This window comes from Methylovorus sp. SPW-M1, from assembly GCF_053848825.1.
Map to the genome: position 1 here is coordinate 2,300,633 of NZ_CM132626.1, position 57,671 is coordinate 2,358,303.

General features: G+C 55.6%; 49 protein-coding genes, 3 tRNA genes and 3 rRNA genes (2 of these 55 running past the window's edge). 26 read left to right on the plus strand and 29 right to left on the minus strand.

Annotated elements, in window-relative coordinates:
* From aceE to ACWWD9_RS10875, 4 genes are all read left to right on the plus strand, one after another.
* Positions 1–2,612 carry the 3' portion of a pyruvate dehydrogenase (acetyl-transferring), homodimeric type gene (gene aceE, locus ACWWD9_RS10860; protein ID WP_013441491.1) on the plus strand. It extends 43 nt beyond the left edge of the window, so only the last 2,612 of its 2,655 coding nucleotides appear in the window; the start codon falls outside the window, past its left edge; the stop codon is at positions 2,610–2,612.
* Between the two features lie 19 nt (positions 2,613–2,631).
* Entirely contained in the window at positions 2,632–3,957 is a 1,326-nt protein-coding gene (gene aceF / locus ACWWD9_RS10865; RefSeq protein ID WP_455867020.1) for a dihydrolipoyllysine-residue acetyltransferase, read from the plus strand.
* A 9-nt stretch (positions 3,958–3,966) separates the two neighbouring features.
* Positions 3,967–5,745: a dihydrolipoyl dehydrogenase gene (gene lpdA, locus ACWWD9_RS10870; protein ID WP_455867021.1), complete on the plus strand. Its 1,779-nt coding sequence runs from the start codon at positions 3,967–3,969 to the stop codon at positions 5,743–5,745.
* Positions 5,746–5,837: 92 nt separating this feature from the next.
* Complete coding sequence (locus tag ACWWD9_RS10875) at positions 5,838–6,335, plus strand: hypothetical protein (RefSeq protein WP_455867022.1); 498 nt, start codon at positions 5,838–5,840, stop codon at positions 6,333–6,335.
* A gap of 205 nt (positions 6,336–6,540) precedes the next feature.
* Here the strand turns inward: ACWWD9_RS10875 and ACWWD9_RS10880 are convergent, their stop codons facing one another.
* Genes ACWWD9_RS10880 through ACWWD9_RS10895 form a run of 4 tightly spaced genes read right to left on the minus strand, consistent with a single transcriptional unit; the run spans position 6,541 to position 9,366 of the window.
* Complete coding sequence (locus tag ACWWD9_RS10880) at positions 6,541–6,963, minus strand: molecular chaperone DnaK (RefSeq protein ID WP_455867023.1); 423 nt, start codon at positions 6,961–6,963, stop codon at positions 6,541–6,543.
* An 8-nt stretch (positions 6,964–6,971) separates the two neighbouring features.
* Positions 6,972–7,622 carry an SPOR domain-containing protein gene (locus ACWWD9_RS10885; RefSeq protein ID WP_455867024.1) on the minus strand — a complete coding sequence of 217 codons (651 nt, stop codon included), beginning with the start codon at positions 7,620–7,622 and terminating at the stop codon, positions 6,972–6,974.
* On the minus strand, positions 7,619–8,389 hold the full coding sequence (locus ACWWD9_RS10890) for a type III pantothenate kinase (protein WP_455867025.1): 771 nt from the start codon (positions 8,387–8,389) through the stop codon (positions 7,619–7,621). The genes ACWWD9_RS10885 and ACWWD9_RS10890 overlap by 4 nt, the downstream gene beginning before the upstream one ends.
* Positions 8,386–9,366, minus strand: a complete 981-nt coding sequence (locus tag ACWWD9_RS10895; protein ID WP_455867026.1) for a biotin--[acetyl-CoA-carboxylase] ligase — start codon at positions 9,364–9,366, stop codon at positions 8,386–8,388. Before ACWWD9_RS10895 ends, ACWWD9_RS10890 begins: the two co-directional genes overlap by 4 nt.
* An 87-nt stretch (positions 9,367–9,453) precedes the next feature.
* Between ACWWD9_RS10895 and ACWWD9_RS10900 the strand changes: the two genes are divergently transcribed.
* Together ACWWD9_RS10900 and ACWWD9_RS10905 are read left to right on the plus strand one after the other, a co-directional pair.
* A complete protein-coding gene (locus ACWWD9_RS10900) occupies positions 9,454–11,220 on the plus strand; it encodes a glutamine--tRNA ligase/YqeY domain fusion protein (protein ID WP_455867027.1) in 1,767 nt (588 codons plus the stop codon).
* Positions 11,221–11,238: 18 nt separating this feature from the next.
* Positions 11,239–11,823, plus strand: a complete 585-nt coding sequence (locus tag ACWWD9_RS10905; RefSeq protein ID WP_455868155.1) for a flavin reductase family protein — start codon at positions 11,239–11,241, stop codon at positions 11,821–11,823.
* 47 nt (positions 11,824–11,870) lie between these two features.
* Here ACWWD9_RS10905 and ACWWD9_RS10910 read toward each other — a convergent pair whose 3' ends face one another.
* Positions 11,871–13,832: a type IV pilus assembly protein FimV gene (locus tag ACWWD9_RS10910; protein ID WP_455867028.1), complete on the minus strand. Its 1,962-nt coding sequence runs from the start codon at positions 13,830–13,832 to the stop codon at positions 11,871–11,873.
* A gap of 248 nt (positions 13,833–14,080) precedes the next feature.
* On the opposite strand from ACWWD9_RS10910, the gene cysK reads away from it, so the two are divergent.
* Together cysK and corA are read left to right on the plus strand one after the other, a co-directional pair.
* Positions 14,081–15,013, plus strand: coding sequence for a cysteine synthase A (gene cysK, locus ACWWD9_RS10915; RefSeq protein WP_159356120.1), 933 nt, complete (start codon positions 14,081–14,083; stop codon positions 15,011–15,013).
* Entirely contained in the window at positions 15,013–16,092 is a 1,080-nt protein-coding gene (gene corA, locus ACWWD9_RS10920; RefSeq protein WP_455867029.1) for a magnesium/cobalt transporter CorA, read from the plus strand. Before cysK ends, corA begins: the two co-directional genes overlap by 1 nt.
* 25 nt (positions 16,093–16,117) lie before the next feature.
* Here corA and msrA read toward each other — a convergent pair whose 3' ends face one another.
* Positions 16,118–16,660, minus strand: a complete 543-nt coding sequence (msrA, locus tag ACWWD9_RS10925; RefSeq protein WP_013441477.1) for a peptide-methionine (S)-S-oxide reductase MsrA — start codon at positions 16,658–16,660, stop codon at positions 16,118–16,120.
* Positions 16,661–16,802: 142 nt separating this feature from the next.
* Between msrA and ACWWD9_RS10930 the strand changes: the two genes are divergently transcribed.
* Together ACWWD9_RS10930 and glgX are read left to right on the plus strand one after the other, a co-directional pair.
* Complete coding sequence (locus ACWWD9_RS10930) at positions 16,803–17,624, plus strand: ParA family protein (RefSeq protein ID WP_455867030.1); 822 nt, start codon at positions 16,803–16,805, stop codon at positions 17,622–17,624.
* Between the two features lie 376 nt (positions 17,625–18,000).
* Entirely contained in the window at positions 18,001–20,055 is a 2,055-nt protein-coding gene (glgX, locus tag ACWWD9_RS10935) for a glycogen debranching protein GlgX (RefSeq protein WP_455867031.1), read from the plus strand.
* Between the two features lie 148 nt (positions 20,056–20,203).
* On the opposite strand, the gene rrf is transcribed toward glgX, so the two are convergent.
* The 16 genes from rrf to ACWWD9_RS11015 form a co-directional block, all read right to left on the minus strand.
* Positions 20,204–20,317 (minus strand): 5S ribosomal RNA (gene rrf, locus ACWWD9_RS10940).
* Positions 20,318–20,487: 170 nt separating this feature from the next.
* Positions 20,488–23,368, minus strand: a 23S ribosomal RNA gene (locus ACWWD9_RS10945).
* A gap of 298 nt (positions 23,369–23,666) precedes the next feature.
* Positions 23,667–23,742: transfer RNA gene (locus tag ACWWD9_RS10950), tRNA-Ala, on the minus strand.
* Between the two features lie 14 nt (positions 23,743–23,756).
* Positions 23,757–23,833 (minus strand) — tRNA-Ile (locus ACWWD9_RS10955).
* A 74-nt stretch (positions 23,834–23,907) separates the two neighbouring features.
* A 16S ribosomal RNA gene (locus tag ACWWD9_RS10960) occupies positions 23,908–25,452 on the minus strand.
* Together the 16S, 23S and 5S rRNA genes with 3 tRNA genes alongside form the textbook arrangement of a ribosomal RNA operon.
* A 306-nt stretch (positions 25,453–25,758) precedes the next feature.
* Positions 25,759–25,835, minus strand: a tRNA-Met gene (locus ACWWD9_RS10965).
* Positions 25,836–26,026: 191 nt separating this feature from the next.
* Positions 26,027–26,791, minus strand: a complete 765-nt coding sequence (gene kdsB, locus ACWWD9_RS10970) for a 3-deoxy-manno-octulosonate cytidylyltransferase (RefSeq protein ID WP_455867032.1) — start codon at positions 26,789–26,791, stop codon at positions 26,027–26,029.
* A gap of 2 nt (positions 26,792–26,793) precedes the next feature.
* Positions 26,794–26,973 carry a Trm112 family protein gene (locus ACWWD9_RS10975; RefSeq protein ID WP_455867033.1) on the minus strand — a complete coding sequence of 60 codons (180 nt, stop codon included), beginning with the start codon at positions 26,971–26,973 and terminating at the stop codon, positions 26,794–26,796.
* Position 26,974: 1 nt separating this feature from the next.
* Positions 26,975–27,970, minus strand: a complete 996-nt coding sequence (lpxK, locus tag ACWWD9_RS10980) for a tetraacyldisaccharide 4'-kinase (RefSeq protein ID WP_455867034.1) — start codon at positions 27,968–27,970, stop codon at positions 26,975–26,977.
* 30 nt (positions 27,971–28,000) lie between these two features.
* Positions 28,001–29,755 carry a lipid A export permease/ATP-binding protein MsbA gene (gene msbA, locus ACWWD9_RS10985; protein WP_455867035.1) on the minus strand — a complete coding sequence of 585 codons (1,755 nt, stop codon included), beginning with the start codon at positions 29,753–29,755 and terminating at the stop codon, positions 28,001–28,003.
* 90 nt (positions 29,756–29,845) lie between these two features.
* Positions 29,846–30,268 carry an ExbD/TolR family protein gene (locus ACWWD9_RS10990; RefSeq protein WP_015829500.1) on the minus strand — a complete coding sequence of 141 codons (423 nt, stop codon included), beginning with the start codon at positions 30,266–30,268 and terminating at the stop codon, positions 29,846–29,848.
* A gap of 13 nt (positions 30,269–30,281) precedes the next feature.
* Positions 30,282–30,887: a MotA/TolQ/ExbB proton channel family protein gene (locus ACWWD9_RS10995; protein WP_013441468.1), complete on the minus strand. Its 606-nt coding sequence runs from the start codon at positions 30,885–30,887 to the stop codon at positions 30,282–30,284.
* A 166-nt stretch (positions 30,888–31,053) separates the two neighbouring features.
* The gene (locus ACWWD9_RS11000) at positions 31,054–32,139 is read right to left on the minus strand and encodes a type I glyceraldehyde-3-phosphate dehydrogenase (protein ID WP_013441467.1); all 1,086 of its coding nucleotides are present in this window, start codon (positions 32,137–32,139) and stop codon (positions 31,054–31,056) included.
* Positions 32,140–32,332: 193 nt separating this feature from the next.
* Entirely contained in the window at positions 32,333–34,714 is a 2,382-nt protein-coding gene (locus tag ACWWD9_RS11005) for a DNA internalization-related competence protein ComEC/Rec2 (protein WP_455867036.1), read from the minus strand.
* A gap of 12 nt (positions 34,715–34,726) precedes the next feature.
* Positions 34,727–35,431, minus strand: a complete 705-nt coding sequence (gene lolD, locus ACWWD9_RS11010; protein WP_013441465.1) for a lipoprotein-releasing ABC transporter ATP-binding protein LolD — start codon at positions 35,429–35,431, stop codon at positions 34,727–34,729.
* Positions 35,424–36,692: a lipoprotein-releasing ABC transporter permease subunit gene (locus ACWWD9_RS11015; protein WP_455867037.1), complete on the minus strand. Its 1,269-nt coding sequence runs from the start codon at positions 36,690–36,692 to the stop codon at positions 35,424–35,426. The genes lolD and ACWWD9_RS11015 overlap by 8 nt, the downstream gene beginning before the upstream one ends.
* Before the next feature lie 146 nt (positions 36,693–36,838).
* On the opposite strand from ACWWD9_RS11015, the gene ACWWD9_RS11020 reads away from it, so the two are divergent.
* The 7 genes from ACWWD9_RS11020 to ACWWD9_RS11050 are packed head-to-tail and all read left to right on the plus strand — an operon-like array spanning position 36,839 to position 42,414.
* A complete protein-coding gene (locus ACWWD9_RS11020; RefSeq protein ID WP_015829496.1) occupies positions 36,839–37,444 on the plus strand; it encodes a riboflavin synthase in 606 nt (201 codons plus the stop codon).
* Entirely contained in the window at positions 37,417–38,532 is a 1,116-nt protein-coding gene (gene ribBA, locus ACWWD9_RS11025) for a bifunctional 3,4-dihydroxy-2-butanone-4-phosphate synthase/GTP cyclohydrolase II (RefSeq protein ID WP_049757271.1), read from the plus strand. Before ACWWD9_RS11020 ends, ribBA begins: the two co-directional genes overlap by 28 nt.
* A 22-nt stretch (positions 38,533–38,554) precedes the next feature.
* Entirely contained in the window at positions 38,555–39,115 is a 561-nt protein-coding gene (locus ACWWD9_RS11030) for a YqgE/AlgH family protein (RefSeq protein WP_013441461.1), read from the plus strand.
* A 32-nt stretch (positions 39,116–39,147) separates the two neighbouring features.
* Complete coding sequence (ruvX, locus tag ACWWD9_RS11035; protein ID WP_455867038.1) at positions 39,148–39,666, plus strand: Holliday junction resolvase RuvX; 519 nt, start codon at positions 39,148–39,150, stop codon at positions 39,664–39,666.
* Between the two features lie 23 nt (positions 39,667–39,689).
* Entirely contained in the window at positions 39,690–40,187 is a 498-nt protein-coding gene (gene pyrR / locus ACWWD9_RS11040) for a bifunctional pyr operon transcriptional regulator/uracil phosphoribosyltransferase PyrR (protein WP_015829494.1), read from the plus strand.
* A complete protein-coding gene (locus ACWWD9_RS11045) occupies positions 40,187–41,140 on the plus strand; it encodes an aspartate carbamoyltransferase catalytic subunit (RefSeq protein ID WP_013441458.1) in 954 nt (317 codons plus the stop codon). The genes pyrR and ACWWD9_RS11045 overlap by 1 nt, the downstream gene beginning before the upstream one ends.
* Complete coding sequence (locus ACWWD9_RS11050; RefSeq protein ID WP_455867039.1) at positions 41,137–42,414, plus strand: dihydroorotase; 1,278 nt, start codon at positions 41,137–41,139, stop codon at positions 42,412–42,414. The genes ACWWD9_RS11045 and ACWWD9_RS11050 overlap by 4 nt, the downstream gene beginning before the upstream one ends.
* Before the next feature lie 59 nt (positions 42,415–42,473).
* On the opposite strand, the gene ACWWD9_RS11055 is transcribed toward ACWWD9_RS11050, so the two are convergent.
* The 3 genes from ACWWD9_RS11055 to ACWWD9_RS11065 form a co-directional block, all read right to left on the minus strand.
* The gene (locus ACWWD9_RS11055) at positions 42,474–43,442 is read right to left on the minus strand and encodes a DUF72 domain-containing protein (protein ID WP_455867040.1); all 969 of its coding nucleotides are present in this window, start codon (positions 43,440–43,442) and stop codon (positions 42,474–42,476) included.
* A gap of 75 nt (positions 43,443–43,517) precedes the next feature.
* On the minus strand, positions 43,518–44,654 hold the full coding sequence (locus tag ACWWD9_RS11060) for a PilT/PilU family type 4a pilus ATPase (protein ID WP_015829491.1): 1,137 nt from the start codon (positions 44,652–44,654) through the stop codon (positions 43,518–43,520).
* A gap of 48 nt (positions 44,655–44,702) precedes the next feature.
* On the minus strand, positions 44,703–45,746 hold the full coding sequence (locus ACWWD9_RS11065) for a type IV pilus twitching motility protein PilT (RefSeq protein WP_013441454.1): 1,044 nt from the start codon (positions 45,744–45,746) through the stop codon (positions 44,703–44,705).
* Between the two features lie 42 nt (positions 45,747–45,788).
* On the opposite strand from ACWWD9_RS11065, the gene ACWWD9_RS11070 reads away from it, so the two are divergent.
* The 3 genes from ACWWD9_RS11070 to ACWWD9_RS11080 all read left to right on the plus strand — a co-directional run bounded on the left by ACWWD9_RS11070 (position 45,789) and on the right by ACWWD9_RS11080 (position 47,957).
* Entirely contained in the window at positions 45,789–46,490 is a 702-nt protein-coding gene (locus ACWWD9_RS11070; protein ID WP_455867041.1) for a YggS family pyridoxal phosphate-dependent enzyme, read from the plus strand.
* 77 nt (positions 46,491–46,567) lie between these two features.
* Entirely contained in the window at positions 46,568–47,380 is an 813-nt protein-coding gene (gene proC / locus ACWWD9_RS11075; protein WP_455867042.1) for a pyrroline-5-carboxylate reductase, read from the plus strand.
* A 1-nt stretch (position 47,381) separates the two neighbouring features.
* Entirely contained in the window at positions 47,382–47,957 is a 576-nt protein-coding gene (locus tag ACWWD9_RS11080) for a YggT family protein (protein ID WP_159356516.1), read from the plus strand.
* Between the two features lie 82 nt (positions 47,958–48,039).
* Here the strand turns inward: ACWWD9_RS11080 and rng are convergent, their stop codons facing one another.
* From rng to ACWWD9_RS11095, 3 genes are read right to left on the minus strand one after another with little or no spacing between them, the layout of a single operon-like run.
* The gene (gene rng, locus ACWWD9_RS11085; protein ID WP_455867043.1) at positions 48,040–49,497 is read right to left on the minus strand and encodes a ribonuclease G; all 1,458 of its coding nucleotides are present in this window, start codon (positions 49,495–49,497) and stop codon (positions 48,040–48,042) included.
* Positions 49,498–49,528: 31 nt separating this feature from the next.
* Complete coding sequence (locus tag ACWWD9_RS11090; protein ID WP_455867044.1) at positions 49,529–50,119, minus strand: Maf family protein; 591 nt, start codon at positions 50,117–50,119, stop codon at positions 49,529–49,531.
* A complete protein-coding gene (locus ACWWD9_RS11095) occupies positions 50,116–50,664 on the minus strand; it encodes a DJ-1 family glyoxalase III (RefSeq protein WP_455867045.1) in 549 nt (182 codons plus the stop codon). The genes ACWWD9_RS11090 and ACWWD9_RS11095 overlap by 4 nt, the downstream gene beginning before the upstream one ends.
* Positions 50,665–50,760: 96 nt before the next feature.
* On the opposite strand from ACWWD9_RS11095, the gene ACWWD9_RS11100 reads away from it, so the two are divergent.
* Genes ACWWD9_RS11100 through mnmA form a run of 3 tightly spaced genes read left to right on the plus strand, consistent with a single transcriptional unit; the run spans position 50,761 to position 52,981 of the window.
* Positions 50,761–51,396: a YchE family NAAT transporter gene (locus tag ACWWD9_RS11100; protein ID WP_013441447.1), complete on the plus strand. Its 636-nt coding sequence runs from the start codon at positions 50,761–50,763 to the stop codon at positions 51,394–51,396.
* Between the two features lie 44 nt (positions 51,397–51,440).
* On the plus strand, positions 51,441–51,899 hold the full coding sequence (locus ACWWD9_RS11105) for an NUDIX hydrolase (protein ID WP_015829484.1): 459 nt from the start codon (positions 51,441–51,443) through the stop codon (positions 51,897–51,899).
* Positions 51,896–52,981, plus strand: coding sequence for a tRNA 2-thiouridine(34) synthase MnmA (gene mnmA / locus ACWWD9_RS11110; protein ID WP_013441445.1), 1,086 nt, complete (start codon positions 51,896–51,898; stop codon positions 52,979–52,981). The genes ACWWD9_RS11105 and mnmA overlap by 4 nt, the downstream gene beginning before the upstream one ends.
* 146 nt (positions 52,982–53,127) lie before the next feature.
* On the opposite strand, the gene ACWWD9_RS11115 is transcribed toward mnmA, so the two are convergent.
* Entirely contained in the window at positions 53,128–53,739 is a 612-nt protein-coding gene (locus ACWWD9_RS11115) for a glutathione S-transferase family protein (protein WP_159356551.1), read from the minus strand.
* 52 nt (positions 53,740–53,791) lie between these two features.
* Between ACWWD9_RS11115 and nadC the strand changes: the two genes are divergently transcribed.
* The 3 genes from nadC to ACWWD9_RS11130 all read left to right on the plus strand — a co-directional run.
* Positions 53,792–54,655, plus strand: a complete 864-nt coding sequence (gene nadC, locus ACWWD9_RS11120) for a carboxylating nicotinate-nucleotide diphosphorylase (protein ID WP_455867046.1) — start codon at positions 53,792–53,794, stop codon at positions 54,653–54,655.
* A gap of 146 nt (positions 54,656–54,801) precedes the next feature.
* Positions 54,802–56,583 carry a GspE/PulE family protein gene (locus tag ACWWD9_RS11125; protein ID WP_455867047.1) on the plus strand — a complete coding sequence of 594 codons (1,782 nt, stop codon included), beginning with the start codon at positions 54,802–54,804 and terminating at the stop codon, positions 56,581–56,583.
* A 96-nt stretch (positions 56,584–56,679) separates the two neighbouring features.
* On the plus strand, positions 56,680–57,671 hold the 5' portion of the coding sequence (locus tag ACWWD9_RS11130; protein WP_255348599.1) for an acetolactate synthase 3 catalytic subunit. 808 nt of this gene lie beyond the right edge of the window; only the first 992 of its 1,800 coding nucleotides appear in the window; the start codon lies at positions 56,680–56,682; its stop codon lies off the right edge, out of view.

Here is a 57,671-nt window from a genome sequence, read left to right on the forward strand (position 1 = left end):
GGCTGGAAGCCATCGATGCGGTACTTGAGAACGAGGGATCAGAACGCGCGCACTTTTTGCTCGAAACCCTGGTAGACAAGGCAAGACGCTCAGGCGCATACCTTCCGTACAATGCCACCACGGCCTACGTTAACACCATTCCAGCCCACCTGCAGCCCAAGCATCCTGGCGACACCGCCATGGAGCGCAAGATCCGCGCACTGGTGCGCTGGAACGCAATCATGACGGTATTGCGCGCCAATGAAAAATCCCCTGGCGTCGGCGGCCACATTGCCAGCTTCCAGTCTGCTGCCACGCTGTATGACACCGGGTTCAACCACTTTTTCCGCGCCGCTTCCGATAAATTCGGCGGCGATCTGGTGCTGTTCCAGGGTCACTCGTCCCCTGGGGTATATGCCCGCGCCTTCCTTGAAGGCCGCATTACTGAAGAACAATTATCCAATTTTCGTATGGAAACCGGCGGCAATGGCCTGTCTTCCTACCCACACCCATGGCTGATGCCAGATTTCTGGCAATTCCCCACGGTGTCCATGGGCCTGGGCCCATTGCAGGGCATTTACACGGCACGCTTCCTGAAATACCTGCATGACCGCGGCATTGCCGATACCTCCGATCGCAAGGTCTGGGTATTCTGCGGCGACGGTGAAATGGACGAACCGGAATCGCTGGGTGCGATTTCGCTGGCCGCCCGTGAAAAGCTCGACAACCTGATTTTCGTCATCAACTGTAACCTGCAACGTCTGGACGGTCCGGTGCGCGGCAATGGCAAGATCATCCAGGAACTGGAATCCGATTTCCGCGGTTCCGGCTGGAATGTGCTCAAGGTGATCTGGGGTTCCTACTGGGATCCATTGCTGGCCATGGACAAGGACGGCCTGCTCAAGAAGCGCATGGAAGAAGCCGTGGACGGCGAATACCAGAACTTCAAGGCCAAGGGTGGCGCCTATACCCGCGAACATTTCTTCGGCAAGTATCCCGAGCTGAAGGAAATGGTCGCGGCCATGTCCGATGAGGACATCTGGCGCCTCAATCGCGGTGGTCACGACCCACACAAGGTGTACGCGGCCTACCATTCTGCCGTTAACCACAAGGGCCAACCTACCGTGATCCTGGCCAAGACGGTCAAGGGCTACGGCATGGGTGAAGCTGGTGAAGGTCATAACACGACCCACCAGCAGAAGAGCATGGATATTGCCTCCCTGAAGGCGTTCCGTGATCGTTTTGATCTGCCGCTGACCGACGAACAGGTAGAAAACCTGTCCTTCTACAAGCCGGCAGATGACAGTCCGGAAATGCAATACATGAAGCAGCGTCGCGAAGCCATGGGTGGTTTTGTGCCATCGCGCCGCCGCAAGGGCAACGAACTGACCGTGCCTGAGCTTTCCGCCTTTGAAAACATGCTGGGTGCCACCGGTGAGCGCGAAATCTCGACCACCATGGCCTTTGTGCGCATTCTCTCCACCCTGGTGCGTGACAAGACGCTGGGCAAATTCGTGGTACCTATCGTGCCGGATGAAGCCCGCACCTTTGGTATGGAAGGCATGTTCCGCCAGCTGGGCATTTACTCGCACCTGGGCCAGCTCTATGAGCCACAGGATGCTGACCAGGTCATGTTCTACAAGGAATCCAAGGACGGCCAGATTCTGGAAGAAGGCATCAACGAAGCCGGTTCATTCTCGTCCTGGATTGCGGCGGGCACGTCCTACAGCGTGACCGGCGTGCAGATGATCCCGTTCTACATCTTCTATTCCATGTTCGGTTTCCAGCGTATTGGCGACCTGGCCTGGGCCGCTGGCGACAGCCGTACCCGTGGCTTCCTGCTCGGCGCCACTGCTGGCCGCACCACACTGAATGGCGAAGGCCTGCAACACGAAGATGGTCATAGCCATCTGATGTCTGCCACTGTGCCGAATTGCATTTCCTATGACCCGACCTTTGCCTACGAGCTGGCCGTGATCATTCAGGAAGGCCTGCGCCGCATGGTGCAAAACCAGGAAGATGTGTACTACTACATCACCCTGATGAACGAAAATTACAGCCATCCGGCCATGCCCAAGGGTTCTGAAGAAGGCATCCTCAAAGGCATCTACAACTTCAGCAAATCCAAAGCCAAGGGCCCTAAAGTACAACTCATGGGCAGCGGCGTGATTCTGCGTGAAGTAATTGCCGCTGGCGAATTGCTGGAAAAAGACTGGGGCGTTTCTGCCGATATCTGGAGCGTCACCAGCTTTACCGAGCTGCGTCGTGAAGGCCTGGATGTCGAGCGCTGGAATCTGCTGAATCCGGAAAAGAAGCAAAAGCAAAGCTATGTGGCACAGCAACTGTCCAAGGCCGAAGGCCCGGTCATTGCCTCCACCGACTACATGCGTTCGTTTGCTGACCAGATCCGCAACTTCATCCCGCAACGCTATGTCGTGCTGGGTACCGATGGTTTCGGCCGTTCGGATTCGCGTGAAGCCTTGCGCAGCTTCTTCGAAGTGGACCGCTACTACGTTGTGCTGGCCGCCCTCAAGGCGCTGGCTGACGAAGGCAAGCTGCCTGCAGCCAAGGCCGCGGAAGCGATCAAGAAATACAACATCGATATCACCCGTCCAAACCCGGTGACTCTTTAATTCAGGAGACGATTAGAAAATGGCAATCAAGGAAGTACTCGTCCCCGATATCGGCAATTTTGATAGCGTAGATGTCATCGAAGTGCTGGTCAAAGCTGGCGACACCGTCGCCAAGGATGACTCGCTGGTGACCCTGGAATCCGACAAGGCCTCCATGGACATTCCCGCGCCATTTGGCGGGGTAGTCAAGGAAGTCAGCATCAAGGTAGGTGACAAGGCAGCCCAGGGCACATTGATCCTGACGCTGGATGCGGCAGAAGAGCAGGCGACCGCAGCCAAGCCTGCGCCAGCGCCCACTGCCCCGCCCGTGGTGACCTCAGTACAGGAGCAAGCCGTGCCTGCACCTACCCGTCCCGTGGCTGAGCCACCCAAGGTGATCCAGCCGCAAGCCACGCCTAATCCGGTCGCCGCCAGCACAGCGGCTGCGCCTGGCAAACTGGCCCATGCCAGCCCTTCCATTCGCAAGTTTGCGCGTGAGCTCGGCGTCAACCTGTCGCTGGTAAGCGGCAGCGGTCCGAAAAACCGCATCCTGCAAAGCGATGTGCAAGCCTATGTAAAAGCCCAGCTGGCCAAGCCGCAAAGCAGTGGCGCGGCCGGTGGCATTTCCGTTTCACAGGCGCCAGTCATTGATTTCAGCCAGTTCGGCAACATCGAGCAAAAGCCGATGTCCCGCATCAAGAAGCTGTCAGGTGCCAACCTGCATCGCAACTGGGTGACCGCACCGCACGTCACGCAATTCGACGAAGCCGACATCACCGATCTGGAAGACTTCCGCAAGTCCATGCAGGACGAAGCAGCCAAGCGCGGCGTCAAGCTGACCATGCTGGCTTTCCTGATGAAGGCCGTGGTCAACGCCCTGCGCACTTACCCCAACTTCAATTCCTCGCTCTCTCCTGCTGGCGACGAGTTGATCCTCAAGCAGTATTACCACATCGGTTTTGCCTGCGACACGCCGGATGGTCTGGTCGTACCCGTCATCCGTGATGTGAACCAGAAAGATGTGCTGGATATTGCGCGTGATCTGGCCGACCTGTCTGCCAAGGCACGCGAGCGCAAACTCAAGATCGAGGAAATGCAAGGTGGTTGCTTCACCATTTCCAGCCTGGGTGGTATCGGTGGCACGGCGTTCACGCCTATCATCAATTGCCCTGAAGTAGCGATCCTGGGCGTGTCACGTTCCAGCTTCCAGCCGGTGTATGACCCCAAGACCAAAGGCTTCGAGCCGCGTCTGATCCTGCCGTTGTCATTGTCTTACGACCACCGCGTGATCGATGGCGCCGATGGTGCTCGCTTTACCAGCCACCTGCGCATGATGCTGTCCGACGTTCGCCGTCTCTTGCTGTAAAGGGTTTTCATGAGTCAGTTAACAGAAGTTTTCGTCCCAGACATCGGCAATTTCGATAGCGTCGATGTCATTGAAGTATTGGTAAAGGTGGGCGATGTTATCGCCAAGGAAGATGCACTGGTCACCCTGGAGTCGGACAAGGCCTCCATGGATATTCCATCCTCCCACGCCGGCACCGTCAAGGAAGTCAAGATCAAGGTCGGTGACAAGGTCGCCAAGGGCTCGCTGATTCTGCTGGTGGAAGCATCTGCTGCCGAAGCAGCCCCCGTCGTTGCCAGTGCCCCGGCCCCTGCTGCCGCAGCGCCTGCACCGACCCAAGCTGCCACGCCAGCCGCTCCTGCCCCCGTGGCAGCAGCGCCCAGTGGCAACAATGATATTGATACAGAAGTGGTCGTACTCGGCTCAGGCCCTGGCGGCTATACCGCGGCCTTCCGCGCCGCCGATCTGGGCAAGAAGGTAGTGCTGATCGAGCGCTACTCCACCCTGGGCGGTGTTTGCCTGAATGTAGGCTGCATCCCGTCCAAGGCACTCTTACACACGGCCAAGGTCATTACCGAAGCCGAAGAAACCAGCCATCACGGCGTGAGCTTCAGCGCACCAAAAGTCGATCTGGATACGCTGCGTAACTGGAAAGCCAACGATGTCGTTGGCAAACTGACAGGTGGCCTGGCCGCCATGGCCAAGCAACGTGGCGTAACGGTGGTGCAAGGTGTAGGCAAATTCACCAGCTCGCATCAGATCGCCGTCACGGCAGCCGATGGCAAGGTAACGACGGTCGGCTTCCAGAACGCGATTATCGCGGCTGGCTCGCAAGCCACCAAATTCCCCGGTGCGCCGGATGACGAACGCATCATGGACTCCACTGGCGCCCTCGCGCTGGCAGATATCCCCAAGCGTCTGCTGATCATTGGCGGCGGCATTATCGGCCTGGAAATGGGCACGGTTTACGACGCATTGGGCAGTAAAGTCAGCGTAGTCGAATTCATGGATGGCCTGATCCCCGGTTGCGACCGCGACCTGATCCGCCCATTGCAGAAGCGCATGGAAAAGCGCTTTGAAAGCATCATGCTGTCAACCAAGGTTGCCAAGATTGATGCCAAAAAAGATGGCATTCATGTCAGCTTTGAAGGCGAAAATGCACCGAAAGAAGCCCAGGTCTATGACCGCGTACTGGTTTCGATTGGCCGCCGCCCCAATGGCAAGAACATTGGCGCCGAGAATGCCGGTGTCGCGGTAGATGATCGCGGTTTTATTGCGGTCGACAAGCAGATGCGTACCAATGTGCCGCACATCTTCGCCATCGGCGATATCGTCGGACAACCCATGCTGGCGCACAAAGCCACGCACGAAGCCAAAGTTGCCGCCGAAGTCATTGCCGGTCACAAGGTCGAGTTCCAGGCACTGGTCATTCCATCCGTCGCCTATACCGACCCTGAAGTCGCATGGGCAGGCATGACCGAAACCGAAGCCAAGGCCAAAGGCATCGAAATCGAAAAGGCCTCCTTCCCGTGGGCCGCCAGCGGCCGTGCATTGTCCATCGCACGTACCGAAGGTGCTACCAAGCTGATTTTCGACAAGGAAACCCATCGCGTCATTGGTGCGGGTATCGTCGGGGTAAATGCCGGTGAATTGCTGGCAGAAGCCGTGCTGGCCATTGAGATGGGCGCCGATGCGCATGATCTGGGTCTCACCATCCATGCGCACCCAACCTTGTCTGAAACCATCTGCTTTGCCGCAGAACTGAAGGAAGGCACGATCACGGATATGCTGCCACCGAAAAAACGCTAATCAAGTTTTTGCGATTGGTGCCGTAAATATAGCTGGGGCTTGCTCCAGCTATTTTTTTGTCCGGCTTCTCCCTTTGGCACAAGGAATCCGCTATGCGTCATGCAATCACAGGCTTGCTTATCCCCTTACTGCTCAGTCTCAACGGCTGTGCCACGCTGACGCAGGACGGCATGCAGACCGTGATGCTGGAAGCCTATACCAAGGACAACCAGCCCGTGCAGGCGCGTTGTGTGGCCAGCAATGATGTAGGGACATGGGTCGGCTATGCCCCCGGAAAACTGCAAATTCACCGTTCCAGTGGCGACCTCAGGATTATTTGCGAGCGTGAACGCGGTGACAATGAGGCCGGACGCTTCACCTCAGCATCGCACGCGAATGATGCCGCACGCGGCAATCTGGTGATGCCAGGTGGCGCCATAGGAGCGCTGATTGATCACGCCACTGGCTATGGTTATAACTACCCCATCACCATGCGGGTGGTCATGGGTAATGATGCATCGCTCACATACGACTCACAACAAAAAAGGGAGCCACTTCCGGCAACCACTGCGTTGGTCACCACTACAAGCTCTGCGTCTCTTCGTCCTTAATGCAAATGCCAAACCGCACTCCTGAGGCTTGCCCACCCCACATAGAGACCATATAAAACATGAGAGCCGCAATTGCGGCTCTTTAATGTTGAGACATTGTTCACGGACCAATACTGCTATTACACGCTAGCGGTTGCCACTCCAAACACGACTTTAGCAGTGAAGTGCTCAACCACCCTCGCCATTCCGGCGAGGGTTAAGTTCATCACTCGCTGGCTGGACCTTGTGCTGGCTGGTTCGGAGTGCCAGGCTCCTCCCCTTTGCTTTCGACGACTTTCGGTTTCCTGGGCGCTCTTGGCTTGCGGGCGGTCGCGGTGCTCGTGCTGGCATCCTTGGGTTTGCTGCGGCTGGCAGCGGGCTTTTTGACGGGCTTCTCATCCGTAGCCACTGCTGGCTTGGGCTTGGCGCGGGACCTGCGTACTGGTTTGGCTTTTACTGGCGCTTCTGAGGGCACAGTTGCGGTCGCGGATGGCGCCTGCGTTTCCTCGCCTACCCCGGTATCCTCTGCCTTGCGTTTATCAATGGCACTGCCAATGGCTTTGGTAAGCACCTGCTTGCCTACGACGACCAGTGCGGCGAGCGCGGCTTTCTTTGCGACGGACTTAAGTACTGTGTTAAAAAACCCCATACTACCTCCTATTGGCAATTAACCTGCTTGAATTCAGTGCCGGCAAACTCCGGCTTCAGTTTTTCGACTTCGGTCACGACTTCGCTAGATAACGGCCCGAGCAACAAGGTTGTCAGGCCTTTTTCCGCATGCCGCATTCCCTTGGTTGCAGAACGCACTCCACGGTTCCGCAAATCATTAAGCAGACGGTTGGCCAGTTGCTCATCGGTAAATACCCCCAGTGAAATCGCGTTTCTCCATAAAGGATCCTGCATCACTGCACTTTCGGTAATTCCCAATGACTGCAGTTCCTGGATTTTTGCCTGGGCTGCCTGCAGGGATTTCATGGGCGGAATGTAAACCCAGTAGCGGATGGTATCACTGACCTTATCCTCACGCTCCTGAGGCGATATGGATAATTTGAGCAGTGCAGCGCGCGCAGTCGCGACGGTATTGGCGGTGAAGCCCGCCCATTCGTAACATGCGTTGGTAGTGCTCTCAGCTTCTACCGCCGCTTTTTTCGGCAGCTTGGCGGCTTCCTCCTCGGTATAAAGTTTGATGCGCTCGGGTGAAATCGATTGCTCAGCAACGCCAGGCAATTCGTTGCCGGAGGGCTGCGTTTTGAAATAGGCCCAGACCAATACATTCACAACGATCAGCGCGGAAACCAACCACTTCATAAACATTCTCTTTCAAGATAGAACAAGCCACGCAATACCAGCGAAGCATCTATTGTGATGGGCATATCAGCTTGCGCTTGCACCAATGCCTGTCTTAACAATTCCGCATCGCCACCGGTCAGCACGCACGGAATCACGATAGCGGGATCTAATCCTGGCAGGGTTTTCATCTGCTGCCATTGCAATAACACACTGCCCGCCATCGCATGCGAAATGCCAGTATACAAGGCATCGCCAGTATTCGTCGGCGCTGTACACCACATCCCGGGCAAAGTCCGGATGCCGTCGGTATTCTGTAAAAGGACCTGATGCATCAGGCGAAAACCGGGGCTGATCGTGCCGCCTTTAAATTCGCCACCTGACGGTTGTTCGTGACGACCTAGCATGTCCACCGTCAGCGCCGTGCCTGCACTTACTACCAGACAAGGCGCACGATAGTGCTGCCAGGCCGCAATCAGGGCGGCCCAGCGATCACTGCCCAGGGCCTCAGGCGGCTGATAACGATTAAACACCCCGGCCGCAGCGTGCGATGCATGTACCCAGTGTACTGGCGCTTTCAGTTGTTCAAACAGGCTAAGCAAGGGTCGGCTTGCCGCCAGGCCAGCCACATTCGAAACGACAATGCGCTTGGCCTCTTGCCAGCATGTGGGCAACACTGAATCCGCCAACGCCTCGTTTAGCCAACTGCCCTCGGCCACCACGCTTGCCTTGGGATCAAACAAGGCCCATTTGCAACGGGTATTGCCAGCATCGATTGCCAGTATCACGCCACGCCCTTTCGCAAACTGATTTCGCCTGAGGTAAAACGCTGCTCACCCGTCTCGGTCATCACCCGCAAGCTGCCATCCTCCGCCACGCCAGCGACCACGCCATGGCGTTCGGTAGCATCTGGCATCAACAAGCGCACGGGCTGCTGATGGTAAACATGCATGGCTTGCCACTCGGCGACCAGCGCCGCAAACCCCTCTTGTTCAAAGCGGCTAATCACCTGCAGCATGTGCTTCAGCACAATGCCCAGCACCACATTGGCATCCACGGCTTCATCCTTGAGGCTTTGCAGATCAATCGCCGCCTGGTCAATCTGCGCCAGCATGCGCTCCGGCAAACGCAAATTGATTCCGACGCCTATCACAGCAGCACTCGGCCCCTCCATATCGCCCTGCAACTCAATCAGGATACCGGCAAGTTTGCGGTACTCCACCAGCACATCATTCGGCCACTTGAGCGCAACGGTCACGCCCATCTCGGCAAATGCCTGCCCAAGTGCCAGCCCAACTGCCAGACTCAAGCCAGATAAGGCTGCCGCCCCCGTATCGAAGCGCCAAAGCAGAGAGAATGTGAGGCTGTTCCCCAGCGCGGATTGCCATACCCGACCACGGCGCCCTCGCCCCTGGGTCTGATGACTGGTAACGGCACAGCTGAGATGAGCAGCCCCGTTCGCCGCCTGCTGCATCAACCAGCGATTGGTGGAATCGAGCTGATCGTGCACCAGCAGATGTACGTTGTTAGAGGCAGACCCTAGCGCCGCCGAAATCTTATCGGCCCGCAATAAATTGAGCGGCTGGGAGAGTCGATAGCCTTTGCCACGCACCGAGAAAATTTCAACGCCTAGTGTTTCTGCATGTTTGACTGCATTCCATACCGTGGATCGGCTTACCTTGAAATGGGCAGCAAGTGCCTCGCCAGAATGGAAGTTCCCATCCGCCAGGCGGTGCAGAATGGGGAATGTAAGCGGGTTTGTCATGTCCGGGCTATATTAGCATAGGCACGAGTGTCCACTCAGCAGGCGGCTGGGTGTAAAATATCGGCAATCCCATTTTAGTCAGATTCCATGTCAGCCGATAAAACCCCAGTAGCACCTGCCTCCAATTTCATTCGCCACATCGTTGAACGCGACATCGAGCAAGGCACCTATGCCAGCCGCCAATGGTGTGGCGAGCCCGGCGATGCAAGCACGCAGGCAACCGGCCAGCCAGACCCGGCCAAGATCCGCACGCGCTTTCCGCCTGAGCCCAATGGCTACCTGCATATCGGCCATGCCAAGAGCATCTGCCTGAATTTCGGTCTGGCACGGGATTATCAGGGCGTATGCCATATGCGCTTTGATGACACCAACCCGGAAAAAGAAGAACAAGAGTACGTGGACTCCATCAAGGACTCCGTGCAATGGCTGGGCTTCGGCTGGGAGGCATTTGGTCACTCCCATCTGTATTACGCCAGCAATTATTTCGATTTCATGTACCGCGCAGCGGAATACCTGATCACGTCCGGCAATGCCTATGTCGACCAGCAATCCGCCGAAGAAATGCGGATTAACCGCGGCACGCTGACCGAAGCGGGCAAAAATTCCCCCTGGCGCGACCGCCCGGCTGAAGAAAACCTTGCCCTTTTCCGTGAGATGCGTGATGGCAAGCATCCGGATGGCAGCATGGTATTGCGCGCCAAGATCGACATGGCGTCCCCCAATATCAATCTGCGTGACCCGGCGATTTACCGTATCAAGCGTGCGACTCACCACAACACGGGCGACACCTGGTGCATCTACCCGATGTATACCTATGCCCATCCGCTGGAGGATGCGCTGGAAGGCATTACCCACTCCATCTGCACGCTGGAATTTGAAGACCAGCGGCCGTTTTACGACTGGGTATTGGAAAAACTGGCGGAGGGTGGCCTGCTGGCACACCCGTTGCCCAAACAATACGAATTCTCGCGGCTTAACCTCACCTATGTGGTGCTGTCCAAGCGCAAGCTGATTGAGCTGGTAGATGGCGGCCATGTCAGTGGCTGGGATGACCCTCGCCTGCCCACCCTGGCGGGCGCACGCCGTCGCGGCTACACCCCGGAAGGCTTCCGCCTGTTTGCTGATCGCATCGGCGTCTCCAAAGCAGACTCCTGGATTGAGTACACCATCCTTGAAGACTGCATGCGCGAGACGCTGAATGAATCTGCCGAACGCCGTATCGCCGTGCTGGACCCGATCAAGCTGGTCATCGACAATTATCCGGAAGGTCAGTCCGAAGACTGCTTTGCTCCCAACCATCCGCAAAAACCAGAGCTCGGCAAACGCACAGTCCCCCTGTCGCGCGAACTCTGGATTGAGCGCGAAGACTTCATGGAAGTCCCCAGCAAAGGCTATTTCCGTTTGTTCCCGGACAATACCGTGCGCCTGCGTTATGGCTATGTCATCAAATGTACCGGCTTTGAAAAAGACGCCGACGGCAATGTGACGGTCGTGCACTGCGATTACCTGCCAGATACCAAGTCCGGCACGCCTGGCGCCGACAGCATCAAGGTCAAGGGCAACATCCACTGGGTGTCCGCCGCGCATGCCTATGCCGCCGAAGTCCGGCTGTATGATCGCCTGTTCAAGGAGGCTCATCCAGGCAGTGGCGACCGCAACTACCTGGATGACATCAATCCGAACTCGCTCACCGTCATCACGGCGCAACTCGAACCTGCCCTCAAGGAAGCCAAACCGGAAGACACCTTCCAGTTTGAACGCCATGGTTATTTTGTCGCCGATAAAAAAGACTCGGCAGAGGGCAAACCCGTGTTCAACCGCACCGTGACATTACGCGATGCTTGGCAGAAATAAGCCGGCCGCTTGACCCCCATGGAGAAAAATGTGGTCGCGGTGAGCCTGGAGCACGCATATCGATTGCTGAACCACGGGCCCACCGTGCTGGTAAGCTCGGCCCATGGGGATCAACGCAATGTGATGGCAGCGGCCTGGAACATGCCACTGGACTTCAAGCCACCCAAAGTGGCCATAGTGATCGACAGGAATACCTACACACGCGAACTCATCCTGGCCAGTGGCAAGTTTGCCATTAACGTACCATGTGCGGCCCAAGCCGACTTGGTGGTGAAGGTAGGCTCGAGTTCAGGACGTGAATTGCTGGGGAAGGCACCAGCCACCAAGTTTGCCGCCTTTGATTTGCCAACCTTTGCTGCCAGCAAAGTCCCGGCACCGTTAATCAAGGGATGTGTCGCATGGCTGGAATGCGAGCTGATTCCTGAGCCCCATATTCAGGATACCTACGATTTATACCTCGCTGAGGTAGTCGCCGCCTGGGCAGACGAGCGGGTGTTCTCGGATGGTCGCTGGCACTTTGACGATCATGATGCATTGAAAACCCTGCACCATGTGGCCGGAGGATTTTTCTTCACGCCCGGCAAGAGTATTCAGGCGACTTAAACAAAAAAGCCGACGTCATCGTCGGCTTTTTCATTCACTGCCCGGTGCTATTTTTTCTCAGAGGGAAACAAAGTGGCATGGGTGTCATGCTCTTCAACCTCTTCTGGTTTTTTCTGGGCACCCTCTGCCGGGATTTTTTCAAACGTGAATTCCAGAATATTGGTTTCCGCCAAGGGTTTTAATGGTTCAAACTCGGGAAGAACCGGACGCTCCTCCACAATAGGTTCCAGCTCCGGCAACATCAACGTGTCTTCTTCTGGTTCTGGAGCGGGTGTCTGATCCATCAGTCCCTCAACAATATAAAGCGGGTTATGCGGCGACAGGCGATGCCCCATCACAGCCGCAGTGTGCCATTGTTCCAGCGTACCTGGCTCCCCATTTTCCGCAGCTTGTTGCAAGCGCAATGCAAGATTATCGAAGGCAATCGCGTCCTGACGTTCCGCATAAATTTTCAACAGGCAAAGCGTCAACTCATGGCGATCCGGTGTTTTTTCCAGTGCATTCAGCAGAATGTTTTCGGCCTGCTCGTCACGTCCATAGGAGATGTAAATCTCTGCCTCGACAATAGGATCCACCTCATGGATGTCAAAATCAGCCTCCTGCCCCGAGCCGGGCTGCGACGGCGCAGTCGATGAAGATGCTTCCGGATTATCCCCTGCCACAGCCGCCGCAATGGCAGGGGCCATAATAGCCGCTACGGCTGGCTCAACAGGCATTACCGGCGTCGGCGCGCTCACCACTTTAGGCTCAACATCATTCGGATGAGGGCGAGGAGCGGTCGTTTGTACCATGCTTTCGTGCCATTTCTGCATAGCGGTCAATCGACGCATGTGCAGGTAATACACCATGCCTAGTGAGACCAATCCCAGCAGCAAGCCCAGGCCTATCCATACCAGGCGGTCGAGCACCGTATCCCAGAAACCCGGCTGCCCCTGGTTGGCAACCGTTGCCAGTGAGGGTGCGGGGGGTGCAGCCTGGGCGACAGCAGGCGCTGGCGCAACAGGCTCAGGCGTGGGGGTAGCCTGCGTGCCCTGACCTTTCGCTTCCGCGTTTGCATCGGCAGCGGGCTCCCCAGTCTGGCCATACTTGTCGGCAGCATCCGAGGTATCTCCAGGCGATATTTTTAAAACAAACTCCGGGTTGGCTGGAGCATCTGCGGACTTGGGAGCTGCAGGAGGAGGCACCTCAACGACCGCAGGCTTTGCCTTATTTGGAAGCTCTCCGCCCAGCGCTTCAGGACTGGGAATCTTGAGCACCTGACCAGACTTGAGCTGATTGATATCGCCATCGAGAAAGGCTTCGGGGTTGGCGGCATACAAAGCGGCCATCACCTTTTTCAGTGGTACTCCCACAGGCTGGTATTGTTGGGCAACCTTGCCAAAAATATCGCCCGGCTGTGTCAGATAGGTATCGGCGGATAACGGGATAGCGGCTTTGGACGTGTCAAACGCATGGGCTCCATTGCCGCCAGAGCGTGATTTGCGGGATTTGGATTTTACCGGGAATGGAGGCGGTACTTCTGCGACCAGCCCCTGACTTTGCAACTCGGGGATCGTATTGACGAGGACAGGTTCATCGCCCATTTTGCTGGTGGGAGGATCGAGCAATACCGTGTATTGCCGAACCATATGCAAATTATCCGAGTCCACCTTGATAAGCAGCTCAAGAAAAGGCTCATTGACGGCTCTTGGTGTGGTGACGTGCAGAACATGTGTGCCATCTGGCCGCGCCACACTGGTGACCCGGACTCCCGGTGGCACGATGGCGTCCTGCAGTCCGGCTGTCAGATATTCATCATTATTGCCGATACGCGCGACAAGCGTGGCGGCTTCCTTGGCTGGCATTTCCAGCAACTCGATGTCTGCGTTAAGTGGTTCCCCCAGCGTCGACTTGACATTAATACGCCCCAGGCCCGCACCAAATGCAAGCACAGGCACCAATACCAGCAGCAGAATCAGCGAAAGCGCTTTGAAGCCGGACCTGCGTGCAAGGGAATTTATAGGAGGCATATTGGCATCATTGAATTTTTTAATAATGGTAGCAATTTCATCATGTTGCATCTGTTTTTATAAGTACATCCCCAATGTTCGTACAGTAACCCTTTCCAGAGTGACTGTAAATGGCAATACTGATTTGACGCGCCGGGAAAATCTGCTAGGGAGATGCAATTTATGCGCCTGCTAAAGCATGAGGGCGGATAAAATAGCGGCATTATATTTTGCCTTCGTGCATCGCTTATTTTTGGAGAGCTATCAGAATGAACATTGCCAACAATACCGCTGAGCTGGTGGGTAATACCCCGCTGGTACGCTTGAATCGTATCAGTGCCAATCTGCCCGCCACCATCGTCTGCAAACTGGAATACATGAATCCAGCCCATAGCGTGAAAGACCGCATTGCCGTAGCCATGATTGATGCCTTGCAGGCCGCTGGCAAACTCAAGGCAGACAGCATCGTGCTTGAACCAACCAGCGGCAATACGGGCATAGGCCTCGCCATGGTGTGTGCAGCGCGCGGCTTGCGCTGTGCATTTGTCATGCCGGAAACCATGAGCCGCGAGCGCAAACTGCTGCTGAAGGCGTATGGGGCAGAACTGATCCTGACCCCGGGTAGCGAAGGCATGCCTGGCGCCATACGCAAGGCAGAAGAACTGGCGGCGGCTGATTCCCGCTATGTGATCGCCCAGCAATTTTCTAACCCCGCCAACCCGGCCATACACCGCAGCACAACCGCTGAGGAAATCTGGCGCGATACCGATGGCAAGGTCGATATTTTTGTGTCTGGTGTGGGCACCGGCGGCACCATTACGGGTGTTGGCGAGGTGTTGAAGGCCCGCAACCCTGCCATACAGGTGGTTGCTGTAGAACCCGATGCCAGCCCGGTATTATCCGGAGGCGCTCGCGGTCCGCATCCGATTCAGGGCATAGGTGCAGGCTTTATTCCCGAGATTTTGAATACGGCGATTTATGATGAAATCGTCCGTGTAAAGAATGATGATGCCATGGATATCGCACGCCGCATGGCAACGGAAGAAGGCTTGCTGGTCGGCATATCCTCCGGCGCAGCCGTATCGGCCGCATTGCAATTGGCCGCCCGCCCGGAAAACAAGGACAAACTGATTGTGGTGATTATTCCATCCTTTGGCGAACGCTATTTGTCGACGCCGCTTTATAGCCACCTGGATGTGTAATGGCGAGTAAAAAGCATCGCAAATCGCGCCTGAAAAAAGCCGGGGCAGCCCCCGGCACCCTGGTCTATATCGGGGACATCAAAACCCAGCAACCCGCCATTCATATTCTGGAATATGGAGCGGAGAGCCTGCATGAAAAGCAGCTCACCCAGACTGAGCTCGCGCATTACCAGCGGCCGCCTTCGTGCAAGTTATGGCTGAATGTCTATGGTTTGCACGAAACCAGCCTGATCGCTGAATTGGGTAAATGTTTCGGACTACACCCGCTGGTCATGGAGGATATCCTCAACACCAATCAGCGCCCAAAAGTGGAAAGCTATGGCGATTACCTCTATATCGTCTTGCATCATGTGGCCTACGACTCGGTATCTGACCAGCTGCAAACCGAACAAATCAGCATCATCCTCGGACGCGACTATGTACTGACCTTTCAGGAGCGCCCTACCGGTTGCTTCGAGCCAGTGCGCGAGCGCCTGCGCAATGGCCGCGTACACATCCGCGAGGCGGGGACGGATTATCTGGCATATGCCTTGCTGGATGCCGCCGTGGACCAGTATTTCAGTACCCTGGAAAAACTGGGGGATGAATGCGAGGAGCTGGAGGAGCAATTGCTGCACGCCCCCAACAATCAGCATTTGCTCCAGTTGCACAAACTCAAGGGCCAGAGTATGGAATTGCGCCGCAGCATCTGGCCATTGCGTGAAGCCGTCAACCAGCTGGTGCGTAATGACGACAAGTTTTTTGACGTGGAAAATGTCGTCTTCCTGCGCGATGTGTATGACCACACCATCCACTTGATCGAATCGCTGGAAGCGATACGGGATCAGTTAGGCAGTATGCTGGATATTTACATGTCGAGCATCAGCAACCGGGTCAACATGGAAGTGCGGGCGCTGACGGTCGTCACCATGCTCTTCATGCCGGCTACCTTGATCACCGGGATATTCGGCATGAACTTTGACAGCATGCCGTGGCTTAAAAACCCCAATGGTTTCTGGTGGACGCTGTGCGTCATGGCCTTTGTCGCTTCTTCCATGGGGCTTTTATTCTGGCGCCGCCAATGGCTAAGCCGACATTAGGACTGGCAGCTCTGCCCAGGCTTTATCAGTTGCGAATCTTTTCAGGGAATTTGGCGCGAATCTTAGCGACCTTGGGGGCTGCAACCAGCATGCAATAGGGTTGTTCCTGATGTTGCTCATAGTATTGCTGATGGTAATCTTCCGCGGCATAAAACACGGCGGCATCATTAACTTCGGTGACGATAGGCGAGGCAAACACATGCAGCTGATTGAGCTCGGCAATCATTTGTTCGGCGGTAGATCGCTGTGCTGCATTCTGGCAGAAAATCGCCGAACGGTACTGGGTGCCAATATCATTTCCCTGCCGGTTTGGCGTCGTCGGATCATGCGATAAAAAGAAGATTTCCAGCAATTCGTAAAAGCTGATCCGCGCAGGATCGAAGCTGATACGGATGGCTTCCGCATGCCCCGTATCCCCGCGGCACACCTGTTTGTAGTCCGGCTGCAATGTATGCCCGCCCGTGTATCCGGAGACGACTTTCTCAACGCCATCCAGCTGTGAAAACACAGGCTCAAGGCACCAGAAACAACCGCCCGCCAATACTGCTACATCCAACTCTTTTACCATGGCGCATCCTGTCAGTTATCGCAAACGAAAAAATCGCTGCTATCAATTACTACCGAATTAGTGGGCTTGATCGTATGATAGTTCTGTTTTACACGAAGATCGGGTTTCAGATTCAGCTTTTGTATGCCTTAAAAGGAATTACATGCGTCGAATTGCGGTATTCAATCAAAAAGGAGGCGTAGGAAAAACAACCTCCGTGCTTAATCTTGCAGCCGCCATGCTCAGTCAGAAACAATCGCCGTTATTGATCGACATGGACCCCCAATGCCATCTCACGGAAATCCTGAGCGACGGCCTTCCCAGTTCGCAGCGCAGTTTATTTGGCTTTTACCAGAACAATACACCGCTTGATGAGCTCACTACGCCATGGAATGACGCTGGCTTGTTAATTCCCGGACATCGGGAATTGGTGAAGGTCGATAGTATTTTTGGCAAGGGTCCCACTATCCTTAATCGCCTGCGATCAGGACTGGATACGCTGGAGAAGAAGATCAATCTTGACTGCATATTACTGGATTGCTGCCCTTATCTGGGCGTACTTTCATTGAATGCGGTATTTGCAGCAGACTTGATTATCGTGCCGATTGCTTCCGATTTTTTATCTCTGCAAGGGGCCCAGAAAGTTGAGAAGACATTGAAGGCGCTGGAGAATGTGCTTAAACGTCGAGTGCCTCGGCGTTATTTGCTGACTTGTTACGATAGACGGAGAAGCATGACGTTCGAAGTTGAAAAGCTCGCGCGGCAATATTTCGCTCACGAGCTATGCCAGACAGTTATTTCGGAAAATGTGGCGGTCGCAGAAAGCCCCCAGGCCAAACAGGATATTTTCAGCTACAGCCCTCAGGCGAAGGGCGCCCACGACTATATGGCACTACTGCAGGAGCTCAGCAAGATTGAGCTGAGCGAAGAGCTTGATCCTGCTGTTCATGTGGATTTAACCAAGAGGTCCAGTATATCTTCGTAATTGGAAGTCGGCGCTTTGCCACCGGATAACACCCGACAATCCAGAATTTCACAGTGCGTGTACATTTTTTGCAGTTTTAGGCGGGCCTCCGTCTCGTCTCGGCCGAATATCTGCAAATTGTCTACCACCACACCATTTCTACTTCGTATCTGGTATACGTATTTCGCTGCAACCCTGCTTTCCATTGCCCCGCCCCCTTGTTATACCTCAGCAATAGCATCCCCATGACAAAGCATGGCGGAGCTTCTGCCCATGCTTCATCGCGTTGCTATATTGCTTGTCGATAATCCTAATACGGCAATCCCTGAATAAACTTTATCCGGATAGTACGTTCCAAACTGAACATTCGTCATCCACCTACTGTTTTGAGGAAAGTATGCGCACAATAAAAGAAGGATCCCCTTTCCCCCGGGGCGCAACATACGATGGAAAAGGTACTAACTTTGCATTATTTTCTGATAATGCCACAGGTGTGACCTTGTGCCTGTTTTCCGCAGATGGCAAAGAAGTTGAACGAATAGACCTCACGGAATGCACCAACGGGGTTTGGTATGTTTATATTCCAGACATCCAGCCAGGCCAGTTGTATGGTTACCGGGTTCATGGCCCTTGGGATCCTGTTCAAGGGCAGCGTTTCAATAGCAACAAATTATTGCTCGATCCTTATGCGAGAAAGCTTTCCGGGGATATCCAGTGGGATGATGCCCTGTATGGCTACCAGCTCAGTCCATCCAAAGATGCGGACCTCCGCATGGATGATCGCGACAGCGCGGCCTTTATGCCCAAAGCGATCGTGGTGGATCCTGCGCCGCTGACCAAATCAAACAAACCACAAGTCAAATGGCCCAAAACCATTATCTACGAGGCCCATGTCAAAGGGCTGACCATGAAGCATCCCCTCATACCGGATGATATTCGTGGAAGCTTTGCAGCCCTTTCAGACCCTGCCTTGATTGACCATATGCATCGCATCGGCATTACTTCATTGGAGTTGTTGCCGATACACGCCTTTGCTCAGGACAGGCATCTGATTGAGCGTAATCTTAGAAATTATTGGGGATATAACACTCTGGCCTTCTTTGCCCCAGAGACCGATTACCTGCATAGCGGAGATCTCGAAGAAATAGCCACGACTGTGGATCGTTTACATGAAGCCGGCATTGAGTTGATTCTGGATGTTGTTTACAACCATACATGTGAAGGCAATCATCTGGGGCCTACCTTATCCTGGAAAGGCATAGACAATCTAAGTTATTACCGATCCCTGCCTGGTGAACCGCGCTATTACGACAACCTGACCGGGTGCGGGAATGCCTTGAATACCTCCCACCCGAAAGTATTGCAGATGGTCATGGATAGTCTGCGGATGTGGACGACGGTGTATGGCGTTGATGGGTTCCGATTTGACCTGGCCTTAACCCTGGGCCGCGAGGACACTGGTTTTACAGCCCGCCACCCTTTTTTCCATACCATATTGCAAGACCCCATATTGTCCCGCTGCAAGCTCATCGCAGAACCTTGGGATGTCGGCCCGGGTGGCTATCAACTAGGTGAGTTTCCACCTGGATTCTCGGAATGGAATGGCGACTATCGTGATGTGACTCGTGATTTCTGGAAAGGGGATGAAGGCTGTTTAGCCAAATTCGCAGGCCGATTTGCTGCATCGAGTGATTTGTTCGACGCCCAGCATCGTCGTCCGTGGTCCAGTGTGAATTTCGTAACCGCCCATGATGGATTCACATTGCACGATCTTGTTTCCTATAACGAAAAACATAACGAGGCGAATGGCGAAGATAATAACGACGGTGCCAATGACAATAGAAGCTGGAATTGTGGTGTAGAAGGTGAAACTGAAGATGTCGAGATTAATGCGTTGCGTTTGCAGCAAAAGAAAAATTTCCTTATCACATTATTTCTTTCGCAAGGCGTCCCCATGCTGTTAGCGGGGGATGAATTACACAACAGCCAGGGCGGTAACAACAATACCTACTGTCAGGATAGTGAAATTGGATGGATAGACTGGCAAAACCCTGACAAAACCTTGATCGAACTTGTCGGATTACTGGCCCAGATACGCCGTGAAAATAATGCGATCTCCAGGGCAGAGTTTTTAACCGGCGTGAACAAACACGGGAATGCCGATGTGGCATGGTACAACGTCAACGGTCAGCTAATGACCAACGAGCAATGGGAAGACCCCTTCAATAAATCGCTTATCGTGAAACTCATGGCTGTCGACAAGCACCAGGCTAGCATACTGGTGATATTCAATGCCTCGCACATTGAAATAGAAGCCACAATCCCGGAATGCGAAATCAAGCAATGGCAATTCCTGGTGAGCTCATCGGGTGAAGGCAAAGAGGTAAAACAAAAGGATAGTTTAGTAATACCAGCACGCTCGATTCATGTGTACAAAACTGCATCAAGCTAAATACACAGCTTGGTTTGCATGATGAGCAGAGTACATTTAGAGCTCAGGACAGCATGGTCGCTGTCCTGAGGAGTGCTCTAGCAATATGGATTTCAAGTACCACAAAAGCAAAAAGCCTCTGCATCAGCAGAGGCTTTTTTAATGGGAAGCTTGGCGGTGACCTACTTTCGCATACGAGAAGTATACTATCATTGGCGCAGAATCGTTTCACGGCCCTGTTCGAGATGGGAAGGGGTGGTTCCAATTCGCTATGGCCGCCAAGCATAACCGGTAGTGCTTGAGATGGTGCATTCAAGCCCTGTTAAGCTTTGCATGTTCGTTCGAACACGCTGACCTTGTCCTTGCAGACAAGCGTCTTTAAAAAACAGAAGAAGTAAAGTATGCGTATTGATTGCGCTTTAGAGCAACCTTGAACTCAAGTTTCAAGGTTATAGGATCAAGCCTCACGAGCAATTAGTAACGGTCAGCTTAATGCATTACTGCACTTCCACATCCGTCCTATCAACGTCCTGGTCTCGAACGACTCTTTAGTGTGCTTAAAGCACAGGGAAGTCTCATCTTGAGGCAAGTTTCACGCTTAGATGCTTTCAGCGTTTATCTCTTCCGGATTTAGCTACCCGGCTATGCCATTGGCATGACAACCGGTCCACCAGAGATCCGTCCACTCCGGTCCTCTCGTACTAGGAGCAGCCCCCCTCAAACTTCCAACGCCCACGGCAGATAGGGACCAAACTGTCTCACGACGTTTTAAACCCAGCTCACGTACCACTTTAAATGGCGAACAGCCATACCCTTGGGACCGGCTACAGCCCCAGGATGTGATGAGCCGACATCGAGGTGCCAAACTCCCCCGTCGATATGAACTCTTGGGAGGAATCAGCCTGTTATCCCCAGAGTACCTTTTATCCGTTGAGCGATGGCCCTTCCATACAGAACCACCGGATCACTATGACCTGCTTTCGCACCTGCTCGACCTGTCCGTCTCGCAGTCAAGCAACCTTATGCCATTGCACTATCAGTACGATTTCCGACCGTACCTAGGTTACCTTCGCACTCCTCCGTTACTCTTTGGGAGGAGACCGCCCCAGTCAAACTGCCCACCATACACGGTCCCCGATCCAGATAATGGACCTAGGTTAGAACCTCAACAACATCAGGGTGGTATTTCAAGGTTGACTCCACAAGAACTGGCGTCCCTGCTTCAAAGTCTCCCACCTATCCTACACAAATCTTGTCAAAGTCCAATGTAAAGCTACAGTAAAGGTTCATGGGGTCTTTCCGTCTAGCCGCGGGTAGATTGCATCTTCACAAACATTTCAACTTCGCTGAGTCCCGAGAGGAGACAGTGTGGCCATCGTTACGCCATTCGTGCGGGTCGGAACTTACCCGACAAGGAATTTCGCTACCTTAGGACCGTTATAGTTACGGCCGCCGTTTACCGGGGCTTCAATCAAGAGCTTGCACCCCATCATTTAACCTTCCGGCACCGGGCAGGCGTCACACCGTATACGTCCACTTTCGTGTTTGCACAGTGCTGTGTTTTTATTAAACAGTCGCAGCCACCTTTTCACTGCAACCCCATCGGCCTTCGAGAGTAAATCTCTACAACCTACCGGGGCGCACCTTCTCCCGAAGTTACGGTGCTAATTTGCCGAGTTCCTTCTCCCGGGTTCTCTCAAGCGCCTTAGAATTCTCATCCTGCCCACCTGTGTCGGTTTGCGGTACGGTCTCAATATAACTGAAGCTTAGTGGCTTTTCTTGGAAGCTTGGTATCAATCACTTCGTGCACAAGTGCACTCGTCGTCACGCCTCAGAATTGACCCTCCGGATTTGCCTAAAGGATCTCCCTACACGCTTAAACCACCTATTCCAACAGATGGCTGACCTAACCTTCTCCGTCCCCACATCGCATTACATTGAGGTACAGGAATATTAACCTGTTTCCCATCAGCTACGCATCTCTGCCTCACCTTAGGGGCCGACTCACCCTGCGCCGATGAACGTTGCGCAGGAAACCTTGGGCTTTCGGCGAGGGAGCTTTTCACTCCCTTTATCGCTACTCATGTCAGCATTCGCACTTCTGATACCTCCAGCATTCCTCACAGAACACCTTCGCAGGCCTACAGAACGCTCTCCTACCATGCATATAAATATGCATCCGCAGCTTCGGTTACGTGCTTAGCCCCGTTACATCTTCCGCGCGGGACGACTCGACCAGTGAGCTATTACGCTTTCTTTAAAGGATGGCTGCTTCTAAGCCAACCTCCTGGCTGTCTGTGCCTTCCCACTTCGTTTTCCACTTAGCACGTCATTAGGGACCTTAGCTGGCGGTCTGGGTTGTTTCCCTCTTGACCACGGACGTTAGCACCCATGGTCTGTCTCCCGTGATTGCACTTCTCGGTATTCGGAGTTTGCAATGGTTTGGTAAGCTCTTATGAGCCCCCTAGCCATAACAGTGCTCTACCCCCAAGAGTGAGACACGAGGCACTACCTAAATAGTTTTCGGAGAGAACCAGCTATTTCCAAGTTTGTTTAGCCTTTCACCCCTATCCACAGCTCATCCCCTAATTTTTCAACATTAGTGGGTTCGGACCTCCAGTACCTGTTACGGCACCTTCATCCTGGCCATGGATAGATCACTTGGTTTCGGGTCTACACCCAGCAACTATCGCCCTATTCGGACTCGCTTTCGCTACGCCTCCCCTATCGGTTAAGCTTGCTACTGAATGTAAGTCGCTGACCCATTATACAAAAGGTACGCAGTCACCCCTTACGAGGCTCCCACTGTTTGTATGCATGCGGTTTCAGGTTCTATTTCACTCCCCTCCCGGGGTTCTTTTCGCCTTTCCCTCACGGTACTGGTTCACTATCGGTCGATTACGAGTATTTAGCCTTGGAGGATGGTCCCCCCATGTTCAGACAGGATTTCACGTGTCCCGCCCTACTTGTCGTTACCCTAGTTCCACAAACGGGATTTCGTATACGGGGCTATCACCCGCTATGGCCGGACTTTCCATTCCGTTCTACTATCGCGTCTGCTAAAAATAACAGGCTTTTCCGGGTTCGCTCGCCACTACTTCCGGAATCTCGGTTGATTTCTTTTCCTCGAGCTACTTAGATGTTTCAGTTCACTCGGTTCGCTTCGCTTCTCCTATATATTCAGAGAGCGATACCCTTGCGGGTGGGTTTCCCCATTCGGACATTCCCGGATCAAAGCTTATTTGCCAGCTCCCCGAGACTTTTCGCAGGCTACCACGTCCTTCATCGCCTGTAATCGCCAAGGCATCCACCACATGCACTTATTCGCTTGACCCTATAACGTTAAAACCTGAGCCCTTTTAAACTCAAATCTCGCGACCAACGAGTAGTAGTCGGTCCGCTATAGGCTTGCTTCTAAAGCAACTTATTTGAATCCGCTTATTTCTTTCGAACTAAACGAGCTCAAATGTTTTGATTTCTGCAATCAATTACCCATTTGAACACTCAGAACCTCATCACAAAGTTCCTGTGTTCTCTTTACTTCTTCCATTTTGTTAAAGATCAATCCGGCTTTAAAAGCCAGAAATAAATACAGCAACCTGCACTTATTTCTAACTTCTTCATCAAGGTAGTGGTGGAGGATGACGGGATCGAACCGACGACCCCCTGCTTGCAAAGCAGGTGCTCTCCCAGCTGAGCTAATCCCCCTACTCGGGTGAATCTGGTGGGTCTGGTTGGGCTCGAACCAACGACCCCCGCCTTATCAAGACGGTGCTCTAACCAGCTGAGCTACAGACCCTTCTAAGGCCATTCCTTGATGTGCTCTTGAACAACCGATAAGTGTGAATGCTTGCAGCTTCGGATTTTCTCTAGAAAGGAGGTGATCCAGCCGCACCTTCCGATACGGCTACCTTGTTACGACTTCACCCCAGTCATGAATCCTACCGTGGTAATCGTCCCCCTTGCGGTTAGACTAACTACTTCTGGTAGAACCCACTCCCATGGTGTGACGGGCGGTGTGTACAAGGCCCGGGAACGTATTCACCGCGACATGCTGATCCGCGATTACTAGCGATTCCGACTTCATGCAGTCGAGTTGCAGACTGCAATCCGGACTACGATCGGCTTTCTGGGATTGGCTCCCCCTCGCGGGTTGGCAACCCTCTGTACCGACCATTGTATTACGTGTGAAGCCCTGGCCATAAGGGCCATGAGGACTTGACGTCATCCCCACCTTCCTCCGGTTTGTCACCGGCAGTCCCAATAAAGTGCCCAACTAAATGATGGCAATTATTGGCAAGGGTTGCGCTCGTTGCGGGACTTAACCCAACATCTCACGACACGAGCTGACGACAGCCATGCAGCACCTGTGTCTACTTTCCCTTTCGGGCACCTAATGCATCTCTGCTTCGTTAGTAGCATGTCAAGGCCAGGTAAGGTTTTTCGCGTTGCATCGAATTAATCCACATAATCCACCGCTTGTGCGGGCCCCCGTCAATTCCTTTGAGTTTTAATCTTGCGACCGTACTCCCCAGGCGGTCTACTTCACGCGTTAGCTGCGTTACTAATGGATTTTACTCCACCAACAACTAGTAGACATCGTTTAGGGCGTGGACTACCAGGGTATCTAATCCTGTTTGCTCCCCACGCTTTCGAGCATGAGCGTCAGTATTAGGCCAGGGGGCTGCCTTCGCCATTGGTATTCCTCCACATCTCTACGCATTTCACTGCTACACGTGGAATTCTACCCCCCTCTCCCATACTCTAGCCTTGCAGTTTCAAACGCAGTTCCCAGGTTGAGCCCGGGGCTTTCACATCTGACTTACAAAACCGCCTGCGCTCGCTTTACGCCCAGTAATTCCGATTAACGCTCGCACCCTACGTATTACCGCGGCTGCTGGCACGTAGTTAGCCGGTGCTTCTTATCAAGGTACCGTCATCCTCACCCGGTATTAGCGAGTAAGTTTTCTTTCCTTGCGAAAGAGCTTTACAACCCGAAGGCCTTCTTCACTCACGCGGCATGGCTGGATCAGGCTTGCGCCCATTGTCCAAAATTCCCCACTGCTGCCTCCCGTAGGAGTCTGGACCGTGTCTCAGTTCCAGTGTGGCTGGTCGTCCTCTCAGACCAGCTACTGATCGTCGCCTTGGTGGGCCTTTACCCCACCAACTAGCTAATCAGATATCGGCCGCTCGTTCTGCGTAAGGTCCGAAGATCCCCTACTTTCCCCCTCAGGGCGTATGCGGTATTAGCTAATCTTTCGACTAGTTATCCCCCACAATACGGTACGTTCCGATATATTACTCACCCGTTCGCCACTCGTCAGCAGAGAAGCAAGCTTCTCTCTGTTACCGTTCGACTTGCATGTGTAAAGCATGCCGCCAGCGTTCAATCTGAGCCAGGATCAAACTCTTCAGTTTAATTCCCAACTATTACTTGTGACCCCAATAAAGGGGTCGGTATGTCGCTTGGCTTAATTCTCAAATGAATCTAGGTATTTCTACAAAGTTTCATTCAAGGTGTTAAGCACTTATGTATCTTGAGTGTCACCCGGCATTACCGGGCCGACTTCACAAAACCACAAGCACTCACACCTATCGATTGTTCAGTTTGTTAAAGAGCAGGCACTTCTTACTTCGCTTTCACTCATCAACGTTTCCGTTGAGAGGTGCGCATTATACAGCGCTTAAACGTTTCGTCAACAACTAAATTCAGACTCGTTTATTTGGTTGCGGGGACAGGATTTGAACCTGTGACCTTCGGGTTATGAGCCCGACGAGCTGCCAGACTGCTCCACCCCGCGTCCGCTTCGTCGCTTCGTTATGTACGTTGCGTCGAGAGGTGAGACTATAGCAAAGCAGAAACGACACTGTCAACGCTCTTTTGAGGTTTTCCACTAAACCCCCGTCTCCCCTGAAGCGGCGCCAGATGCCATTTCCTTAATAATCAAGGAGATCAATTGCTCTTTGCCCAATACGCGGTTTTAGGGATTTTTTAGCCAGCCGCCGCGTCTTTCAACATCATCCGGACTCTGAGCAGATCTGCCGGGGTATCTACCCCGGCAGCGGGGGCATGCGCAGTCTCGGCAACACTGATCTTATAGCCATGCCAAAGCGCCCTCAGCTGCTCTAGCATTTCAGTTTTCTCCAAGGAACAGGCTTCAAGAAGACTATATGCATTAAGGAAACTCACCTTATATGCATATATACCTATATGCCGGTATGCCACTATCGCCTCTGGTGAAGACTCGCTCTGGAAAGCATCGCGAGCATAAGGAATAGGAGCGCGGCTGAAATAAAGCGCGTGCCCATCCTTATCGGTCACTACTTTGACTACGTTGGGATTGAATATCTGCTCACGATCATGGATGGCATGACATGCCGTTGCCATGGCCGCTTCTGGATGATCGCGCAGGTTGGTCGCGACTTCTTTAATCAATAGCGGATCGATCAGCGGCTCATCGCCCTGCACGTTGACGACTATCGTGTCATCACTCCATCCAAAATGTGCCGCCACCTCCGCAATACGATCCGTTCCGGAGGGATGATCCTCTCGCGTCATGATGGCCTGATATCCATAAGACTGCACCGCTTGCAGGATATCGGCATGATCCGTCGCCACAATCACCTGCTCAGCGCCACTCTGCAGGGCGCGCTCAACAACCCAGATCACCATCGGCTTGCCGGCGATGTCGAGCAATGGCTTTGCGGGCAGACGGGAGCTGGCATACCGGGCGGGGATGACGACATTGAATTTCATATTCAGACTTCTTCCGTGCCCGCCAGGCGCCGTGCTTCCTCTTCAAGCATGACGGGAATGCCATCACGTATGGGATAGGCCAGACGACAAGGCTTGCAAACAAGCTCTTGTGCTTCTTTTTTAAATACCAGAGGGCCCTTGCATACGGGGCACACCAGGATGTCGAGTAATTTTGCATCCATATCAAACTCCTAATTTACTGAGAACATGTGGCAGAAATGCAGGCGAAAGCTCGGCTTCGACAGGCATCACCCACCAGTTGGGTTGCGCAAAGACGGCACACTTCACGGCATCTTTCTCGGTCATGATGACGGGAACATCCTCACCAAATGCCAGTTGCGAAGCCTCAAAGGCATGATGATCGGGAAACGAGTGCTCAATCACTTCAAGCCCGGCGCTTTTCAATTGAGTAAAAAAACGCTGGGGATTGCCGATACCGGCCACAGCGTGAACAGCCTGACCTTCAAACACCTTTAGCGCACATGTGGATGCAGGTGATTTGAGGTTATACAGTTCATGATTGACCAGTTGCATATAAAAGCCAGCCTCATCGCCATTGGCACCATTCATCACCACGGCATCCACCTCGGACAAGCGCGCCACCGGCTCGCGCAACGGGCCGGCCGGCAATAATCGACGATTGCCAAACAGGCGGGCTGCATCCACCACCGCAATTTCAATATCGCGCTGCAATGCATAATGCTGCAGGCCATCATCACTGACGATCACATTGCACTCCGGAGAATTCGCCAGCGCAGCCTGCGCCACTTTGGCACGCTCGCGTCCAATCCAGACTGGGACCTGCGTGCGTTGCGCCATCAGCAGGGGCTCATCTCCCACAATCGCCGGATCACTGTCAGGCTGGACCTGCCTGATATCGACAACATCGGCGTAGGCGGCATAGCCGCGGCTTACGATCAAAGGGTGAAAACCCGCTGCTTGCAATTGCTTGACCAGCCAGATGACGAGAGGCGTTTTTCCTGTCCCGCCCACACTGATGTTGCCGACCACGATCACGGGCACGGGCAGGCGAAATGAAGGGAGAAGGCTATATTGATAGGCCAGCCGCCGGAGACTGCTTAAAGCAGCAAAAAGCCAGGATAAAGGAATCAGCAGCAGATGCCAGACGCCGGTACGTGTCCATTGTTGCTGGATAAAGGTAGCCAATTTCGCCTTCATCGGGCTCAGGCCTCGCTTACACAGTACAACTTAGTGAAACTGCTTTTGATACAGCTTGGCATAATAGCCTTCCTGCGCCAGCAAGGATTGATGATTACCGCTTTCGACAATCCGGCCATGATCCATCACCAGAATGCGATCTGCATTTTCAATAGTGGACAGACGGTGGGCAATCACAATGGTGGTCCGATTGCGCATCAGTTCGTCCAGGGCCGCCTGCACATGCTGTTCGGATTCCGTATCGAGTGCAGAGGTCGCCTCATCCAGCAACAGAATTGGGGCGTCCTTCAAAATCGCACGGGCAATCGCAAGGCGCTGGCGCTGACCGCCAGACAGGCGAACACCGCGGTCGCCAATCTCACTTTGCAGGCCCTCGGGCAATTGCTGGATGAACTCCCATGCATGCGCCGCCTTGGCTGCGGCGATGACATCCGCCTCCGACGCATTACGCAACACACCGTAAGCAATATTATTGAACACGGTGTCATTAAACAGAATGACATCCTGGCTCACCAGTGAGAATTGCGCGCGCAAATTATGCAAACTCATCTCCCGGGTATCCAGACCATCCAGCAGCAACTCGCCCTGCTGATACTCATAAAAGCGCGGCAGCAAATTCACTAACGACGTCTTGCCGCCACCAGAACGACCCACCAGGGCCAGTTTTTCACCGGGGTTTACCGTGAAGTTGAGATCACTCAAGGCGGCGCGTTTGGCATTCTCATAATGCAATTCCAGATGACGAAACTCGATCAAGCCGCGCGCGCGCCCAATTTCACGCGTGCCTGTATCTACCTCTACCGGCGAATCAATCAAGGCAAACACACTTTCCGCGGCCGCAAGTCCGGTCTGGATATCCTCATTCATGCCGGTCAGGCTTTTAATAGGCGCGATCAGCATCAACAAGGCGCCAATAAAGGCAGCAAACTCGCCCGCGGTAAAATTGCCAATGGCATAGTAAACCACCAGCCCCAGCGCCAAGCCCGCCAGCACCTCAATCACCATACTATTAAGACTGGACAGGCGCGCCATCTTGATCAAGGTATAGCGGTTGCGCCCGGCCACTTTGGCAAACCGCTGAAACTCGTAATCGGCACCGCCAAAAATCTTGACTACGCGCTGACCGGACACAGCCTCCTCAATCACCTGCGTCAAATCGCCCATGGACTCCTGCACCACACGGCTCGCCTGACGCAGCTTGGGCGTCATGATCTTCAGGTAAAACACCATCAATGGCACCACGATGACGAAAATCATCGTCAGCTTCCAGTCGAGGTAGAGCATGTAGCCCACCATGCCGATAATGGTCAGGGTATCCCGCACCGCCGCCACCGCCACATTGGTCGATGCCTTGGCAATCTGCTCAGTATCGTAGGTCAGCTTGGAGGTCACCATCCCGGCTGAATTCGCATCAAAATAACTGACCGGGAATGCCATCAATCGGCGAAATGCATCCAGACGCAAACTTTCGACCACGCGGCGCGAGACCCAGCGCATGCCAAATGCAGAGACAAACCCGGCAAACGCGCGCAAGGCCAGCAGCCCGAACAGCATCAAGGGCAACAATGCCAGCTTGGTGCTGTCGCGCTGGACAAAGCCCTCATCCGTCACCATCTTGATGGTTGCCAGAAAACCGGTATTCGTCGCTGACAGCACGACCAGGCCCAGAATGGTGAGCGACATGGCCACCCAGAATTTACGGGTATAGCCGAGCAATCGCAGATAAAGGATTCTGGCGTTATGCTCGGAAGCAACCGGGGCTCGGCGGGAGGATTTTTTGGACATAAATCTCAGGGACTGTTAAAAGGTTTGCCCGCCAAATGGCGGGCAAACCAGGATAGTGGAGTTACCCGAACAGGTAAACGTGCGTCAGAATCAGGAGCCAGACTTTACCTGTGTAGCAAAGTTGATATGGGTATAGTTTTCCTGCCGCGCGGCTTCCATGACATTCACCACAGACTGGTGCGTGCTGTTGGCATCGGCATTGATCACAATGGTTGGCTCCTTGCCGTTACCGACGGCCTGCCGCAATGCGATGCCAAGACCAGCCACGCTGGTATCGCTCACCGGCTTGTCATTCACCACATAATGCCCGCTGGCATCAACACCTACATTCACGATCAGCGGCTTTTGCTCTGGCGGCGTTGCCTCTGCAGTAGGCAGGTTGATCTGCAACTCACTCACGCGCGAGAACGTCGTGCTGACGACCAGAAAGATAATAATGACCAGCAACACGTCGATCAACGGCACCAGATTCATTTCCAGATCTTCGTGCTTTTTTCCGCGTTGAAAATTCATGGTGTCTGCTCGCTTATTTACGTTCGCCGTGGATGAGTTCCACCAGCTTGACGGCTTGCTGTTCCATTTCCACAATCAGGCCATCTACCTTGCCGCGGAAATAGCGGTAGAAAATCATCGCGGGTACCGCCACGACAATACCACCTGCCGTGTTATACAGCGCGACGGAAATACCACGGGCAAACTGAGCCACATCATGGCCAGTCGCGGTAAAGGCACCAAAGAGTTCGACCATCCCGATCACCGTACCCAGCAGACCCAGCAGCGGGCTGACAGTGGCGATGGTACCCAGTGTAGTGAGGTATTTTTCCAGCTTGTGCGCCACGGCACGGCCGGACTCTTCAATCGCTTCTTTCATGACTTCGCGAGAAGAATCCACATTGGCCAGGGCACTGGCGAAAATCTGCCCCAGCAGGGAATGTTGTTGCAACTTGATCAAGGTTTCCTTGTTAACACCCCCCTGGCCCAGCCAACGCTGCACTTCCGGCAACAGGTTGCTAGGTGCAATCAATTCGGCACGCAATGCCCACAAACGCTCAACAATAATCGCAACAGCAATGATAGAAGCGATAATCAGCGGCCAAATCGGCCAGCCGGCCGCTAGAATAATTTCCCACACAGTGAGGCTCCAAAGGATGATCAAAAGTGGCAATACTTTAGCGTGCGAGCCGGTTTTCAGCAAGCAAACTTACAACTGGCAAGCGCTTCGCCAAACGCAGGAATGACAAAGCCGGACAAGGTGTCCGGCTTTCAGATAAAGGCATGATGTCTATGCCAAAACTTCCTCAGGCGCGCAAGGGCTCCACCAGTTTGAGTTTGCTGGCCGCCTTTACACGATCAATTACCCCCAGCACATCCAGCACGCGGCAACAGTAAGCCACCTCATTGTCATGCATCAGCGTCAGGCCCAGTTGTCGCCCATGGCTCACGGTGAGATGCCGCATTTGCAGGATGGCGGAAAACTCCGTGCCGAGATAATCGATGCTGGCGCGCTGATGTCCCCAGGCGCCGTAATCACATTGAACAATGCCATTAAGATCGCCCCTGGCATATTTTTCAAACAACTCAATACATTCATCGCGCGAGGTGTCGCGGGTCAGCGTCGCGGTTATATCGATAATAGACACGATTTCAGTCGGCACACGATATGACAGGGAGTCCAGCTTGCCTTCAAGCTCCGGCAAGGCCAGCACGGTAGAAGCGGCGACATTGGTACTGGTTGGCAGAATGGAAGCCGCGCAGGCACGGCCCAGATGCGAAGTGGGGTGATATCCGTCCAGCGCGCGCTGATCGGACAGCGCTGGGTGTATGGTAATGACTCTGGCATACTCAATGCCTATATGCTTTTGCAGCACATAGGCCACAGGCGCCAGCGCATTGCCAGTACAGGTATTGGAGGCAATGATGTCGTGCTGCAGGGGATCATACTGTTCGTGGTTGACGCCGTAGACCATGCTCATATCACAGCCGGCGATATTGGCCGTGCACACCACTTTTCGCGCCACCTTGCGCTCGATAACGGCACGCAAATCGGCAATGGATGCCGTGCCGGTCGCATCGATAAAGACATCGAGATCAAACTCACGCAGTGCGGCAAAGCTGTCTTCGGTGGGGCGGCGGCGGCGATCAACGCGCTCGTAACGAATACGCTTGTCGCCAAGAATCAGATCGTTGCCTTGAAAATCCAGGGTAAATGGCGGTTTGCCATAGGTGGTGTCGTGCGCGAGCAGATAAGCCACCTGATCGATGGGCATCACATCACATACGACCTTGATATCGAAACGCCCCTCGGCCAATGCAGCGTGGTTCGCTCGTAAAATACCGCGGCCTATGCGGCCCAGTCCTGCAATGCCAACGCGCAAGGGTGTCATATCAAGCTACTCCGTCTCGATTTTTGTTTATTTTTTCGTTGCCACCATGCATTACTGCGTATCCCCATGCATGCGTACCCTGTCTTATAGATACTTCGGCAGCACCGAGCCAAACTTTACGATGAATCCGCATGTTTGTGGAGAAAAAAGCGATAGGTATTACTTATGAGACAAGGACTGTATACAGGCGCGCTTAATCACGCGCATACCAATAGCGCATGGATTGCTGTCGCCAGCGATGCACGGCGATTCCCTCGACCGACAAAAAGTCGAGCAGGATGGCGCCATCGCGATCTGACCGATAATCCTGCGCGCCCAGTCCATGGTAGCGCGCCATTACCTCGGCCTTGGGGTGCCCAAATCGATTGCGATAGCCGACGGCATACAAGGCAATCGCGGGATGCACGGCCGCCACAAATGCAGGCGTAGACGAGGTGCGGCTGCCATGATGCGGCACCAGCAAGGCATCTGCGACCACACGGTCACCCGCCGCATCCAGCAGGCGAGCCTCTGCGCTTTTTTCAATATCGCCAGCCAGCAATATGCTGCCGTAGCGGCTGCTTATCTTCAGTACGCAACTGCGGTTGTTATCCTGCAGATCCACCTGTTCCATGCTGGTCACATCCGGATACAGCATTTCAAATACCACGCCATCCCATTGCCAGCGCTGGCCCGTCTGGCAGGCTCTGTGCTGTTTGACTTGCAGCGGAACCGCCTCGGCAGGCAAGGAGCTCAGCATCCACTGCGGGGACAACACATCCGCCACAGCCTGCAATCCGCCGCTATGATCATTGTCATTGTGGCTCACGACCAGCCCATCCAGCCGGACGATGCCCTCTCCACGCAAATACGGCAGGATAACGCGCCGCCCAGCATCGCTTTCCGCGGAGTAACGCGGCCCGGTATCGTAAAGCAAGGTATGCCGGGCGGTATGAACCACCACTGCCATACCTTGCCCCACATCCAGCATCACCACGCGCATGGCCCCATCCGGCAGCGGCTCCGGGCGGATCAGCAGCATGGGCAGCAGGCCCATCCACCCCAGCCAACGCAATGGAAATCCTCTTGGCAACAGCATCCAGAAAATACCCGCCATGGCGGGCAATAGCGACCACGCAGGGGGCGCCTGCTGCTGCCATACTGCCCATGGCGATACGGCGAGCCAATGCATGGCCTGGGTAACAAACTGCATCAAGGCATGCGCCAGCCAAAGCAGACTATCAATCGGCAACAAGGTACCGGCCAGGGCCAGGGGCACCACGCCCAGGCTAACCACCGGAATGGCGATGGCATTTGCCAGCGGCGACACCAGCGATACTTGCTGAAACAGCAAGAGCAAAAGGGGTAACAAGCCGAGCGTCACCGCCCACTGGGCATGCACCGCCTGGCGCCATTTGGCCAGCATGCCGATACGATATGCTCCGGCAAACGCCATCACCGCCACTGCACCGAATGATAACCAGAAACCCGGTGCCATCACCGCCCAGGGGTCGATCAGCACCACGACCAGCAAGGCACACGCCAGTACCCTTGCAATGCCGAATCGCCGCCCCAGCCACAAGGCAATGGCAAACACCGTCAACATGTACAAGGTACGCTGGGTGGGCACCGAAAACCCGGCCACCAGCGAGTAAAGCAACGCCACCAGCCAGCCCAGGATGATACCTGCCTTGCGTGCTGGCAGCAGCAGATTCAGCCGGTAGCTGCGGCGCCAGCCCGCATACACGGCCCAATACGCCAGACTGGCCAGCATAGTGATATGCAAACCGGAAATACTGATCAAATGGTTCACACCACTGCGCAAGAACACATCCCAATCTGCAGTGGTGATGCCGCTATCATCACCCGTCACCAGCGCCTGCAATAATGGCATGGCGGGCCTTCCGGGCAAGACCTGGGCGATGCGTGCATTCAGGTGCTCACGCACCCGCTCCACCACATAGGCCGGGCGCCATACCATATCGTCCAGGCGCCGATATTCGCTGCGGGTGCGGATATAGCCGAATGCCTGCAGATCGTTTTCCAGTGCCCAGCGTTCAAAATCAAAGCCATGCGGATTCACACTGCCATGCGGACGCTTGAGCCGGACAGTCAATTGCCAGCGCTCACCGGCGTGTATTTGCGGTATGGCGGCCTGCTTCTCCGCTGGCGATGCGCTCTCTCCTGTACCGGAATCTCGTGAGCCAAAGGCATTGTGTCGATAAAGATTCAGCGAGATGCGATTTGGCACTCTGGCGGCTGGCGTTAATACCTGCTCAACATCAAATGCAAAGCTCACGCCACGTTCGCGCTGCTCGGGCAAGCTAGCGACCACCCCCACCACCGCAATATCACGGCCCTCCCATTCCGGGGACAAGGCATCGGCCAAGCGCGCCTGCGCCAGCCATGCGGCCCAGGCAAAACCGCATACGGCGGCAAGCAGGCATAGAACCACCTGCCGAATATGCGCAGGCAAATACCAGCAAAGAGCTGTCAGAAATATAAGTAAAAGGCCGACCGGCCAAAGTAGAGGGAGCGAAGGGAGTTGTTGCAGTACCCAGGCGCCAGCAGTAAACGCGAGCGCCTGGGTAATCATGTCAGGGCAGGGTCAAACGGAAACAGACGAGGAATGATCAGCACCGGTGCTGATCAGCTGACCATCCTGCAAGCGGTATTGGCGCTGCATCTTGGCGGCAAGTTCGAGATCATGCGTGACCACCACCAGGCTGACGCCTTGCCGCGCATTCAGCTCCAGCAAAAGATCAAACACCGCGTTGGCCGTATGTCTGTCCAGATTGCCCGTCGGTTCATCCGCCAGTATGCAACGCGGATTGGTCACCAGCGCCCGCGCTACCGCAGCGCGTTGCCGCTCGCCGCCGGAAAGCTCGCCCGGCATATGTTCCAGACGATGCGCCAGCCCGACCTGGGTAAGCGTTTCAGCAGCAGCTGCCAGCGCTTCTGCCCGTGGCATGCGGCGGATAAACAAGGGCATGGCGACGTTTTCCAGCGCGGTGAATTCGGGCAGCAGATGGTGAAACTGGTACACAAAGCCCAGGGCGTGGTTACGCAGCTCACCGCGGCGCGCCTCACTGAGGTCTGCCAGTTTTTCCCCCATCACCCGCACTTCGCCTGCGCTGGCGGCATCCAGCCCGCCGAGCAGATGCAGCAGCGTACTTTTGCCAGAACCGGAGGTGCCCACAATCGCCACCTGCTCGCCCTGTGTCACATGCAGATCAATACCGTTCAGTACCGCGACATCCAGCCCGGCATAGGTTTTGCGCAAGGCGCTACATGCAATCACTTCATTACTCATAACGCAAAGCCTCCGCCGGATTGATGCGCGCTGCGCGCCAGCTTGGGTAAAGCGTGGCCAGCAGACTTAATATAAAAGACATGACGGTAATCACCGCGACATCGCCCCACAGCAGGTGCGATGGCAACTCGCTGATGTAATACACGTCCTTGGCCAAAAACTGGATGCCCAAAGTACGTTCAATGAAGGGCACGATGGTTTCGATATTGAGCGCAATCCCCACGCCGAAAATCGCGCCAAAAACCGTGCCGATAACGCCGATCAGCGCGCCCTGCACGATGAATATCTGCATGATGCTGGAGGGGCTGGCACCAAAGGTACGCATGATGGCAATGTCGGCGCGCTTGTCGGTCACCGCCATCACCAGCGTGGAGACGATATTAAAGGCGGCCACCGCGACAATCAGCGCCAGAATAATGAACATGACGCGCTTTTCCATCTGCACGGCGCGGAAGAAATTGGCATGCTGCTCGGTCCAGTCGCTGATGTAATAATTGCCCTTACCTTGCAATTGCGCCACCAGTGCCGTGGTGACACGCGGCGCAGCAAACAGGTCATCCAGCTTGAGCCGGACGCCGGAGACATCGCTGCCCATGCGATAAAGCTTCGCGGCATCCGCCATGTGGATCAAGGCCAGGCCCGCATCGTATTCGTACATGCCAATCTGAAAAATACCTACCACGCGAAACTGCTTGATGCGCGGCACGATACCCGTCGGCGTGAACTGGCCTTGCGGCGCCAGCACCACGACCTTGTCGCCCAGTATCACCCCTAACGATTGCGCCAGCTCGGCTCCCAGCACAATGCCGAACTCGCCTTCCTTGAGATCGGTCAGCTTGCCTGCGCGCATATGGCGGCCCAGGTCCGCCACCCGATCCTCATCCACCGGCAGCACGCCACGCACAATCGCGCCCTGCACCGATTGCCCGTAGGAAAGCATGCCCTGCGCCATGATGTACGGCGCTACGGCCTGCACATGGGGCGCATGCTCCACCTCTTTGGCGAGGATAGGCCAGTCGGCCAGCTTATTATCGACGCCGCTGATCTGCATGTGCGAAGCTACGCCCAGAATGCGCGAGCGCAACTCCTCCTGAAAACCATTCATGACCGACAGCACGATAATCAGCGCAGCCACACCGAGGCCTATGCCTATCATACTGGTCATGGAAATGAAGGAGATGAAGTGATTGCGACGCTTGGCGCGTGTATAGCGCAGGCCGACGAAAATCTCGTACGGCAATGTAGTGAATTTAATAGCCATAGCGCCGAATTCTAGCAGGGAACAGGCGCCATTCTGCTAAAATTATGCAAGGCTGTGATCAGCATAAACAGCATGCCTTGCCCGTGTGGACCAATGCGCCCGGGCAGGCATAGCAAACCTTTACATTCTGGAGCCCTTACACTCTCATGTTTACCGGAATCATCCAAGCGGTAGGCCGTATCGAAAAAGTCGACACCCTCGGCAGCGATGTCAAGCTGACGATAGACGCCACCGCACTGAATCTTGGTGATGTTGCCATTGGCGACAGCATCTGCGTCAATGGCGTGTGCCTCACCGCCGTCAGCCTGAGTCCCAGCCATTTTCAGGCGCATGTCTCGCGCGAAACCCTCAACTGCACGGTCGGTCTGGATAACGTCAAACCCGTCAATCTGGAAAAAGCCCTGCGCTTTTCCGACCGTCTGGGCGGCCATATTGTCAGCGGCCATGTGGATGGCGTCGGCCAGGTCGTGCGGTTCGAGCCGGCGGGAGATTGCATGCTGCTGGCCGTGCGCGCGCCACATGCCATTTCGCGCTATATCGCCATCAAGGGTTCCATCACGATTGATGGGGTCAGCCTAACGGTCAACAGCGTGGATGGCGATGTGTTCAGCGTGAACCTGATTCCCCATACGATAGAAGTGACCGCGCTCAAGAGCCTGGGCGTGGGCAGCCGGGTGAACCTGGAGGTCGACATGATCGCCCGTTACGTAGAGCGCATGGCGCAATGGAAAACCGAAGGAGAAAGTGCGTGATCAGCCCGACCAAAGACATTATCGAGGACATTCGTCAGGGCCGCATGGTCATTCTAGTGGACGAGGAAGACCGCGAAAACGAAGGTGATCTGGTACTGGCCGCGCAATTCACCACGCCCGAGCACATCAACTTCATGGCCAAATATGGTCGCGGCCTGATCTGCCTGACCCTGACCGAAGACCGCTGCCAGCAGCTGGCACTGCCACCCATGGTGCAGAAAAATGGCGCGCCGCTGGGCACCGCCTTCACCGTGTCGATTGAAGCTGCCGAAGGTGTCACCACCGGCATTTCGGCCGCAGACCGCGCACGCACAGTGCAGGCTGCCGTTGCCCGCAACGCCAGTCCGGCCGACATCGTCAGCCCCGGGCACATCTTCCCACTCACGGCAGAAAATGGTGGCGTCCTGGTACGCGCCGGCCACACAGAAGCGGGTTGTGACCTTGCCGCCCTGGCGGGTCTGGAGCCGGCTGGCGTCATCTGCGAAATCCTCAAGGACGACGGCAGCATGGCCCGCCTGCCTGACCTGATTGAATTCGCGCGCGAACACCAGCTCAAAATCGGCACCATTGCCGACCTGATTCACTACCGTAGCCAGACCGAAAGCCTGGTACAGCGCAGCGCCGAGCGCACGGTGCAGACGCCTTACGGCCCGCTGCAACTGATTGCCTACACAGACCGCATCAATGACCAGACCCATCTGGCGCTGATCAAAGGCGCACCAGATGAATCGAAAGAAGTGCTGGTGCGCGTGCACGAGCCGCTGTCGGTATTCGACCTGCTCGACAGTTCCAGCTGCTCGCACTCCTGGAACACCCTGAAAGCCATGGAGACCATCAGCCAGGCCGAATGCGGCGTGATGATACTGCTGCGTGGCGACGAACACGGCAGTGATCTGGTCGACCGCATCCAGCGTGCGGATCAGTCCATCCGGCACAAGCAGGATCTGCGGAATTACGGCATAGGCTCGCAAATCCTGCTGGACCTGGGTGTACGCAAAATGCGATTGATGGCAGCCCCGCGCAAAATGCCGAGCATGACCGGCTTCGGGCTGGAAGTCGTTGGCTATCTGGAAGCTTCCCCGACCTGATATTTATGCGATAATTGGAACCGTGGAAAACGTCAATCTTACCAATCACTTTCTCATTGCCATGCCCGCCATGGCCGACCCCAATTTTGCCAAGTCGGTCACCTATATATGCGAGCACAATGCGGATGGTGCGCTGGGCATCGTGATCAACCGCCCGACCGAGATGACGCTGCAGGAACTGTTCAGCCAGATCAATCTGTCGCTGGACGATGCAGAGATGGCCGCCAGTGCCGTGCACTTTGGCGGGCCGGTACAGATAGACCGCGGCTTTGTGCTGCACCAGCCGCCCGGCGACTGGCAGTCCAGCATCTCCATCAATGGCAAGACGACGCTCACCACCTCGAAAGATGTGCTGGAAGCCGTCGCCAATGGCACGGGGCCAGAAAAAATCTTCATCTCGCTGGGCTATTCCGGCTGGGCTGCCGGGCAGCTGGAGCAGGAAATGGCGCAGAATGCCTGGTTATCCGTCCCTGCCGACGACACGGTATTGTTTGACCTGCCCAGTGAAAACAAACTCACCGCGGCCATGCAACTGCTGGGGCTTGATTTTGCCAAGCTTTCGGAAGAGGCCGGGCATGCCTGATATGGCCCCTACTTCTCTTCCTGCCTGAGCGCATGCAGACCGCCACCCCTCGCCTCAATACCATCAACAACGATCCCGCCAAGCAATTGCTGCTCACCTCAGAGGGAACGGCGCTGGCTTTTGACTTTGGCGAAAAACGCATAGGCGTGGCCGTAGGCGAACATCTGCTGGGCATCGCCCACCCGCTCACCACCATCGAAAGTGAAGCCAACGATGTGCGCTTTGCCGCCATTACCACGCTGATCAACGAGTGGCGCCCTACCGTGTTAATTGTCGGCCTGCCGCTATCGCTTGATGGCGAAGAGCATGCCACCAGCCTGCTGTGCCGCAAATTTGCGCGCCGGCTTGATGGCCGCTTTGGTTTGCCCGTGGTCATGATAGATGAGCGCCTGAGCTCGGCAAAAGCCAGCAGCTCGCTGAATGAAAGCGGCGTATATGGCCGCAAGCAGAAAGTCATGCTGGATCAGGTGGCCGCCCAACATATCTTGCAATCCTACTTTGACACATTGTCTTCCCTCTCCGTCGCGCAACCGCATGCGGGGAGCGAATGACACCATGAATAGAGCACATCACCATGATACTGCCTGACGCCGAAGCCACCTTTGAGGTGCTGCTGCAAAAGCTGAAACCGCTCATCACCGACAACACTGCACTGGTAGGTATTCACAGTGGTGGGGTCTGGCTGGTAGACCGCCTGCTGCCACTGCTGGGCCGCCCAGTGGCACGCGGAACGCTGGATATCTCGTTTTATCGGGATGATTTCGACCAGCGTGGCCTGCGTGCTGAAAACAAGCCATCGCAGATTCCCTTTGATGTACAGGATCAGCACATCATCCTGGTTGACGATGTGTTTCATACTGGCCGCACCATACGCGCTGCCATGAACGAGCTGTTTGATTACGGCCGCCCAGCCAGCATCAGCCTTGCGGTACTGGTGGACAGGGGTGGCCGAGAGTTGCCCATCGTGCCGCAGATTGTCGCGGCCGATATTCCACTGCCCGTAAGCCAGAACTTGCAACTGCTGCAATCGGAAGACGGCCGTTTCCATTTTGAACTGAAAGACAGCCTCTGATGCTTAACCCCCAACTTACCCCGGATGGCAAGCTGCGACACCTGCTGTCTACCGAAGGCCTGCCGCGCGCCATCCTTAACCAGATTCTGGATACCGCGGAATCCTTTGTCGGGGTGGCCGAGCGCGAAGTGAAAAAAGTGCCGCTGCTGCGCGGAAAAACCGTGTGCAACATCTTCTTCGAAAACAGCACGCGCACCCGCACTACCTTCGAGATTGCCGCCAAGCGCCTGTCCGCTGACGTGATCAACCTCAACGTCAACACCTCGTCGCAATCCAAGGGCGAGACCATCCTGGACACCATAGACAACCTCACGGCCATGCACGCCGACATGTTCGTCATCCGCCACGCGCAATCCGGTGCTGCTCACCTGATCGCGCAGCATGTGGCGCCGCATATCCACGTGATCAATGCCGGTGATGGCCGCCATGCGCACCCGACCCAGGGCTTGCTGGATGTATTCACCATCCGCCGCTACAAGCCGGACATGCACAACCTGCGAGTGGCGCTAGTAGGGGATGTGCTGCATTCGCGCGTGGCCCGCTCCGAGATTCATGCCCTGACCACGCTGGGCGTGCCTGAAGTGCGCGTCATCGCGCCCAAGACCCTGCTCCCGCAGCACGTAGAAAAACTGGGCGTGCAGGTGTATCACGACATGCGCGAAGGCCTGAAGGATGTGGATGTGATCATGATGCTGCGCCTGCAGAACGAACGCATGAGTGGCGCCCTGCTACCCAGCGCGCAGGAGTACTTCAAGTGTTATGGCCTGACCCCGGAAAAACTGGCCCTCGCCAAGCCGGATGCCATTGTCATGCATCCCGGCCCCATGAACCGTGGGGTAGAAATCGACTCCGCCGTCGCCGACGGCAAACAATCCGTGATATTGCCCCAGGTCACTTATGGTATCGCCGTACGCATGGCGGTCATGTCCATGCTTGCAGGAAACAGCGCATGAAAATACTGATTAAAAACGGGCGCCTGATCGACCCCAAAAACAACATCGACACCACGCAGGATATCTACATTGCCGCAGGCAAGATCGTCGGCATAGGCAGCGGCCCTGCTGGCTTCGAAGCGACACAGACTCTGGATGCCAGCGGCTTGCTGGTGTTGCCCGGACTGGTGGATTTGTCCGCCCGCCTGCGCGAGCCCGGCTTTGAGCACAAAGCCACGCTGGAAAGTGAAATGCAGGCCGCCGTCGCTGGCGGTGTTACCAGCCTGGCCTGCCCGCCCGATACCGATCCGGTGCTGGATGAACCCGGCCTGGTGGAAATGCTCAAGCACAAGGCCAAGCAATTGCACCTGGCCCATGTGTATCCGCTGGGCGCCATTACGCGCCAGTTGCAGGGCAAACAGCTGACTGAAATGTCCGAACTGACCGAGGCCGGTTGTGTAGGTTTTTCGCAAGCCGATGTCGCGATTACCGACACCCAGGTGTTGTGGCGCGCCATGCAATACGCCGCCACCTTTGGCTATACCATCTGGCTGCGGCCGGAAGAACCTTACCTCGCCAGCGGCGGCACAGCTCACGACGGCGAAGTCGCCAGCCGCCTCGGCCTCAAAGGCATCCCGGCGGCAGCGGAAACGCTGGCGATTGCCAGCATCCTGACCATTGCCCGCGAAACAGGCGCCAGCATCCACCTGTGCCGACTTTCCACGGCGGAAGGTGTGGAAATGGTGCGCGCAGCCAAGCGGCAAGGCCTGCCTGTTACCTGCGATGTCAGCATCAACCACCTACACCTGACAGAGCATGACATCGGATACTTTGACCCCAACTGCCACCTGCGTCCGCCATTGCGCGGCCAGCGCGATCGCGATGCCCTGCGTCAGGGCGTCATCGACGGCACCATTGATGCCATTTGCTCGGATCACACGCCCGTGGATGACGACGCCAAACTGCAACCGTTTGGGGAAGCGGAAGCCGGGGCCACCGGGCTGGAGTTGTTGTTGCCCCTGGTATGCAAATGGGCTGATGAGCAGAATATTCCACTGACCCAGGCTCTTGCCGCCGTCACCACCAAGGCAGCGGCCATACTGGATATTCCAGCGGGCGAGTTATCCTTGCACGCAGACGCCGACCTTTGTCTGCTTGACCGGGCACAGGAGTGGAAAGTGGAAGCCAATGCGCTACAAAGCCAGGGCAAAAATACCCCCTTCCTGGGGCTGCACTTGCGGGGCAAGGTACGCTATACCCTGGTCAACGGCCAGCTGGTTTATCAGGCCGCATAATTCGTCCGAGGCCTGACCATGGCCGCAGATCGCAAAAACGCCAGCCACATCGGCTGGCGTTATTTTTTTATCGATTGCCGGCGGGGCGCCCGCTTCCTCGGCGGCTTTACCGCATTCTCCAGCGCGGAGGCATCCAGCGGCACCAGTCCCTGATCACGGCCCAGCACCTGCAACAGCTTGCGGGCATCAAACGGTGCACGCACCTTGATGTCATTATCAAAATAACAATAGATATCCCGCGCCCTGGCAGATGGCGCAGCATCCGCTTCCGCAACCCGACTGGCGTCAGCGGGTTCATCACCATGGCTCCACTGGCTGATACGTTTCGCCCAGCGCTTCAAGGCCTCTTCGCCATAGCCGCTGGCGTATAACTCCGCATCGCCATGCAAGCGCAGGTAAACAAAATCTGCCGTCACATCTTCCATATACGGCCATTTGCCTGCGGTATCCGCCACGACCAGCGCCACTCCATATTGGCGTAACAAGGCAATGAATTCCGCATGCTCAAAACTGGCGTTCCGTATTTCCACCGCATGCCGCAGGCGCCGCTTCTCATCCACTTCAAACCATGTCTTGCCCGCCATTTCCGGACTATGGTGGCGGGCCAGCGTAGCGGCGGCATGGGTATCGCGTGGCAGCTGTTGCAGGAAATGCTCGAACAGGGCAGCATCGAATTTAAAACTGGGCGGGAATTGCCATAGGATGGGACCTAGCTTCTCCTTAAGTGCCAGCAGACCAGAGGCAAAAAAATTCGCCATGGCAGTCTCAATATCGCGCAGACGCAGGATATGCGTGACATAACGCGTGGCTTTAATGCTGAAAATGAAATCGGAAGGAGTTTGCTGATACCAGCGCTGGTAACTGGTCGGGCGCTGCAATCCATAAAACGAGCCGTTCAGCTCAATGCTGGGCAGCGCACGGGAGGCAAACTCAAGCTCCCGCGCCTGCGTGAGGTCTTCGGGATAAAAGACGCCACGCCAGGGAGGATATCGCCAACCCGAAATACCAATCCGTATATCAGCTGCCATATCCGTTGGTAAGCGAAGTCAGGGCAAAGTTCTTCCCCCCAGATGACCAGCACCAATCACTACGGCGTTTGAAAGCTAGACTATTCCCAGTTTATCGAGCCCGGAGGACATATCGCGATCTTGCGCGTCCTTGCCTTCCAGCTTGATCTTGAGGCGAATATCGTTGATGGAGTCTGCATTGCGCAGCGCATCTTCGTAGCTGATTTCATCGCGCTCATACAAATCAAACAGGGCCTGGTCAAAGGTCTGCATGCCCAATTCACGTGACTTCGCCATGATCTCCTTGATGCCATGCACTTCGCCCTTCAGCACCAGGTCAGAAATAAGGGGGGAGTTCAGCATGATCTCAATCGCCGCCGCACGGCCCTGACCATCACGCTTGGGGATCAGACGCTGCGAGACAAAGGCCCGCATGTTCAGCGACAGATCCATCAGCAATTGCTGACGACGCTCTTCAGGGAAGAAGTTGATGATACGGTCCAGCGCCTGATTGGTGCTGTTGGCGTGCAGGGTCGCCATGCACAGGTGGCCGGTTTCGGCAAAGGCAATGGCGTAGTCCATGGTTTCGCGGTCGCGGATCTCGCCGATCATGATCACATCAGGCGCCTGGCGCAGGGTGTTTTTCAGCGCGGCAAACCAGTTATCGGTATCCACGCCCACTTCGCGCTGGGTCACGATGCAGTTTTTGTGGTCATGTATGAATTCAATCGGGTCTTCAATGGTGATGATATGACCGTAACTGTTTTCGTTGCGGTAGCCCATCATCGCCGCCAGCGTGGTGGATTTGCCGGAGCCCGTGCCGCCGACCAGAATCACCAGGCCGCGCTTGGTCATGGAGACTTCCTTCAACACCTCGGGCAGGCGCAGGTCATCAAACTTGGGAATAGCCGAGGTAATGGTCCGGAATACCAGACCGACCGAGCCACGCTGCACAAAGGCATTGACCCGGAACCGGGCCACACGCGGCATGCTGATGGCGAAGTTACATTCGCGGGTCGCTTCGAATTCGGCAGCCTGCTTGTCGTTCATGATGGCGCGGGCAATCTCGCGCACGTGCTGGGGCGTGAGTGGCTGGCTGCTCATGGGCGTCATCTTGCCGTCGATCTTCATTGCCGGTGGAAAGGCCGCCGTGATGAACAGATCAGAGGCTTTCTTGGCAATCATCATGCGCAACAAATCAAAAACAAACTTCTCTGCCTGACCTTCTTCCATGGAAGACTACCTTAAATAAACGTGTTGAATAATCGTACGAAAAGCTGCTTAGCCGCCGAAGGATTCCTTGTTGGCGGCCTTGCCTCGGGCTTCGCCCACCGAAATGATATTGCGCTTCACCAGTTCCTGCAGGTTTTGGTCCAGCGTCTGCATGCCCACATTCTGCCCGGTCTGGATGGCGGAATACATCTGCGCAATCTTGTTCTCGCGGATGAGGTTACGGATGGCTGGCGTGCCTATCATGATCTCATGCGCGGCGACACGGCCCTGCTCATCTTTGGTTTTGCACAGGGTTTGCGAGATCACGGCCCGCAACGACTCGGAGAGCATGGAGCGCACCATTTCCTTTTCGGCAGCGGGGAATACATCGACGATACGGTCTATTGTTTTGGCCGCCGAGCTGGTATGCAGGGTGCCAAACACCAGGTGGCCGGTTTCAGCGGCCGACAGGGCCAGGCGTATGGTTTCCAGGTCGCGCATTTCGCCAACCAGAATCACGTCAGGGTCTTCACGCAGAGCTGAGCGCAAGGCATTCGAGAACGACAGGGTATGTGGACCGACCTCACGCTGGTTGATCAAACACTTTTTCGAGGTGTGGACGAACTCAATCGGGTCTTCCACCGTCAGGATATGGCCGTACTCGTTTTCATTGATGAAATCGACCATGGCCGCCAGCGTAGTGGATTTGCCGGAGCCGGTAGGGCCGGTCACCAGCACGATGCCGCGCGGGTTTTGCGCGATTTCACGGAAGATAGGCGGACAGTTCAGCTCTTCCATGCTCAGAATCTTGGAAGGAATGGTACGAAATACCGCGCCCGCACCGCGATTCTGGTTGAAGGCATTGACCCGGAAACGGGCAAGATTGGGAATCTCGAACGAGAAATCGCACTCCAGGGTTTCTTCGTAAATCTTGCGCTGGCCGTCGTTCATGATGTCATACACCATGTCGTGCACCTGGCTGTGATCCATGGACGGCAGGTTGATTTTGCGCACGTCGCCATGCACCCGGATCATGGGTGGCATACCGGCGGAAAGATGCAAATCAGAAGCCTTGTTTTTAACCGAGAACGCCAGCAAATCCGAAATATCCACCCTAGGCTCCTGCTATAATTTTATAAAAATGATGAATGGATTATGAGCGCAATCACAGAACGCTTGCAAGCCGTGCAAGCCCGTATTTGTCAGTCGGCCACGGCCGCTGGACGCGACCCGCAGGAGATTACCCTGCTGGCCGTCAGCAAGGCGCAAAACGCCGATGCTATCCGCGATGCATGGGCCGCTGGTCAGCGACGGTTTGGCGAGAATTACCTGCAAGAAGCCCTGAACAAACAGGCGCTGCTGCAAGACCTGCCGATTGAGTGGCACTTCATCGGGCCCATCCAGAGCAACAAGACCCAGCCTATCGCCCAGCATTTCAGCTGGGTGCATGGTGTGGACCGGCTCAAGATTGCCGAGCGTCTGAACGCGGCCAGGCCAGCGGAGCTGCCCCCACTGCAGATATGCCTGCAAGTGAATGTCAGCCATGAGGAAAGCAAAAGCGGCATTGCGCCAGAGGAGGCTTATGCCTTGGCGAGTGCCATCGCCCAATTGCCGCGCCTGCAACTGCGCGGCCTGATGGCGATACCTGCCCCTACGCCCGATATGGAATTGCAACGTGCACAGTTTAGAATGGTGCGCGCCCTGTATGATGCGCTGAGGCAGCAAGGCATCGCGCTGGATACCTTGTCGATAGGCATGTCGGAAGATTTTCCGGTTGCCATAGGCGAAGGCGCCACTATCGTGCGGGTGGGCTCGGCCATTTTCGGCCTACGTCCGAAGAAGGCAGCGACGGCATGACCTGCGGGGAGCGCATGTGAGGACAACAGCAATACACAGTGCAACGCAAAACAACTTTAAATACTGAACGATAAACCATGACAAAAATCAGTTTCATCGGCGGCGGCAATATGGCGCGCGCCCTTATCGGCGGCCTGCAGAGCAATGGCTACGCCATGGATGCCATCAGCGTCATCGAGCCGGATGCCGACAAGCGCCAGCAACTGCACGCAGAATATGGTGTGCATGTGACCGAGCAACTGCCCAGCGTGAGCAGTGCCGATGTCATTGTGCTGGCCGTGAAGCCGCAGCAACTGCGCGACCTGGCCATCTTTCTGGGCAGCCTGCTGCATGAGCAGCTGGTGATCTCGATTGCCGCCGGCATCCGCAGCCAGGATCTGGGGCGCTGGCTTGGCGGTTACCAGGCCATCGTACGCGTCATGCCGAATACACCGGCGCAGATACAGGCAGGGATTTCTGCCTTGTACGCCTTGCCTGCCGTCAGCGCCGCACAAAAAGACATTGCCGATACCATCATGCAGGCCGCGGGCAAAACCGTGTGGCTGGATGCCGAGCAGAAAATGGATGCGGTCACCGCCATCTCCGGTAGCGGCCCCGCCTATGTGTTTTATTTCATAGAGGCCATGCAGCAAGCCGCGCTGGAGCTGGGCCTGAGTGCAGAAGACGCCCGTTTGCTCAGCCTGCAGACCTTTGCTGGAGCAACCGCCCTCGCCGCCCAGAGCAGCGAGACGCCCGCCACGTTGCGCGCGCAGGTGACTTCCAAAGGCGGCACCACCGAACGCGCTCTGCTCTCCATGGATACCGCCGGGGTTAAAAACGCCATTATTCAGGCGGCTCACGCTGCTGCCGCCCGCTCTGCCGAGCTGGGCGACCAATTAGGTAAGGAATGACATGATCGCCAACGCTTTGCAATTTCTGCTGGAAACCATACTCGGCATGTTTACCCTGGCCGCGCTGCTGCGTTTTTACCTGCAGCTGACTGGCGCCCCTTTCAAAAACCCGGCATCGCAATTCGTCGTGGCGATTACCAACTTTGCAGTCAAGCCGCTGCGCCGGGTGATTCCTGGCTGGGGCGGGCTGGATATCTCCACGCTGATCGTGGCTTTTGTCGCCCAGCTGATATTGAAGCTCGCTTCATTATGGTTGAGTGATTTTCCGCTGATGGTTGCAGGCGGTGGCGTATGGATTGCGCTGGTGGGCCTCGCCGTGGTCGGGCTGATCAAGCTCAGCATTTATATCTTCCTGTATGCCGTTATCCTGCAGGCTATCCTGAGCTGGGTGAATCCCTACACGGTGATTACTCCAGTGCTGGATGCTTTGACCCGTCCCATATTGGCCCCGCTGCGTAATCGGGTACCGCTGGTAGGCGGCTTTGATCTGACGCCGATTCTGGTCTTCATCATCGCGCAATTGCTATTGATGCTGGTCGTGGCGCCACTGGAGCTGCAATTCCTGAAGCTGTTCTAAGCTACAGTCTCTTCGCAGAGACCCAATAAAAAACGGCGCGATCAAATGGTCGCGCCGTTTTTTATTTATCAAGCATGCCGCCTTACATCAGGATGATGTCGAAGTTTTCCTGCGGATATTGGGTTTCGGCCTGCAGCGATACCGGCTTGCCAATAAAGTCCGACAGATTGGCCAGACTCTGCGACTCCTCATCCAGCAACAGATCAATCACCTTGGGCGAGGCCAGCACGCGCAACTCGCGCGCCGTGAATTGGCGGGCATGCCGCAACAGCTCGCGCAGGATTTCATAGCAAATGGTTTGCGCAGTTTTGATTTCACCGCGGCCCTGACAGGCCGGACATGGTTCACACAGGATGTGCGCGAGACTTTCGCGCGTTCGCTTGCGTGTCATTTCCACCAGGCCTAGTGCCGAGAACCCGCTGATACCGGTCCGGGCGCGGTCTTTGGCCAGGGCGCGTTTCAGTTCATCCAGCACCGCCACGCGATGTTCATCCTCATCCATGTCTATGAAGTCGATGATGATAATGCCGCCCAGATTTCGCAGGCGCAGCTGCCGGGCAATGCATTGCGACGCCTCAAGATTGGTTTTGAAGATGGTGTCGGCCAGACTGCGGCCATTGACGAAACCGCCGGTGTTCACGTCCACCGTGGTCAGTGCTTCGGTCTGATCAAAAATGAGATAGCCGCCAGACTTCATCTCCACCTTGCGCGACATCGCACGCTCGATTTCCTGCTCCACGTGGTACATATCAAACAGCGGGCGCTCGCCCTGGTAATGTTCCAGCTTTTTCACCGCACCTATCGCGTAGTGCTGACCAAACTCCAATAGTTTCTGGTAAGTCTCGCGCGAGTCCACCAGCACGCGGTCGGTGTCTTCGTTCACCACATCGCGCAACACGCGCATGGGCAGGCTGAGATCCTGAAACACCAACGAACGGTCTGCCGCGCCATGGCTGGCCGCCTGGATATTGCTCCAGACCTTGTTAAGATAATCCACATCCGCCAGCAGCTCATCATCGGTGGCGGTCTCAGACATAGTGCGTATGATGTAACCGCCCTGCCGGTTTTCCGGCAACAACCTCAGCAACCGCTCTTTCAGAAATTCGCGCTCGGCTTCGTCTTCAATCCGCTGCGACACGCCGATATGCTGCTGCTGGGGCAGATACACCAGAAAGCGCCCGGCAATGCTGATCTGGGTGGTAAGGCGTGCGCCTTTAGTCCCTATCGGCTCCTTGATCACCTGCACCATGATGGGCTGGCCTTCGTGCAGCACTTCCTGGATGGTTTTTTCCTTGTCCTTGTCGCTATTGGCGCACTCCAGCACATCGGCCACATGCAGAAATGCCGCGCGCTGCAGGCCGATCTCGACAAACGCAGACTGCATGCCCGGCAACACCCGGCAGACGCGGCCCCGGTAGATATTGCCCACCAGACCCAGCGAGGTATTGCGCTCGATATGCAGCTCCTGCACGATGCACTGCTCGATAATGGCTACCCGCGTTTCTTGCGGGGTCACGTTGATCAGAATGTCTTCACTCATTTACCAGCTCTCTGCCATGCATGCATGACGTTCACAACACGGAAATTCCTGCCTGCTTCAATAGTTCGGACGTCTCAAATACCGGCAAGCCCATCACCCCGGAATAGCTGCCCTCAATACGGCGAATAAAAGTACTGGCCAAGCCCTGGATGCCATAGGCCCCGGCTTTGTCACGCGGCTCGCCGGTGGCAATGTAAGCCTGAATGGTGGCCTCGTCCAGCGTCGTCATCTCCACACGGGTGGTAGACAAACGGACATGCACGCCAGATGCCGAGGCGACAGCCACACCGGTGTGCACCTCATGCCAGCGCCCGGACATGCGCAACAGCATCGCGCGGGCATCCGCATCGTCTTCCGGCTTGCCAAGTATCAGGCCATCAATCGCTACCGTGGTATCCGCGGCGAGCAGGGGGAGGGCTTCACCCCCCTGCGCCTGCAATGCGGCAAGGCCGGTTTCCGCCTTGGCTTGCGCCAGGCGCAGCACATAATCGTGGGGGGCTTCATCGGGCAACGGTGACTCATCCACATCGGCCGCCATGAATATCGTCTCCAGGCCCAACTGCTGGAGCAGCTCGGCACGGCGCGGAGAACGCGATGCCAGGTATAGGCGTTTTTTCATCATGATCGCTGCAAGGGTTCCTCTACCGCCTGACGCTTGGCTTCGCCACACAACAAGCCCACCAGCGCCAGCGCAAACGACATCGCCGTGCCGGGTCCGCGCGAGGTGACGATGTTGCCATCTGTGACCACGGCATCTTCCAAATAGTGATGCGTGCCCGGCAACTGATCCAGCACACCGGGGAAGCTGGTTGCGCGCTTGCCTTCAAGCAATCCGGCCGCATGCAGGGCCATGGGCGCCGCGCAGATGGCGGCAATATAGCGGCCTTCTGCAGCATAGTGCGTCAGCAGTGCCTGAATGCGCGCATCGTTTTTCAAATGCTCGGAACCTGGCATGCCGCCGGGCAATACCAGCATGTCGAATGGTTGCTGCAGCACCTCATCCAGCAAGGCATCCGCCAGCAGGCGCGTTCCACGGCTACAGACCACCGGGCCTGGCGTCAAACTGGCCGCCACAACATCCACGCCAGCACGGCGCAGAATGTCCATCACGATGACGGCTTCCATCTCTTCACAGCCTGGGGCCAGTGGAATCAATACAGAGGGCATAAAACCTTGTGCGGCAGTTATAATCAAATGGTGACAAATACTAACTGATGTCTACAAAAACCACCAACCGAAGCCTGTCACGGAGAATCTGAAGCTATGAGCGAATGGGCCTACCTGTTCAAAACCGGCATTGCCCTGTTTGCCATCGTCAACCCGGTGGGCAGCGTGCCTATCTTTATCAGCGCCACCGATGGCTGGAGCCCCAAGGATAGGGCACGCACCGCCAAAACGGTTGGGCTGACGGTATTTGTTGTGCTGATGACCTCGGCGTTTCTTGGCAATGGCATTCTGGATTTTTTCAGCATCAGCATTCCCTCGTTTCAGGTCGGTGGCGGCATACTGGTCATGCTGATCGCCATCTCCATGATGCACGGCAAACAAAGCCACGCCCGGCAGACGCCGGAAGAGGCCCAGGCAGTCGCCGAGCGTGAGGTCATCGCCATAGTGCCGCTCAGCATTCCGCTACTGGCGGGGCCGGGCGCCATCAGTAGCATGATCATCACGGCGCAAAAGCATTCCGGTTTCTGGGGGCATGTGTCATTGATTGTGCCGGTAGCCGCGGTATGCCTGCTGATCTGGCTGACCTTGCGACTGTCTTCGGCGATCGCTCACAAGCTGGGAACACTGGGGATTAACATCGTGACCCGCCTGATGGGCCTGATTCTGGCGGCCATGGCGGTGGAGTTCATTGCGCAGGGTATTAGCGGACTTTTTCCCGGTTTGAATGGCTAAGCCGTAGCAAGCGCGGTAAAATATGCAATTTTTCAAGCAATTGCATGGTCTGGAAACCCAACACCACTGTCGCCGCCATCGTTGAGCAGGACGGCAAATTCCTGCTGGTAGAAGAAGACACCGCCGACGGCGTGCGCTTCAACCAGCCGGCGGGCCATCTTGAACGTGGCGAATCGCTGCTGGAAGCCGTGATCCGCGAAACCCGCGAAGAATCCGCCTACCGCTTTGAGCCGCAGGCCTTGCTCGGCATTTACCAGTGGCACCATCCGCAAAAAGACATTACCTATATGCGGTATGCCTTTATTGGCGCAGTGTCCGACCATGATCCCGAGCAGCCACTGGATAGCGGCATACGGCGCGCCTTGTGGATGAGCCTGGAGGAAATCCAGGCATGCCGCGCGCTGCATCGCAGCCCGCAGGTGCTGACCTGCATCGAACATTACCTGGCGGGACAACGTTTCCCGCTCAACATCATTACCCATCTGGAACGCGGTGAACCATGAGTAAAAAGCGTGTAGTCGTTGGCCTCTCCGGCGGCGTCGACTCTTCTGTAACGGCCTTGCTATTGAAGGAGCAAGGCTATGACGTCGTGGGTCTTTTCATGAAAAATTGGGAAGACGACGACACCGATGAATACTGCCCGGCCAAGCAGGACCTGATAGATGCCGCGGCGGTCGCCGACAAGATCGGCATTGAGCTGGAAGCGGTTAACTTCAGCAAGGAATACAAAGAACGTGTTTTCCAGAATTTTCTGGAAGAGTATCAGGCGGGCCGCACGCCGAATCCGGACATCTTCTGCAACTCGGAAATCAAGTTCAAGGCCTTTCTGGATCATGCCATGGGCCTGGGCGCCGACCTGATCGCGACCGGTCATTACGCGCAAGTGCGTGAGAAAAACGGCTTGTTCCAGCTATTAAAGGCAGAAGACGGCAGCAAGGACCAAAGCTATTTTCTGTATCGCCTTAACCAGCTTCAGCTCAGCAAAACCCTGTTTCCGCTGGGTGGCCTGCTGAAGCGCGAGGTGCGTGAAATCGCCCATCGCGAAGGCTTGGTCACGGCAGGCAAAAAAGACTCCACCGGCATCTGCTTTATCGGCGAGCGTCCCTTCCGCGAGTTCCTCAATCGTTACCTGCCGCGCGAACCCGGCGAAATGCAAACGCCGGAAGGCAAAGTGGTGGGCGAACACGAGGGCCTGATGTATTACACACTGGGTCAGCGCCAGGGCCTGAAAATAGGCGGCTCGCGCGAAAGCAATGGCGAGCCGTGGTTTGTGGCAGGCAAGGATATGCAGCGCAATGTGCTGATCGTCGTGCAGGGCCATGACCACCCGCTGCTATGCAACGATGGCCTGGTGGCCAGCCAATTACACTGGATTGCAGGCGAAGCGCCGGAAACGCATTGGGTATATGCGGCCAAGACCCGCTATCGCCAGCCAGATGCGCCTTGCGAGATTGATCGCCTGGAAGAAAGCGAAACCGAAATCCGTTTCGGCCAGCCGCAATGGGCGATCACGCCGGGGCAATCCGCCGTGGTGTATGAAAGTCAGGTGTGTTTGGGTGGCGGCATCATTACCCGCGCAGTTTGACAGGCGCCGTTTGATAGAAAGTGTGGCTGGACTGCTCGATGGCAGCCGCATTTGAAGCTGGGGCGGAAGAAATGACCTTGAAGCCCCAGCATTGAACACCGGCAGGCTGCAGCACTGGACTCCCAGCACCGCCGCCTGCCATGCCATTATTGGGCGGGTGGCATCGTATCCTTGAACGAGGGGCGTTGCAGCATGGCCGCATAATGCCGGGCCAGGTTGGGGTAGGTGTCTTTCCAGCCAAGATGCGCATAGCGCAGATCCAGGTAGCCCAGCACACAGCCCAGTGCAATATCCGCAAGACTGAAGTTGCCGTTGACACACCATTTGGCCGCGCCCAGTTCATCATTCATGGCCGCAAGGCCGCGCGTGACTTTACCCATCTGTTTTTCCAGCGCAGCCGCATCCTGCTTTTCAGGCGCACGGCGACCTTCCATGATCACCGCCACGGCGGCATCGCACACGCCATCGGCCAGGGCTTCCCAGCGACGAACGCGAATTTTCTGCCCATGATCCTGTGGAATCAGATGAGCCACCGGGGTACGGTGATCCAGAAATTCGACGATCACGCGCGAATCAAAAATGCTCTCCCCATCATCCAGCACCAGAACGGGTATCTTGCCCAAGGGATTATGGTCGGGCACGGGGCAGTCAGGGTCAGAGAGCACCACCTGCACCATCTCGATATCAATCCGTTTTTCGGCAGCGACCACACGAACTTTGCGGGCATAAGGGCTGGTGAGTGAGTAATAGAGCTTCATAAGGATGGAGGATTCGACGAAGATAAGCTTAGTCGGCATTATAATGTAAATCATGACCACCACCCTATCCGTTCCCCTGCTCTCCCCCGAATTACAAAGCGCGATCCAGCGCAATATCGAGGCGGCCATTGCCGAAGACATTGCCAGCGGCGACCTGACCGCCAGTCTGGTACCCGCCGACCAGCATGCGCATGCCACCTTGATCAGCCGCGAGCCGGCGATACTATGCGGCATTCCCTGGGTGGAGGCCTGCTTTGCGCGATTGGCTCCACAAGCCAGGCTGCAGTGGCAGATCAGCGAAGGGGCTGAAGTCACCGCCGGACAAACCTTGTGCATCATCACCGGCAATGCCCGGCAAATTCTGACTGCCGAGCGCTGCGCGCTGAATTTCCTGCAGACCTTGTCGGCGACCGCCACGGTCACCGCGCGCTACGTGCAAGCGGTGCAGGGCACCAAAGCGCGAATTCTGGATACCCGTAAAACCCTGCCCGGACTGCGCATGGCACAAAAATATGCGGTCACCGTCGGCGGTGGCGTGAACCAGCGCATGGGCTTGTACGATGGCATTCTGATCAAGGAAAATCATATTACCGCTGCAGGCAGTATTGCGGCGGTGATGCAAGCCGCCATCAAATTGAGCTCGCATGCCAGCCTGCAGATTGAGGTGGAATCCCTGGCTCAGCTTGAAGAAGCACTGGCCGCAGGTGCAGAATTAATCCTGCTGGATAACTTTGATCTGGCCGGCATGCGCGAGGCAGTGGCACTGACTGCCGGACGTGCCATTCTGGAAGCATCGGGGGGAGTGGAGCTGAAGACCGTGCGCGCCATTGCGGAAACCGGTGTGGACCGCATTTCCATTGGCGGCCTGACCAAACACGTACATGCGATAGACTTATCGCTCCGGTTTCAAGACTGAATATCGAAGAGTGAAGATTCAAGAGTGAAGATTCAAAGTCTTGAAACAACAACACTTACAATCGTAAAAACGCTAGACCCGTGAGCGCGTTTGCCACTATCCTGAATGACTGAAATATGACAACAGGGCATACCGAAGGACCCCACATGAGCAAAGTCGCTGCCACAGCCAAACCTTTGCAAGGCCGCCTCACCATCGGCGATGTATTGCGCATGCTGGTGAATGACGGCATGGTGGAAAAAAAGGATGCCGAGCAGTTATATAAAGACCGCAAGCTGGACAAATCCAACCTGCATCCACTGGTCGTCATCGGCGAACAAAAGTGGAAAAGCCTGCTAAGCCCACACAAGCCCTTGTCCGTTGAAAACCTGACCGAGTGGCTGGCAAAACGGGTAGGCCTCGATTACTTTCACATAGACCCGCTCAATCTGGATTTCGGATCGGTAGCGCAAGTCGTCTCCAAAGCCTATGCCGAACGGCTGAAGATCATGCCGGTCAAGGTAGGCGCCAACGAAGCCACCATTGCCACCGCAGAGCCTTTCCTGACCGACTGGATTCCTGATCTTGAGCGCATCATGAATCTCAAGATACGCCTGGTCATCGCTAATCCGCTGGAGATCAACCGCTACCTGCCCGAGGTGTACAACCTCGCCAACTCCATCAATCTCGCCAATACGGCCAAGGCCGGGCAGATCATCGGGGTACAGAACTTCGAGCAACTGGTGGAGCTGGGCAAGAACAAGAACCTGGACGCCAACGAGCAACACATCGTCAACATCGTGGATTGGCTGTTCAAATACGCATTCGAGCAACGCGCCAGCGATATCCATCTGGAACCCCGCCGCAATATCGGCATCATGCGCTTCCGTATTGATGGCGTGCTGCATCAGGTGTACCAGTTGCCTTCCACCATCATGAATGCCATTACCAGCCGCATCAAACTGCTGGGCCGCATGGACATGGTGGAAAAACGCCGACCGCAGGATGGCCGCATCAAAACGCTGACCACCGAAGGCAATGAGGTCGAGCTGCGTCTTTCCACCATGCCGACCGCCTTTGGCGAAAAACTGGTGATGCGGGTATTTACCCCGGATGTCATCGTCAAGGACTTCATCGAACTGGGCTTTTCACCTGCGCAAGATGCGCAATGGCGCGCCTGGACCCGCCAACCGAACGGCATCATTCTGGTCACCGGTCCCACCGGCTCTGGCAAAACCACCACGCTGTATTCCACCCTCAAGCAACTGGCCACGCCAGAAGTCAACGTCTGCACGGTGGAAGAGCCGATTGAAATGGTGGAGCCGGCCTTCAACCAGATGCAGGTGCAGCAGAACATTGACCTCAGCTTTGCCGATGGCATACGCACGCTGCTGCGCCAGGATCCGGACATCATTATGGTGGGCGAAATCCGCGATGTGGAAACCGCCGAAATGGCCATCCAGGCGGCGCTTACCGGTCACCTTGTGCTGTCGACACTGCATACCAACGATGCGCCATCGGCCATTACCCGCCTGCTGGATCTTGGCGTGCCGTCCTACCTTATTCAGTCCACGGTGCTCGGCATCATGGCGCAACGGCTGGTGCGCACCCTCTGCCCTGCCTGCAAACAGCCCATCAACATAGACAGCGACCAGTGGCATCAATACACCGCACCATGGAAGCTGCCCGCGCCAGCACATGCACATGGCATTACCGGCTGCCTGGAATGCCGCATGACCGGCTATCGCGGCCGCAGCGGCATTTATGAAATGCTGACCATCACCCCCGAGATCAAAAAACTCATCACCCCGGATGCCGATCTGGCGAAAATTCGTGCCATGGCCTACAAGCAAGGCATGCAGCCATTGCTCATCAATGGCGCCGAAAAAATCGCGGCAGGACTCACCACCATGGAAGAATTGAGCAAGGTCGCGCCACCTCTGGAATAAGCCTCTTTGGCGCAAATTTCATTATCTGTGCCGAATATGTTTGTACATCCGTCAATTTCGCATTTTGATTCTTGACCAAATACATTCAAACAGTTACTGTTCAGGGTTCCCCAATTCTCAGTAAAAACAGCAAGATTTATGGAAGACCCTAGCAATCCGACCACGGGCAATCAATGCACGGGCGCAGAAATCGTTATTCGCTGCTTACAGGAAGAAAACGTTAAATTCGTTTTCGGCTATCCTGGCGGCGCTGTCCTGAACATTTACGACGCGATTTTCAATCAATCCCACTTCAAGCACGTGCTGGTTCGCCATGAGCAGGCTGCCGTGCATGCGGCGGATGCTTACGCACGCGCCACGGGCGAAGTCGGTGTTGCGCTGGTAACTTCCGGTCCTGGTGCGACCAATGCCGTCACTGGCATTGCGACCGCTTACATGGATTCGATTCCACTGGTAGTGCTGAGCGGTCAGGTTCCTGCGCCCTCGATTGGCATGGACGCCTTCCAGGAAGTCGACATGGTCGGCATTACCCGCCCCTGTGTGAAGCACAACTTCCTGGTGAAGGACATCAAGGATCTTGCTGCCACCATCAAGAAAGCCTTCTATATTGCAGGCACCGGCCGTCCAGGCCCGGTTGTGGTAGATATCCCCAAGGACATCACGGCCCAGTTCCACGCATTCAGCTACCCTGAAACCGTGGAAATGCGTTCGTACAATCCGATATTGAAGGGCCATTCCGGGCAGATCAAGAAAGCCCTGCGCCTGATGCTGGATGCCAAGCGCCCGATGTTGTACACGGGCGGCGGCATTATTCTGGGCGATGCGTCCGAGCAGCTGGTCAAGCTGGCACGCCGTCTGGGCTTTCCAATCACCAATACCCTGATGGGTTTGGGCGGCTACCCTGCCACCGACCGCCAGTTTGTCGGCATGCTGGGCATGCACGGCACCCTTGAAGCCAATATGGCGATGCAGGACTGTGATGTGCTGATCGCCATCGGCGCGCGTTTTGATGACCGCGTTATTGGCAATCCGGATCACTTCTTCAGCAAGAGCCGCACCATCATTCATATTGATGTCGACCCGTCCTC

Coding starts and splice junctions, on each gene's coding strand:
- ACWWD9_RS11050 (WP_455867039.1), top strand. CDS start 41,137: ATGAAAATACTGATTAAAAACGGGCGCCTGATCGACCCCAAAAACAAC.
- ACWWD9_RS11125 (WP_455867047.1), top strand. CDS start 54,802: ATGAGCAAAGTCGCTGCCACAGCCAAACCTTTGCAAGGCCGCCTCACC.
- ACWWD9_RS11000 (WP_013441467.1), bottom strand. CDS start 32,139: ATGACACCCTTGCGCGTTGGCATTGCAGGACTGGGCCGCATAGGCCGC.
- ACWWD9_RS11090 (WP_455867044.1), bottom strand. CDS start 50,119: ATGATGAAAAAACGCCTATACCTGGCATCGCGTTCTCCGCGCCGTGCC.
- ACWWD9_RS11100 (WP_013441447.1), top strand. CDS start 50,761: ATGAGCGAATGGGCCTACCTGTTCAAAACCGGCATTGCCCTGTTTGCC.
- ACWWD9_RS10975 (WP_455867033.1), bottom strand. CDS start 26,973: ATGGATGCAAAATTACTCGACATCCTGGTGTGCCCCGTATGCAAGGGC.
- aceF (WP_455867020.1), top strand. CDS start 2,632: ATGGCAATCAAGGAAGTACTCGTCCCCGATATCGGCAATTTTGATAGC.
- ACWWD9_RS10875 (WP_455867022.1), top strand. CDS start 5,838: ATGCGTCATGCAATCACAGGCTTGCTTATCCCCTTACTGCTCAGTCTC.
- proC (WP_455867042.1), top strand. CDS start 46,568: ATGACAAAAATCAGTTTCATCGGCGGCGGCAATATGGCGCGCGCCCTT.
- ACWWD9_RS11115 (WP_159356551.1), bottom strand. CDS start 53,739: ATGAAGCTCTATTACTCACTCACCAGCCCTTATGCCCGCAAAGTTCGT.
- ACWWD9_RS10885 (WP_455867024.1), bottom strand. CDS start 7,622: ATGAAGTGGTTGGTTTCCGCGCTGATCGTTGTGAATGTATTGGTCTGG.
- ACWWD9_RS11015 (WP_455867037.1), bottom strand. CDS start 36,692: ATGGCTATTAAATTCACTACATTGCCGTACGAGATTTTCGTCGGCCTG.
- lolD (WP_013441465.1), bottom strand. CDS start 35,431: ATGAGTAATGAAGTGATTGCATGTAGCGCCTTGCGCAAAACCTATGCC.
- ACWWD9_RS11095 (WP_455867045.1), bottom strand. CDS start 50,664: ATGCCCTCTGTATTGATTCCACTGGCCCCAGGCTGTGAAGAGATGGAA.
- ACWWD9_RS10930 (WP_455867030.1), top strand. CDS start 16,803: ATGCGTCGAATTGCGGTATTCAATCAAAAAGGAGGCGTAGGAAAAACA.
- ribBA (WP_049757271.1), top strand. CDS start 37,417: ATGGAAAACCGAAGGAGAAAGTGCGTGATCAGCCCGACCAAAGACATT.
- mnmA (WP_013441445.1), top strand. CDS start 51,896: ATGAGTAAAAAGCGTGTAGTCGTTGGCCTCTCCGGCGGCGTCGACTCT.
- corA (WP_455867029.1), top strand. CDS start 15,013: ATGGCGAGTAAAAAGCATCGCAAATCGCGCCTGAAAAAAGCCGGGGCA.
- ACWWD9_RS11105 (WP_015829484.1), top strand. CDS start 51,441: ATGGTCTGGAAACCCAACACCACTGTCGCCGCCATCGTTGAGCAGGAC.
- ACWWD9_RS10880 (WP_455867023.1), bottom strand. CDS start 6,963: ATGGGGTTTTTTAACACAGTACTTAAGTCCGTCGCAAAGAAAGCCGCG.
- cysK (WP_159356120.1), top strand. CDS start 14,081: ATGAACATTGCCAACAATACCGCTGAGCTGGTGGGTAATACCCCGCTG.
- ACWWD9_RS10910 (WP_455867028.1), bottom strand. CDS start 13,832: ATGCCTCCTATAAATTCCCTTGCACGCAGGTCCGGCTTCAAAGCGCTT.
- ruvX (WP_455867038.1), top strand. CDS start 39,148: ATGCAGACCGCCACCCCTCGCCTCAATACCATCAACAACGATCCCGCC.
- ACWWD9_RS10900 (WP_455867027.1), top strand. CDS start 9,454: ATGTCAGCCGATAAAACCCCAGTAGCACCTGCCTCCAATTTCATTCGC.
- ACWWD9_RS10990 (WP_015829500.1), bottom strand. CDS start 30,268: ATGAATTTTCAACGCGGAAAAAAGCACGAAGATCTGGAAATGAATCTG.
- lpxK (WP_455867034.1), bottom strand. CDS start 27,970: ATGAAGGCGAAATTGGCTACCTTTATCCAGCAACAATGGACACGTACC.
- ACWWD9_RS10905 (WP_455868155.1), top strand. CDS start 11,239: ATGGAGAAAAATGTGGTCGCGGTGAGCCTGGAGCACGCATATCGATTG.
- msbA (WP_455867035.1), bottom strand. CDS start 29,755: ATGTCCAAAAAATCCTCCCGCCGAGCCCCGGTTGCTTCCGAGCATAAC.
- nadC (WP_455867046.1), top strand. CDS start 53,792: ATGACCACCACCCTATCCGTTCCCCTGCTCTCCCCCGAATTACAAAGC.
- ACWWD9_RS11055 (WP_455867040.1), bottom strand. CDS start 43,442: ATGGCAGCTGATATACGGATTGGTATTTCGGGTTGGCGATATCCTCCC.
- ACWWD9_RS11045 (WP_013441458.1), top strand. CDS start 40,187: ATGCTTAACCCCCAACTTACCCCGGATGGCAAGCTGCGACACCTGCTG.
- lpdA (WP_455867021.1), top strand. CDS start 3,967: ATGAGTCAGTTAACAGAAGTTTTCGTCCCAGACATCGGCAATTTCGAT.
- glgX (WP_455867031.1), top strand. CDS start 18,001: ATGCGCACAATAAAAGAAGGATCCCCTTTCCCCCGGGGCGCAACATAC.
- ACWWD9_RS11070 (WP_455867041.1), top strand. CDS start 45,789: ATGAGCGCAATCACAGAACGCTTGCAAGCCGTGCAAGCCCGTATTTGT.
- rng (WP_455867043.1), bottom strand. CDS start 49,497: ATGAGTGAAGACATTCTGATCAACGTGACCCCGCAAGAAACGCGGGTA.
- ACWWD9_RS11060 (WP_015829491.1), bottom strand. CDS start 44,654: ATGGAAGAAGGTCAGGCAGAGAAGTTTGTTTTTGATTTGTTGCGCATG.
- kdsB (WP_455867032.1), bottom strand. CDS start 26,791: ATGAAATTCAATGTCGTCATCCCCGCCCGGTATGCCAGCTCCCGTCTG.
- ACWWD9_RS11020 (WP_015829496.1), top strand. CDS start 36,839: ATGTTTACCGGAATCATCCAAGCGGTAGGCCGTATCGAAAAAGTCGAC.
- ACWWD9_RS11005 (WP_455867036.1), bottom strand. CDS start 34,714: ATGATTACCCAGGCGCTCGCGTTTACTGCTGGCGCCTGGGTACTGCAA.
- ACWWD9_RS11080 (WP_159356516.1), top strand. CDS start 47,382: ATGATCGCCAACGCTTTGCAATTTCTGCTGGAAACCATACTCGGCATG.
- ACWWD9_RS10895 (WP_455867026.1), bottom strand. CDS start 9,366: ATGACAAACCCGCTTACATTCCCCATTCTGCACCGCCTGGCGGATGGG.
- msrA (WP_013441477.1), bottom strand. CDS start 16,660: ATGGTAAAAGAGTTGGATGTAGCAGTATTGGCGGGCGGTTGTTTCTGG.
- pyrR (WP_015829494.1), top strand. CDS start 39,690: ATGATACTGCCTGACGCCGAAGCCACCTTTGAGGTGCTGCTGCAAAAG.